Genomic DNA, 56,563 nt, shown 5'->3' with positions numbered 1-56,563 from the left:
ACGACGTCAGGGATCGAGAGCTGACCGTTTTCGACGTCGAGCGGCGTATCGAGCAAGTCAGTCTCAAAATAGGCGCTCGTTCCGGCCATGTCGGCCGGATAGGCGGCACCCGTCAACGAGGCGAATAAGAGCGTATGATAACGGCCGATCGATGATTCGTACATACCACCGACCCAATAAGGGGTACCGCTGTCACGGATCGCGAGCGCCTCGGTCAATCCCCCGACGCGGGCAGGTTTAATGTTGACGATGCGTCCGGCCCGAAGCCGATTCATCGTCTCGACGTCTTGCCGTGAGGTGATGGACTCGTCAAGACAAATGGGCGTCTTGAGTTTTGTTTGCAGGTCGGCCGAGTCGACCCAGCAGTCGCTCGGATAAGGCTGCTCGATCATCAAGAGGCGATGGGCATCGAGTTGTTCGAACCAGTCGAGCGGCTGCTCGTGCGCACTGCCGTTCAAGTCGATCATGAGCGGAGCGTCCGGGAAAAAAGTCCGCACTTCCGCGAGCGCCGTCAATAGCTCATGAGGCGAAGCTTTCAACTTGATCCGTTCGAACCCGGAATCGAGCGCCTGTTCGATCGCGTTCAACGTTTCGGTGAGCAAGCCGATCCCAATCGTCCGCCCGCAAGCGACGTGATGTCCGGCTTGCAAAAGTTGTTTTAGCGTCACGCCAGCACGGGCGGCCTCGATTTCCCAGAGTGCACTCTCCCACATCGCTTTTGCCATCGGGTGCCCGATAATCGAACGGACATGGTCTGGAAATGTGGTCGCGCTGACCGTCTGCCCGTTCAACAATCGATAGATCAGTTCAGACGTGTCGACGGTCGAGCGGACCGTCTCCGACGTGTACCACGGCGTCTCAAAGGCGACACCTTCCCCGTATCCGACTGCTCCGTCGGTCGTTTCGAGACGGAGGATGACCGTCCGTCGCGTCGTCAAGACGGAATGGGCTGTCACAAGCGGGTGTTTGAACGTGAGCGGGACGATGTAAAGGTCAGCTCGTTGAATCATAATCGGTCTCCTTTAAGCGGTATCGCATCAATTTTCCGTTGGCGTTTCGTGGGAGCTGAGTGACCGCGATCAATGCCTTCGGGTGCTTATACTTAGCGAGGTGATCGTTTAAAATTTGCGTAAGTTCGTGAGGGTCGTACGTCCCGACGATATAGGCGATCGGGACGGCGCCCCATGTCGGGTCAGGCTTCCCGGTGACACCTGCGTCCTCGATACCGGGGCATCGCAACAGGACGCTCTCGATCTCCGCGGGATAGATGTTTTCTCCGCCCGAGATGATCAAGTCGCTCCGGCGATCCAAAACATATAAATAGCCGTCTTGGATCGTTCCGAGGTCGCCGGTTCGCCAGTACCTGTCCTCGGTCCAAGCGTTCGCTTCCGATTCGTTATAATAGCCGGGCGTGACGGTCGGGCCATTGACTTCGATCTCACCATCGCGACTGATACGGATGTGGGTCGGTGCGATCGCTTGACCGCTTGAACCGATATGGTCCAGTGCTTCGGACGGCAACAACGTCGCGACTTGAGAGCAAGTTTCCGTCATCCCGTACGTCTGCGCGATCGGCAAGTGGCGGCGGTCTGCTTCTTCGAGCAACGGCCGTGGCACCGGTCCGCCTCCGACGAGAATGACGCGGAGATGGTGACTTGTCAATCCTGAGTCGAGCAGTCGCCCGAGCATGATGGCGACGAGGGAAAGATGGGTGATCCGTTCGGACGCGATCAATTGGATCGTACGCAAGACGTCGAACTTCGGTTCAACGTATAATGCTGAGCCGAACAAGGCACAGCGGTACACTTGAGCGAGTCCGCTCATGTGGAACAGCGGTGTGACGACGAGCATGCGGTCGGTCGGCTCGTATCCGAGATGTTTTTTTGCGGCCTCGGCGCTCGCGCGATGATTTCCGTACGTCTGTTGCACCGCTTTGGCGTGTCCGGTCGTGCCGGACGTAAACATGAGCGACATCACCTCGTCACGCCCCCAGCGATGATGTCGGCGCAATGGCTCTTGATCGCGTACGCTCACGTCGATTTGAGGGACGTTGAGGTCGATTTCCTGATCGACGAGTAAGATGTCGATGTGGGCCTTGTCGAGTTGCATTGCGAGTTCGCTTGTGGTCAGTCGTGTATTCAACGGGACGAGTACTTTTCCGAGCAAATGGACGGCGTGGACTGCGACGACATAGTCTTTACTATTTGACGCATACAGTCCGATGTGACGAGCGTCCGGAACGGTCCGGCCTAAAAAGTGTGCCAAGCGCGAGCTCTCATCGATCAATTCGCCCCACGTCAGACGTTCCGTTGCGGTGACGAGGGCGATCGTGTCGACAGGATGTTGCTTCAAATCATAATCCATCACAATTACCTCCAAAAAAAGAGTAGCGAATTCGCTACTCTCTTACGATTTACGGGAAACGCGGGAATTGACCGAAGTCAGGGTCACGTTTTTCTTTGAAGGCGTCACGGCCTTCTTTTGCTTCATCTGTCGTGTAGTAAAGGAGCGTCGCATCACCGGCGAGCTGTTGGATCCCGGCCAAGCCGTCCGTATCAGCGTTCATCGCAGCTTTCAAGAAGCGGAGTGCTGTCGGCGAGTGTTGCAAGATCTCTTGGCACCATTGGACCGTCTCGGCTTCAAGCTGTTCGAGCGGGACGACCGTGTTGATGAGCCCCATGTCGAGCGCTTGTTGTGCGTCGTATTGACGGCACAAGTACCAAATCTCACGAGCCTTCTTATGTCCGACGATGCGGGCCAAGTAGCCTGAACCGTAACCGGCGTCGAACGATCCGACTTTCGGTCCAGTTTGACCGAAACGAGCGTTGTCGGCCGCAATCGTCAAGTCACAGACGAGGTGCAAGACGTGTCCGCCACCGATGGCGTATCCAGCGACCATGGCGATGACCGGTTTCGGGATGACTCGGATCAAGCGCTGAAGATCAAGGACGTTCAAGCGCGGGATATCATCGTCACCGACGTAGCCGCCGTGACCGCGAACTTTTTGGTCGCCACCTGAGCAGAAGGCTTGATCGCCTTCACCTGTCAAGATGATGACGCCGACTTCTTTATCGTCACGGGCGCGCGCGAACGCGTCAATCAATTCGTTGACCGTGAGCGGACGGAACGCGTTCCGAACTTCCGGGCGGTTGATCGTGATTTTTGCGATCCCGTTCCACTTCTCATATTTAATGTCTTCATACGTACGGACCGATGTCCAGTTTGCTACTGATTCCATTTAAATTCCCCCTAAAATCAATTTCTCTATCATTGTACCAAATTGTTGGGTGTTCTCGATATGGGGAGCGTGGCCCGCACCCGAAATTTCGTGTATCCGAATGTCTGGACGACGTTCACGCATATCGCGAGCAATCGTTTGAAACTTCACATCGTGCGCACCGACGATCAAATCGGTTCGAGGCAGGCGGTCAAGATGCGTCCATAGCGACGGCATACTGCCGGTCCCGATGGCGCGCAAACTGTTCGCGAGCGCTGACGGGTCTTGAGCGAGCCGCTCATGTCGAAGCGAGGCCCGCATCTCGTCCGTTTGACGCCAAAGCGGGAGCATCTCCCATGCGGCGACGAACGCTTCGATTCCGTCCGTCTCGATTCGTCGCGCGAGCCGTTCATCGGCGTCGCGTCGCGCTCGTCGTTCTGAAGCGGTGAGACCGGGCGTCGTACTAATCCCGATGAAGTGGTCCACGCGCTCGTCACAGGCTGCGAGTGTCATCCCGATGCGGCCGCCGAGCGAATAGCCGATGACCGTCCACGGCCTTTCGTCCGTGTCGAGCAGCGTCGACAAATCCTTCACTTGTTGGCTCATCTTCGCGCGGGCGACCGAGCAACTGCCGGTCTGTCCATGTTGAAGCAGGGATGGGGCGACGAGGCGCACCGGCAAGTCAGGGAAATACGAGAGCCATCCGGCGTTGCTCGTGAAGCCGTGCAACAAGAGGACCGGTCTTCCGGACCCGTGCTCGAGCACTTCATACGACACGTCACGGACAGTATGTCTCACGTCCCGTTCTCCAACGTGAGACGCGTGCAAATCGATTCCGTCCAGTTCCGGTGGGATAAGACGTTGTCGGCACGGTCGGACGGGAACTCGATCAATTGTATCCCGGCCTCGATCGCTGCTGTCACGTCTTCTGGACGTTCGAGCAGTTGATAGCTAAGCCCGTATGTGTCGGCGAAGCCACGGATGTTCAAGTCGAGCGGTGTACCGAACAAGTCTTCGAACATCTGTGGCTCGATTGATGCTTGCGGTAAGAAGGAGAAGATGCCGCCGCCGTTGTTGTTGGCGACGATGATCGAGAACGAGCCAGGATGCGTTTTTAGTAACTGCAGGGCGTTGCTGTCGTGATAGAACGCCAAGTCACCGATCAGTAACGCGGCTCGTTCTGTGTCGTAGCAAGCACCGAGCGCGCTCGAGATGATTCCGTCGATTCCGTTCGCGCCTCGGTTGGCGAAGACGGATACGGCTTGTCCGGCGCCGAGCGTCGTGTCGACGTCACGGATCGGCATGCTGTTGCTGACGAACAAGCGGTCGATCTGAGCGTTCAAGACGTGACGCGTCAAGGCGCTCTCACCGCTCAGACTTGGTTTGGCCGATTCGGCGACTTGTTCGAATAAGGAAAAACGAGCGCGGTAGACGTCGTCAAACGGGACGTCGATGACCTCCAAATAATCATTCGCGTCGCCGTAGACGACAGTCGCACGACTCGATGGGTCGCGAAACGAGCCAGGCTGTTCAATCAAGATTTGGTGGGTCTGTTTGAGCCATTCATTCAACCGTTTCGATACAGGAGCAGCACCGAAGCGAACGACCGCATTCGGCGTCCATTCTGGGCTATGCTCACTTGCGAGCCACGTGTCATAATTCGTCAAAACGCCGTCAAAGCAACGCATGCCACTGAGCGGATCGGCGAACACCGGAATTCGGTGAGTGTTTGCTACGTTGTAGATGGTTTCGAGCCAAGACGTCGGCGTGCCAGGTCCGACGACGAAAGCGAGCCGTTCGACGGCCGTCTCTTGTTTGAAGCGAGCCAAGTCGTCGGTGACGGGACGAATGTACGAGGTCTCGCTCCGTCTCGAAGCGGCGGTCAATTGTGACTTCAGACGTTCGATATCGGGCAGTAACGGTTCTCGGAACGGAATGTTAATATGGACCGGTCCGAGCGGGGCCTGCGCACTCAAGCGTACGAGACGTCCGACGGCTTGTTCCATATAGCGCAGACTCTCTGGCTCGGGCACCGGTAGATCGAGGCTCGTCTTCACATGTTCACCGTAGAGACGGACTTGATCGATTGCTTGCGGGGCCCCGACGTTACGCAACTCATGCGGCCGATCTGTCGTCAAGACGACGAGCGGGAGCTGGGAAATCGTTGCCTCGGCGATAGCTGAAAAATAGTTGGTAGCGGCTGTGCCGCTCGTACAAATTAATGCGACCGGCCGAACGTCTTCGCCAGCGCGGGTTAGTCCGAGCGCGAAGAAAGCGGCTGAACGCTCATCGACGACGACGTGATGGCGTATATTCGGGTGCAAATACGCGGCCATCGCCAGCGGTGTAGAACGCGAACCGGGACTGATGACGACGTCATAAATCCCAGTTTCGACGAGTCGATTCATCATATGGGATACCCAATTCGTTAACATATCGTTCATTCGTGATTGCCTCCTGAAATGACTTGGTCTAACCCGAGCGCTTGCTTGATCGGGCTCAATTTGACTTCTGTCTCGGCTAGCTCTGATTCGAGTTCAGACTCTTGGACGATTCCACAGCCTGCGTATAATGCCACGAACTGATGCTGGACGAGGGCCGAACGGATGGAGACGACAAATTCACCTTCTCCGTCGGTGTTCAACCAGCCGAACGGTGAGCCGTACCAGCCGCGATCGAACCGTTCGATGTCGCGCAGCAAGCGGACGGCCGTCCGCTTCGGAGAACCGCCGAGTGCGGGTGTCGGGTGCAACGACTCAATGATGGAGAGGAGAGACGCGTTCGTGTCCAAAGTCGCTTTGATCGGTGTGTGTAAATGAAATACCGAGCGGTTCTCTAAAATCGTCGGGGACGGTGCGACATGAATGGTCGCTGCATAAGGCGTGAGAGCGTTTTGAATGTCTTTGACGACGATTTGGTGCTCCTCTAAATTTTTACGGTCATGCAACAACTGCTGTTTCGCCGTCTCGGTTTCCGCGTCCGTATCCGGGCGTTTGATCGTGCCGGCGATGGCCGCGGTCTCGATATGCGGTCCTTGTTTACGGACGAGCCGCTCCGGTGTGGCCCCGAAAAATCCGATTTCCCGTTTCGGTTGATATAAGAACACGTAACTACCTTCTTGATGTTCAGACAAGTGCCGTAGCGTCTTCGCGAACGGGAACGCTTCATCTGACGTCTGGTAAATCTCTTCCCGGGCGATGACGAGTTTCTCGACTTTTTCTTCGGCGATATATCCTTTCGCCTGTTGAAAACTTGATTTAAAGTGATCGACGCCGTCTTTTACTTTCGAATACGTCGGTGTCGACTCATCGGGCGCGTGCAGGGCGTTGAACTGGGCCAATTGGTCGGCTAGTTGAATTAAATATTGTTCAACGGTCTGGTTTGAAGAAACAAGGGTCGACACCGTCAACGTGTGCTTGTCACCGGAACGACGGTATAAAAATTTAGGGACGACTAAAGCCGCCTCGCCGAATGAGTCCCACATGTTTTTTTGAGGTCGGACGAACGTATCGAACGAAAATCCTGAGAACGCATAGATGACGGCATCGACATCTCGGCGATGCAGGCTCCAGTCGTATTGCAGACGTTGGAACCGTTCGGGTCCGGACGCCGTCAAGACGAGCGCGTCGGCACAACCGAGCATTTCAAGTGAGCGATCGGGTGTCGAAAAATAATAGTGTGATGTTTCTGTATTTTGAATGATATGAAACGCGTCGAACGAAGGGATCTCCCACGTGTATGAGGCAAGGACAGGTCGTTGCCATGCGCGTGCGCGTTTATGCGCTTGTTCGATTCGTTGTTTAATGTGTGTTTGAGTATCTGGCATATAAGAAAAGCCTCCTCAATCCGATAGAATATTCATCTTTTAGTGTATCATGACTTAACGGCTGTACTGCCCGTCAAATGCTCGAGAAACATGACTTCAGACGATTGAGGGGCGGGCATTGACAGATTTTTTTGTGGAGACGTAAACTAACGAAGGGAGGGAAGTAGATGAAGAAGAGAGAGAAAGGTGCTTATTGGCGCATGATTCGTCCGCACACACTGACGGCGAGCTTTATTCCGGTGCTGTTAGGAACGTTTATCGTCGTCGGTCAAACCGATTTGAAATGGGGTCTGTTCTTGGCGATGCTCATCGCCTCGGTCTTGATTCAAATCGCGACGAATTTATTTAATGAATACTATGACTACAAACGCGGGCTCGACCACGAGGGCTCGATTGGAATTGGCGGCTCGATCGTGCGAGACGGGTTCACGCCGGGTCAAGTGCTCGGCATCGCGCTCGGGATGTATGGCGTCGCGGGAGTTCTCGGTCTATACATTGCCGCTTCGACGAGCTGGCATTTGCTTTGGATCGGAGCGTTGTCGATGGTGGTCGGCTATCTGTATACGGGTGGCCCGCTTCCGATCGCGTATACGCCGTTCGGTGAACTCGTCGCCGGATTGTTCATGGGCTACGTCATCATCGGGATTTCAGGGTATATCCAAATCGGCACGGTGACGACTGAGTTGTTGCTCGTGTCGTTCCCGATGGCGCTCTTGATCGGGGCGATTTTACTGGCCAACAATATTCGAGACTTGGATAACGACAAGGTGAACGGACGACGCACGATCGCGTGTCTCGTCGGACATCGCCGGGCCGTGCTCGTTTTGGCCGGATTCTTTATCGTAGCGCTGATTGGTATCCTCGTCGCCGTATTCGTTTACGGGGTCACGCCTTGGGTATTGCTTTCGTTAATGACCGTTCCGATCATGATTCGTGCGGTGAAGCGGTTCTGGGTGAAACGTGAGCCGGCCGACCTGATGCCGGCGATGGCGATGACGGCGAAGGTCAACACGTTATTCGGGGCCTGGATGGTCATCGGATTAATCGTCGCACGCGTTATCGCATAAACATAGAGGAGGGGAACGATATGTCAGTCGTCAAAGACATGCTTGCGTTCAATGAACGGTTCGTGACAGAGAAGCAGTATGAGCAGTACGTGTCAGATAAATTTCCTGATAAGAAAATTGTCATTTTAACTTGTATGGACACACGGTTGACGTCGTTATTGCCACATGCGCTCGGTTTGAAGAACGGCGACGCGAAAATCATCAAAAACGCGGGCGCGGTATTGTCGCATCCGTTCGGATCGGTCATGCGTTCGATTCTCGTCGCCTTATACGCTCTCGGTGCGGAAGAGGTGATCGTTGTTGGACATTACGATTGCGGCATGGCCGCTATCGACCCGAACGCGGTCATCGGCGAGATGGAGCGGCGCGGAATTGATCCGCAGACGTTACAGACGCTCAAAGCCTCAGGCATGAACTTGGAGAAGTGGTTGCATGGCTTTGACTCGGTCGAGGCGAACGTCGTCAACTCGGTCAGTCTGATCAAAAACCATCCGCTCCTGCCGCCGGGTACGGACGTCCACGGATTTGTCATCGATCCAGGAACGGGGCGACTCGATGTCGTAGAGGCATAATCATCCATGCAAAAAGGCGAACTCTCTCAACGGAGTTCGCCTTTTGTCATCCGTACGTGTTGACCGGAATATCTTTGTAGTCATCTTCGTCCGAGTCTTTCGACTTGGATTTTTTGTTTTTCTTATAGTTTTTCTCATACTCCTGCTCGCTCGGGGTTTTGAAGAAGCGTTGCCACGTGGCGTTGATCTCAGAGCCGATCAAGATGATCATGCCGGTCAACTGCAGCCAAAGCAACGTGACGATGATGCCTCCGAGTGATCCGTACGTCGAATCGTAGTTACCGAAGTTCGAGACGTATAGGCTAAAACCGAGTGAGACGAGCTGCCAAGCGATGACGCCAAAGATGGCGCCGGGGACGGTGCTTTTCCAAAATACGTGTTGTTGCGGTGCGATCTTATAAAAGATCGACAGCGTCAAGATTAAGATGACCGTCGTCAGCACGTAACGGAACACGTTGATCAAGACGACTTCGGCACCGGAAATCGGGAGGTAGTCTGAAATGAATCCGATGATCTGTGAGCCGAACACGTTCGAGATGATGAGCAGCAAGACGCCGACGCCGAGGAGGAACGTCAAGCCGAGGGCGATGCCTTTACTGACGAAGAAGTTGCGTTCGTTGTCCTCACCGTACGCGTGGATTGCCATATTGATCAATCGTTCGACTCCTTTAGAGGCCGACCAAATCGCTAAAATCGCACCAATCGAGAGCAATCCGCCTCGTGGCTCGCCGATTGCCTCAAAGATCCCTGATAAAAACTCGGTCGCCGCCGAACCTGGTGCCAGGTTATTTAATTGTTCTTGAAACGACGCTTGCGTGATGTCGAAGAACGAGAGCAACGCTAAAATAAAAATGATTCCCGGAAAAATGGATAAGAACCAAAAAAAAGCGAGCGTTGCCCCGTAATCTTGAACGTCATGCTCTTTAAAACGACGAAACAACTCTTTCCCGAAGGAAAGCCAATTCTTTTTTTCTTTCACTTCTGTAGTGTCCATGCGCATATCCTCCTGAACGTTATCGTTAGAAACTATCTTTCCCGATTTGTCAGCAGGTTACACATTGATTCAGTCTTCGGCTAACGTTTTGTCAAAGAATCGTTCTGGATTGGTGGTGAGCAGCTCGGCTAAAGAAGGGGGTCTGACCGGCAGGCGGCTCAATGCGCTCCGCTTCACCCAAATCGGTGTGTACGAGCCGTTCGTCTGTTCAGCTTGGAACTCTTCGCCCGTACCGGTGCCGAATTCGCCACTTGTGACGCGGGCCCAAAAATAAGGATTCAATTCACCGTTGAAGGCGACGTAGGCGGCGACTCCTTCAAGCTCGACGTGGACACCGAGTTCTTCATAAGCTTCACGGACAGCAGTTTCTTCAGCCGTATGGCCAAATTCGACACCGCCGCCAGGGAAGACGTAATAGAGTGCGTTTTCTTTTTCGCGTCGAATGAGCGCGACCTCGTCGTGTTCGTTCGTGAGGATGATGGCGCTGCGTAATTTTGTTCTGACCAATGGGATCGTTCCTTTCGGTAGCTTATAGTGAACAAAACGCATCGACTCACCGTCGATGCGCTTTGTTAATCTGTCGTCTTTTGTTCTAACGATTCGTACATATCAGAAGTCAAACCGTTCTCATGAGAACCGATAACTTTTGCGGCGACACGCATGCCGAGGCGAAGCGCGTCTTCGATCGAATGATGTTTCATCAATTCGGAGATGACGGCCGAGAAGAAAGAATCACCGGCGCCTGTTGAATCAGCGACTTTGACTTTCGTCGTCGGGACGTGTCCTTGCTCGTTCGTCCGGAGATCGACGTAGACGGCACCGAGCTCGCTCATCGTGACGATTGTGAGCGGCGCACCTTTCATCGCGAGCACTTCGGCGACGCGCAATGCGTCATCGACGGTGACGATTGACATATCAGACAGGATTTCGGCTTCTTCACGGCTACAGATGAAGCCGGTGAAGCCTTGAAGCAAGTGGCGATTTCGTTCGATGACGGACAAATGACCGCACACCCCGTAAAGCGGAAGCTTCATCTCGCGACAAAGTTCGATCGTCTCATTCAAGACGTTGACCGACAAATCGAGGTCGATGGCGACGGCTTCGCTTTCGGCGAACACCGTATCGATTCGGCGGAGGATACATTGTTCCATCATCGCTTCATCTGGTTGTTTCGAGATCGAGGTCTGGAGATCGCCGTTATTGTCCATGACGGCGAGCCACATGCCCATACCGTTATCTTCAAGCAGGTCGACATGGTCGACGTTGACGTTTAAGTCGCGAAGCTCTTGAAGGACACCCATCCCGATTTGGTCGTTTGTGACGGTTGACACGAACCGGACGTCGTTACCGAGGACACCTAGGTTTTGCGCGACGTTACGGCCGGTTCCGCCGTTCGAGAACGCGATGTCCCCGACGTTTTTCGCATCTTTATGAAGCGGGGCGAACGATGTTCCTTTAATATCGACAAACACTTTGCCGATCACTGCAATCGTATTCATATGCTGTACCACCTTTAGCCAATCATCTATCTGTTATCGGTCTGTTAGACACATTGTTTCCATTATAGCGAAATCGTCATTCGCTTTCAATGACGGTTTCAAACGCTGTCGAAATTTGTCAGTCCCATGAAGAACTGAGCAAACGCAGTCCGTTCAAAATGACGAGAATCGTTGACCCTTCATGACCGACGACGGCGAACGGCATGACGAGCAACTCGAAGATGTTCGTCGCGATCAAAACGAGGATGACGCCGAGGGCGAACACGACGTTCTGCAAGACGATCCGGTTCAATTTACGAGATTGCTCGATCGCTGAACTCAAGCGGACGAGGTCGTTTTTCATGAGGACGACGTCAGCCGTCTCGAGTGCGGCGTCGGTTCCTTCGCCCATGGCGATCCCGACATCTGCTGTCGCGAGGGCTGGGGCGTCGTTGATGCCGTCGCCAATCATCCCGATCGTGCCGTACTCTTGTTTTAACAGCTTGATTTGTTCGACTTTCTCTTCCGGGAGGCATTCGGCGATGTAGCGGGTCAAGCCCGCCTCCGTCGCGATGGCGCGTGCGGTCGCTTCATTGTCGCCTGTGATCATGATCGTCGCGATTCCGAGATGGTTCAAGCGCTCAATCGCTTGTTTGGCTTCCGGGCGTAACGTGTCACGCAGTGCGAATGCACCGATCGTCTGCTTATCGTCACTGACGAAGACGAGTGTGTGTCCGGCGGCTTTTAACCGCTCGACATCTTCGCGGTAGAAGTCACCGCTCCGGTCGGCGAACTTTTGTTTACCGACCCGGTAGGAAGTGCCGTCAATCGTCGCCTCGATGCCTGAACCGGTGATGTCTTTAAAGTGGTCCATGTCTCCCGTATGTTTGCCCGTGAACTTGACGAGCGCCTCGGCGAGCGGGTGCATCGAATGTTCTTCGATCAAACTGACGACGCGATAAACGTCTTCTGCTGCCATGTCAGGATGAACCAACGCCGTTTGGACGACCGGCTTACCGATTGTGAGTGTTCCGGTTTTATCGAATGCGATCGCTTTGAGGCGTCCCATGTTCTCGATGTGGACACCGCCTTTGAACAAAATCCCGTGTTTAGCGGACGAGGCGATGGCGGCAAGCGCGGCCGGTGTGATCGCCGCGACGAGGGCGCACGGTGAGGCGACGACGAGCAGGATCATCCCGCGGTATATGCTCGTTTCGAGCGACCACGAAGTGAGAACGGGACCGAGCAAGATGATGGCCGTGACCGAGATGAGCACGATCTGGACGTATCGTCCCTCATAGCGGTCGATGAACTGGGCCGACGGTGATTTTTCTTCTTGGGCTTGCTGCACCATCTGAATGATTTTTTGGAACAACGTCTCGGTGGCGAGTTTCGTCACGGATAACGTGAGCACCCCGTTCAAGTTAACACTTGAACCGAACACTTCGTCGCCGACGGTCCGATCGACCGGAATCGATTCCCCGGTGATGGCTGCTTCTTCGACGGAGGCGGTCCCGCTCAAAATGCGTCCGTCGACCGGGATGCGTTCACCCGGCCGGACGTAAATCCGGTCGCCGACTTTTAAGTCATCGATGTGGACGACTTCGAGACCGCCGGCTGCATCGAAACGGGTCGCTTGTTCCGGTTGGAGTTCCATTAACGATTCGAGCGCACGCTCGTTTTTGTTCAGCGTGTAAGTCTCGAGCGCGCCGGATAAGGCGAAGATGAAGATGAGGATCGCGCCCTCCATCCAATAGCCGATCGAGGCGGCGCCGATCGCCGCGATGATCATGAGTAGCTCGACGTTCAATGAACGGGTTTCCCACGTATCGGTCAGTCCTTCTTTGGCTTTGGCATAACCGCCGATCAAGAAGGCGCTCAAGTAGAGCGTGACGTATATCCAAGGGGTTCCGCCTTGTCTTTCTGTGAAATATGCGAGTACAATCAATACACCGCTGATGAGCGCCATGATGAGCTCGATATGTTCGAACCAGTTTGCCCGTTTGAAGACGTGGCTTTTTTCTTGTGCAGTAGTTGCGTGTACGTTCATAGTAGGCACCTCTTTCTAATTGAGAATATATATCAGTTAAATGATAATGACTGAGGATGATTATCATTATCTTTTGTTGTTTTAAAGGGTTTTACATCCGTTTTCTTCATGTCTCTTATTTATAATGATTATCATGTGAGTCTATTTTATCATCATTCATAACAACTCACAAACTAAAAGATTAAGGAGATTTCGTGTCATGCAAAATATTTTTCAACGCTCTTGGAGCGTCACGCTGTTGGCGTTGTTCAACACGTTTTTATGGGGCAGTGCTTTCCCGTTCATTAAATTAAGTTATGAGGCGTTAGACATCGGAGCAGGCGAGTACGGCCAACAACTGTTCTTTGCCGGCGAACGGTTTTTACTGGCCGGTATTCTGTTGCTCGTGATCAGCCGGCTCGTCTTCAAGCGGCCGATCCGATTGAATGCGGAAAAATTGAAGGCATATGCACACTTAGGGGCGTTCTTGACGTTTTTGCAATATCTGTTCTTCTATATCGGATTGTCCATCTCGACCGGGGTGCAAGGGTCGATCATCGCCGGCTCGACATCGTTCTTTCAAATGGCACTCGCACATTTCCGCTATGAAGATGATCGGTTGAACCGGTTGAAAGGCATCGCGCTCACTCTCGGCTTCTCAGGGATCGTCATCGCGAACTGGCCGACAGCAAGCTCGGAAATTGGTTTTGGAATCGGTGAAATTCTTCTCATCTTGGCGATGGTGTCTGGCGCGTTCGGAAACTTGGTCGCGAAAGATTACTCGCGACATCATGACGTCGCCCCGATGACCGCTTGGGCGATGGTGATCGGTTCGCTCGGCCTGTTGATCGTCGGATTTATCCTTGACCCAGGAGGCGTGTTCTTGCCTTACACGGTGAAGACGCTATTGTTCCTGTTATACCTCGCATTGTTATCAGCGATTGGTTTCACGTTGTGGAACACGCTCATGAAGCACAACCCGGTGAGCCGGGTGTCGCTCTATATGTTCTTTGTTCCCTTGTTCGGCGTCCTGTTATCGAGTTTACTGCTCGGTGAGACGATTCCTTGGAACGCGCTCGTCGGGTTACTATTCGTCATCGCCGGCATCTACTTGTCAACGTATTTTCAAGGTCGTCGTCGGCCGGGCGGCTCTGCCGCGAAATGAGTTCGAGGTACAGTTGACGGAAGTTTATTCTCATGGCAAAATATATTAAAAATTCTGATAATTTTTCAGTTATGAATCGGTCTTCGTTGTAAAGACTTGCGTACGACAAGTTAACAGAAGGGAGGGTTTGTGCCATGACGAGAAATTTGATTGTCCGAAACATCCTCGTGTCGCGCCAACCGCGAGACGAGTATGTCAAGTACGTGATGAAGTGCGTGAGTCGCGGATTGAAAGAACATCACGACCAAGTCGATGTGCGCGCCGTCAGGCAAGGCGACGACATCCAGACGAAGTGGCAAATCAATGACCGCGTCATCGAGGTGACGCTCAAGTCCGACGTATTGGCATCGCTCGATACGGAGCCGTTCGCTCTCGATGAGGTGTTCATCCGGGCGTTCGAACGAAATGATGTGAGAGTCGGGCCACCAAACGAATGACAAATGAAAAGGATGAATCTCCGAGGAGACTCATCCTTTACTTATGCTTCGATCGGTTTGGCTTTTGACGTGAACAGGCTGATCGACAGGATGCCGAGTATTAAGGCGTACATGAGGAAATATACTTCTTTAGGCAACGCGACCCAAAAGGCACCGATCATCGGACCGCTGATCGACCCGACACTGAACGAGATGCTGTACAGCATGTTGCCGGTCGGTAAGAGTGAGCGGGGCAACACTTCCGTCATATGGGCGAGGCCGAGCGAATAAGTAGAACCGAGTCCGGCACCGGCCAAGGCGAACAAAACGAGCAACCACAAATAGTTGTCGACGGCGAGGTTCGCGAGGGCGAACAAGAGCGTACCGAGCGTCAAGACGATTTGCAGGACGCGTTTCTTCCCGAAGTGATCGGCGAGCCGTCCGAGCGGCAACTGGACGATGATGGACGCGACGATGAACGTCGTGATGAGCGTGCTCGTCTGCGCGAGCCCGATGTCGTTACGGACGGTGAAGATCGGCAAGTTCGCATTCAGGCTCGCTTCAAGAAAGCCGTATGTGAACGCCGGAAGCAGCGTGTACCCGGCACCGATCAAGACGAGGCGGATGCGTCCGGTCGAATCCGTCTTCACTTTCTCCGCTTCGGGGTACTCGTTGTCGACCTTGAAGATAAGGAAGAGTGATCCGAGACAGAAGAAGATCAAGACGAGGAACGGGAGCCAAAAGTGAATATCGACGAGCGGGGCGATCAACGGACCGACTGCAAACCCGAGACTGAACGACATCCCGTAATACGCCATCGCCCGGCCGAGACTCCGTTTCTCGCTCACCGACGTGACCCACACTTGCGAGCCGTAGTGAAGCGCTGAGTCCCCGAATCCGATGACGAAGCGCATGACGGCCCACATGAGCAGTGACGGCCAAAGCGGTAAAAAGAACGTGGCGAGCGCCGTCAACACGATGCCGAGGACGATTGTCGGGCGGAATCCGTATTTGCGGACGAACCGTTCGAGTAGCGGTGCCGAGACGATGATGCCCAAATAGAGCATCGTCGCGTTCAGTCCGTTCAGCCAGGCCGGGTTGCCGTCACGTTCGATTAATGTGGATAGTAAAGGGATGAGCGCCCCTTGAATCAAGCCCGAAATAAAAACGACGAGCAATAAAATCGAAAAACGAAACCGTTCCATAGGTCACCTCACATACAAAAATAAAAAGCTGAGAGGACTCAGCTTTTTGGTTCATCAATCGGTTGAGGAGTATGATTTATTTGTAACAACTCATCGTCCCAACTGCCTTGACTGAACACTTCATCATGGTCTACTTTGTCCGAAACGAATGCGGCTGTCAATAAGATGCTGAGCACGCCTCCGAAAATGATGATTCCCATGACGGTAACGATGAACACATAGATCGCTGTCATCATCGAACACCTCGATTCGTTTTATATACTAAATATTTCCCGAATCGAAATAATTAAAACGAGTGGGCGACACGTTGTCTAAAGTCGACTGTCGGATAGTACGCTTGTTTGACGAGTGCGTTCGGTCCGAGGCATTTGACGGCGAGACAATGGCACGACAGTGTGGCGTTCAACGCGCTGTTCGTCCATTGATCGTACGCGTCTTGGAACGACGTATCGTACAACGTGCCGAGTGTGCCGAGTTCGTCGCCGAAGTCGGTGACGATGATCTGACCGTCAAAAATGTTTGTGTTCAACCGGGAGCGTCCGTCCGGGTCGTTGCGGACCGTCACGTTTTTCGCGGTCGAGAGTCGCCGCAGTAAGGCGCGGTCGGCTTCTGAGTCCGAGCAGGCGTAAAACGGCAACGTTCCAAACAGCATCCAGACGTTCTCGTCCCGAATGTCGAGTACGTTATGGATAGCTTGACGGATCTCGTCGAGAGAGGCCGACTCGAGCGCGCTAGCGAAGTCTGCGGGGTACATTGGGTGCAATTCGTGGCGTTGACAACCGAGCGAGACGATTTCCTCGTGAATCTCTTTTAAATGGGGGATCGTCCGCTTGTTGATCATCGTCTCGGCCGATACGATGACCCCTTCGGCCGTGAGGGCTCGGGCATTGTCCTTCATCGTCTGAAGCATCTTGAGCCGAGCGGATTCGCTCGGCTTGCGGTCCATCATCGCGAAACCGCCCTCTAAGAAATCGGCGTCCGTTCCCCAATTATGAGAAATGTGCAAAACGTCGAGGTAAGGGGTAATAAGATGATAGCGAGATAACGGCAACGTCAAGTTCGAGTTGATCTGTGTGCGGGCACCGCGCTCCTTAGCGTAGCGTAGAAGCGGGACGACATAGTTTCGAACTGACTTCATCGACAGCATCGGCTCACCGCCCGTGATCGAGAAGGCGCGCAAGTGCTCGATCTCGTCGAGGCGCGAAATCAACAGTTCGAGCGGGACCTCGGGTTCTTCCGTTTGATCAAGCATATAGCCGACCGCGCAATGCTCGCAGCGCATATTGCATAGTTTCGTCGTCGTCACTTCGACGTTCGAGAGAACGAGTCGACCGAACTCGGTTTGATCGAGATACGCTTCCCACGGATCGAACGTCGTCGAGATGTTTTGCATGTGGATTCCACCTTTTTATCAAGTTACACGAAATAGTATGCTATAATAACAACTCTTTGTCACTAAGCGAAGGAGCGATCATGAGATGGGTAAATCACGAACAGATACGGCAGGAAAAATGAACGTGTTAAAATCGAGAACGGAGTTACTGTGCTTATCAGTCAACACGTTAGACGAATTCACGACGCCAGAGGATTTGCATCGATTGTTAGCTGATATTGATTCCTTACGTGCGAAAGTCGTACGTTACGCCAAAGATTTAGAACAAGTATCTCGAAAGGATGAAACACATTGAAATTGATCGTAGGAGAACGTGCAAGCACGAAAGCAGAACGGTTAGGCATTAACGGGGAGGGCATCGCGATGATCAATCGGATGGTCATCTTTATCCCGAACCTGTTACCAGGGGAACGAGCCGATATCGAAATCACGCGCATCGAACGAAACTATGCCGAGGCGCGGGTCACGAAGCGACACAACGACTCGCCGGACCGGGTTAAACCGCCGTGTCCAATTTATGACGAATGTGGCGGTTGCCAGATTCAACATATGAGTTCACGTCTGCAAATGGACTATAAAGAAGATATCGTCCGCAACGCGTTCCGTCAGAAGACGAAGTTGAACGTCGATAAGTCCGATATCCGTCCGACGAAAGGGATGGAAAACCCTTGGTACTATCGTAATAAGTCCCAATTCCCGTTGTCAGTCCAACGCGGCGAAATCGTCTCAGGCCTCTACAAGCCGAACTCGAACGACCTCGTGCCGATCGAGCACTGCATGGTGCAACAACGTGATACGACGAACGTCAACAACGCTATCGTCCGTATTTTGAACGAGCTCGACATCCCGGTCTATGACGCGAGACGTGACGTCGGTTTTGCCCGGACGATCGTCGTCCGTTCAGGTTACAAGACGAACGACGTTCAAGTCGTTCTCGTCGTCGGGAGTGAGGACGTACCGAACTTGGATACGCTCAGCGACCGCATCATGGAATTGCCGAACGTCGTCTCGTTCCATATCAACATCAACTCGAACCGGTCGGGCGTCATCTTCGGTTACCGAACGGTCCACATCGCCGGTCAAGATAAGATGGACGAGCAGCTAGACGACGTGCATTACCACTTGTCGCCACGTGCTTTCTTCCAACTCAATCCGGCCCAAACCGAAGTCATGTACCGTGAAGTCGTCGAGGCGGCTGGTCTGACTGGTGAAGAACGCGTCATCGATGCGTACGCCGGTGTCGGTTCAATCGGACTTTGGCTCGCACCGCACGCGAAAGAGATTCGCGGGATGGAAGTCGTACCTGAAGCGGTTGAAGACGCAAATGCTCACATGCGTGAGAACGGCTACAATCATGCGACATACGTCGAGGGGCGCGCTGAACATTGGATTCCGCGCTGGGTGAAAGACGGGTGGATTCCTGACGTCATCGTCGTCGACCCGCCGCGAACAGGTGTGGACCATCAGCTCCTAAACGCGATGATTTCTTCGAAAGCGAAACGGATCGTCTACGTGTCATGTAACCCGCAGACGCTCGTGCGCGACGCGGATCAACTCATGAAAGCCGATTATAAGGTCAACTACGTCCAACCGTACGATATGTTCCCGCAAACGGCTCACGTCGAATCGATTGTCGTCTTCGAGAAAAAGAAGAAGAAAAAATATTGACGGGACCGTGAAAACGCTTGTAAAGAAAACGTTTTCACGTTATAGTTCAGATGTCAGACTTCTTTTTTAAATTCAAGAAGCGGAGGAACATTCAATGATTCCACATGAAAAAGTTCAAGAGCTCGTTCATAAGGCGATTGACGCGCGGTCGCGCGCATATACACCTTACTCGAAGTTCAACGTCGGTGCCGTCGTCATCGATGAGACGGGTAAGGAAATCTTAGGTTGTAACGTCGAGAACGCGTCGTACGGTTTGTCGATGTGTGCGGAACGGACTGCCATCTTCAAGGCGGTGTCGGAAGGCAGCAAGTCAATCGACACGGTCGTCGTCGTCGGAGACACGGACGGCCCGATCTCGCCATGTGGCGCTTGTCGTCAAGTCATCGCCGAGTTTGCGAGTGACGACTTCACGTTGATCTTGGCCAACATGGCCGGTGAGACGAAAGTGATGACAAAAGAAGAGATGCTGCCATACGGCTTCTCGCCAAAAGACTTAACATGAAAATAAGGATGCGGACAAAGTTGTCCGCATCCTTATTTGTTGCCGTCATATTTTTTCTCGCTGACTGAGTCGTCTTTTGAGTGGCGCTTTCGTTTCTCGTCTTTCACTTTTTGATTCAGCTCTTCGACCGGGATCGGGTCGACCGTCTCCATGCCTTCTTGGTCAAAGATGCTCTCTTTGTCCGTATCGACGGCGTCCGGATTATCGAACGGTCGTTTTGACGGTTGTTCCTGCTTCTTCATCTCCATCGCCTCCTTCTTTGAGTGTTATTCCACTTCCGTATTTTGTGTAAACGCTTTAGAAAAGTGTTTCAAGTTTCGGGAACAGTGGAATTATCTGTGCATAGTGACTAAGGAGGGGTATTGGATGGATAAGAAAGTATTGATGGGGATCGTGCTCGGTGTGGCTGGTGCTGCACTCGTCGCGCCGAAAGTCGCAGCGCTGTTGACGCAAGACCAAGAGGATAACACGTGGAGCAAGATGGACAAGATGGAAAGTGTCGATTCCGATAAAGACGAGGCGGAAGCAGGGTTGACGCAACTCGACTCGAATCATCGGGCCGAGTGGCAAGCGAACGGGTTCCCGCAGACACACGCCGAACGCGAGCGGCTCATGAACGAATCAGATGATGCCTATAAAGGCAAAGATATTTAAAAAGAGGCAGCCGTGGCTGCCTCTTTTATATGTCTTCATCGTCTGGCAAGAGCGGCAAAGCAAGCGACACGGTCGTGCCGCTGCCGACTTCGGACGTGAAATGCATCGAGCCGCCATGGCGTTCCATAATGTGCTTGGCGATGGCGAGCCCGAGTCCGGTACCGCCGTCTTCACGCGTCCGCGATTTGTTGACGCGGTAGAAACGTTTCGTCAATTGATCGAGGTCCTCTTTCGGGATGCCCCGGCCTTCATCGCGAATCTCGGTGATGGCATAGTTCTCTTCCGCGAACGTCCTCACATGGATCGACCTGCCGGCATCCGTATAACGAAGGGCGTTATCGAGTAAGTTTCCGACGACTTGCTCGAGGCGATCGTGATCCCCGAGGATGATGAGATCAAAGTCGAGATCCGCTTCGATGGTGACGCCTTTCGCGCGCGCAATCGGTTCAAATCGGTATAACACGTCTTCGAGCACTTGTGAGTACACGACCGGTTCTTTCGTCATCGGATACGAATCGCGTTCGAGCTGGGCGAGGTCGAGCAGATCGTTGACGAGTCGTTGCAACCGTTCCGTCTCGTTCTCGATGATGTCGTAATACTGGGCTTGCGTCTTCTCGTCGAGCGTCGGGTCTTGCAGCATCTCGGTATACCCGCGAATGTAAGACAGCGGGGTCCGGAGCTCATGGCTGACGTTAGCCAAAAATTCTTTGCGCTGCTCCTCGACGAGTCCGAGTGACTCGGCCATCCGGTTGAGCGTCTCGGCCAAGTCACCGATCTCGTCATCGGAATCGATCGGGATGCGGTGCGAGAAGTCACCTTTGGCATACACTTGGGAAGCGCGTTTCATTTGGATGAGCGGTTGAATGATCGTGTCGATGATTTGCGTCCCGAAAATGAGCAAGTTGACAATCATCAAGATGAGCAAGAACGTGATCATCAGCCGGATCGGTTGGAACGGCTCACTGATTTTGCTCAGCTCCATATAGAGGATGAGGGCATTATCGAGTTCGCCGTCACGGATGAGCGGGAATGCGGACATGAGAATGTCGACATCCTCGGTCGGGTGCTTGCGCGTGACCGAGATGGCGTAGCCGTCTTGCAAACGAGCGAGATCTTGTTCGCGTAAAAACGTCTTCCCGGAGCCGAGGGTATCTTCCCGTACGGACGAGAGAAACACTTTCGTTTCGGTCAGTTCGTTCGTGTACGTCATGCTGTCAGCGAACGCGTCGGAGAAGCCGTCCGCCTTATAGATGGTGACGAGTTTCTCCCCGCGGTTGATCAGTAGTTCTTCTTGCGTCTGAATGTAAAACTTGTCGTACAAGTAAAACGTCATGATGATGAACACGAACGCAGAGAAGAGGCTGGCCGTCCAGATGGTGATCCAAATCCGCTTCCGGATCGTGTATTGCTTCATACGTTCGCCTCGAACTTGTAGCCGATCCCCCAGACGGTCTGGATGTAGCCACCGGCTTCGCCGAGCTTGAGACGGAGCGTTTTAATGTGCGTGTCGACCGTCCGGAGGTTGCCGTGGTATTCGGTACCCCAAATTTGGTCGAGGAGCTGTTCTCGAGAGAACACTTTGTCTTCGTTTGTGATGAACAAGTAGAGGAGGTCGAACTCCTTACGCGTCAAGTTGACAGTTTTGCCTTTCACGCTGACGGCGCGGCCTTCGATATCGATTGATAAGACACCGGCGTCGAACGTGGCTTCTTGTTCTTTTGAGAAGTTGTGCGTGCGCCGAAGTGTCGCTTCGATTCGGGCGAGCAGTTCGCGCGGGCTGAACGGTTTTGTGATGTAGTCGTCCGCGCCGATCTTCAATCCGTGAATCCGGTCGAGTTCTTCAGACCGGGCCGTCAGCATGATGATCGGGACGTTCGAGAACTCACGGATGCGCATGCAGGCGGTCAGACCGTCGAGCTCGGGCATCATGACGTCGAGCAAGACGAGGTGGAACGACTGTTCTTTTAACAAGTCGATCGCCTCAAGGCCGTTTGTTGCGGTGACCGTCTCATAGCCTTCTTTTTCTAAATTGGAAACGAGCAAATCGCGCATCTGCTCCTCATCGTCGGTTACTAAGATTCGAAATACTGGTTCTATCATCTGGCATTCTCCTTTACAAACCGGTTAACGAAGGATGTGATAATTCCCTCATACTTCTATCATACCTATCTCTTCGAATTAGAACAGAATTATTCATTGTCGTAAAGTTGTCCTCAACAAATCCACACAAAAACGCCACAAAAAAGCCAATTCTTTGTCAGAATTGGCTTATGCTTCGAGTTGGGCTTCGTACGAATGATCGAACTCAGGCGCATGAAGTGAATGCAAGTACAGCTGGAAGCTCGACTTCGACACTTCATACAAAACGTATTCGACGTCACCGCTATTAATTTCTGCTAACAAATCGGGCCGGATCTCGTCGGCGCAAAACGCATAAGGAAGTTTTGCCGCCGCCGCGATCGAACGCTCATTTGCTTTGCGAATCTTTAAAAATACACTCTCAATATCAAGGTCGAAGAACAGCTCTGAGAAGAACGTTTCTTTCGCGACTTGATTGTAACCTTTCCCATGGTACGGTTTGCCAAGCCACGTACCGAGGAAGCCGTAACCGGTTTCCACATCGAACAAGCTGATCGTCCCGATCGGGGTACCGAACTCGTTCGTAATTGTACGTGAGATGATGTTTCCTTGCTCTTCTAGCTCGATGATTTGCTTCGTGCTAAATAAAAACTCGTCAAAGTGGACCGTCTTTTGACGGACATATGGAAAGACATCTGGGTGTTGCATCAGTTCGAACAACTCCGCGCAGTCGGTAAGCTCACGAAATTTGAGCACCAAACATTCCTCCTCCTAGTTCAGACCGCTGAAGAATAGTTGTAACGAAAGCATACTTCTGGCTACGTTGTTCGAACTTGCCTTGGCTGCTCTCTTTTATGAGTTACAAGATTATTTTATAGACTTTTTTTGAAAAAGCAAGCAAATAAAATGTAACTTCACAAAAAAAATAAAAGAGCGCTTTCACGTCTGGGGTTACTCACATTTCATGATGGGTTTTCGAGCGATCCGTCGAGTAGACGATACGGCCGTCGACGATGGTCATGATCGGCTTCGACATGTAGTCGAGCGGGAAGTGACTCCACAAGACGAGGTCGGCGTCTTTGCCGACTTCGAGTGACCCGACGCGGTCATCAACCCCGAGTGACTGGGCCGGATGGATCGTGATGGCGCGCAGGGCGACGTCGACCGGAAGGCCTTCACGGGCGGCAAGACCGGCGCAAAGATTCAAATATTGGACCGGGGTATATGGATGGTCGGTCGTGATCGAGACGATCATATCGTGTTCATGCAAGATGCGGTACGTCTCCCACGTTTTGTTTTGAAGTTCGATTTTAGACTTACGGGTGAACGTCGGTCCGACGGTGACATGTTTGACGCCGAGTTCACGCAACTTCTCGGCGACGAGATGACCTTCCGTACAGTGCTCAATCCGGTAATCGAGATCGAACTCTTGAGCGAAGCGGACGACCGAAAGAATATCGTCGGCACGGTGGGCGTGGACTCGGACCGGCATCTTCCGGTCGAGCGCGAGTTGGATCATCTGACTCCCGAACGTGCCGATCGTCTTCGTCGAATCGACGGTCCGGAACGCCTCGCGCAGTAGTCCCATGATGCCCATGCGGGTCAACTCACCGGATTTCCCCATACTGTGGACGCGCTTCGGGTTTTCGCCGAGAGCAAGTTTCAAGCCGGCGTAACGGCGCAATACCATATCCTCGATAAAGCGACCGTGCGTTTTAATGACGCTCGTCACTCCGCCGATGACGTTCATGCTGCCCGGCATGACTTGGACCGCCGTGACACCGGCCATGAGCGCTTCACGGAAGCCTTCATCGAGCGGATAAACCCCGTCGATGGCCCGTGCGTGCGGTGTCATCGCTTCGACCGTTTCATTGGCGTCATTCCCGACGGAACCCGTCCCTTCGTCATACAGTCCGAGATGGGTATGGGCATCGATGAAACCGGGGAACAAGAAGTTGCCTTCCGCCTCGATGACGGTCTCGCCGTCCGTTGGGTCTAACAAGTCCGCCATTTCGATAATTTTTCCATCTTTTATGCGAATGTCCCCGTAAAAGTTTGGCGCGGTGATCGGATAAATATGGGCGTTACGAATTAATAGATTACTCACGAGCTGTCTCCTCTCAAGTCAAATGCAGTAGTTGTTTTAGTGCGGGTTCTAACGTCTCATAGCGAAAACGAAAGCCGTGATTGAGCGCTTTTGTCGGGACGACTTTGGCACCTTCGAGTACGATCACGCTCTTTTCGCCGAGTACGAGTTTGAGGATCGGGGCCGGAGCCGGAGCCCAGTGTGGACGATGCATCACTTGTCCGAGCGTCTTCCCGAATTGGTCCATTGTCACCGGTGTCGGCGCCGTCCCGTTGACCGGTCCATGCATCGAATCGGTCTCGATGATGTAGACGAATAAGCGGACGAGATCGTCTATGTGGATCCAAGGGACCCACTGTTTTCCGGAACCGAGCCGTCCGCCGGCACCGAGCGTGTAGGGCAGCTTCATGAGCGGGAACGCGCCCCCGTCGTTTGACAAGACGACACCAGTTCGCATCGTGGCGAGACGAATGTCCATATCGGCGACGGGCGCGATTTCTTTCTCCCACAAGACGCAGACGTTTCCTAAGAAGTTGGTCCGGTCCGGGAGCGGTGTCGATTCCGAGTAAGTGATCGACCGGTCTTCGCCGTAAATGCCGATTGCTGATCCGCTGATGACAACGTCCGGTTTCTGCTTCATGTTTTTGATGATGCGAACGACTTCTTTCGTCCCATCGATACGGCTTTGGAGGATGGCTTGTTTTTGTTTGTGCGTCCAGCGTCCGTCGTTAATGGAGGCTCCTGCCAAGTGGATAAAGGCGTCGACATCTTGGAGTTCGGTCTCGGGATGGCTGTCTGGCGTCAACCATTCGACGAACGAGATGCCTCCTTGACGTGGGCGCGGCTGGCGCGTCAAGACGACGACTTGATGACCGGCCTCGGCTAGCGCCCGAACGAGCGGCCGGCCGATCAATCCGGTACCACCGGTGATTGCAATTTTCATGTGAATCCCTCCATTATTCTTGAAGCGTTTTCAAATCGGGTATGATAACGGTAAATACAATAGCTAATTAAATAAATACCCTTTCTTTTAACTTATCAAAAATCCTTCTGAAAAGGGGAACGTGATATGTTAGAAGCAGGAAAAGGAGGGGGTTTCATGAAAATCAGCAAGTTTACGGCTCAAAAGAAAAATAAGGACCGCTTGAACGTCTTCATCGAGAAAGATGGGCAAGAAGAGTTCGCGTTCGCCATCGATTTAGACGTCTTCATTAAATATGGATTGACGAAAGGGATGGAACTTGAAGACGATTTTGTCCGTGACGTCCTCCAAGCCGAAGAGGAACAGAAAGCATACAAAGCAGCCGTCAATTATTTATCGTACCGAATGCGTGCCGTTTCAGAGGTCCGCGACTATCTCGTGAAGAAAGAGATAGATGAGGCAGCTATCAAGCGCGTGATTGACAGATTGATTGAACAACGCTACTTGAACGATGCTGAATTCGCCAAAGCCTACGCCCAGACGAAGTTTAACACGAGTCCGAGCGGGCCGGGCAAAATCAAGCGGGAATTGGTCCAGCTTCGAATCACACCTGAAATCATTGAAGAGGTCATCGCTGCGATCTCGCACGAAGACCAGCTTGAGAAAGCAGGAAAGTTCGTAAATAGGAAACAATTGGAAACAAATCGCCGTTCCGCCACAGAAGTGCAACAAAGAATTCAACAAACCCTGGTGCAAAGAGGATTTTCGTTTGATATCATTTCAGAGGCGATCCTTACGTTTTGGGAAAACGAGGATGAGGACGTCGAGCTTGCAGCTTGCTTGAAGCAGGCTGAAAAACTGAGTCGGAAGTACAACGGGTATGCCCCATATGAGCGGAAACAGCGCATGAAGATGCAGCTTCGGAGCAAAGGATTTCCGTATGAGGTGATTGACCGGACTTTAGAACGACTCGCTGAACAAGAGACATAACGGGAAATTCATTTACGGCAGGGGAAAAAATCTGAAAAGGTGGGTCTACATTGACGATTTTTGAATGGATTACAGCACTTGTGCCAATTTTGGCTGTGCTTGTATTATTGGTTATTATGCGTTTACCAGCATCGGTTGCGATGCCACTCTCGCTCCTGTTGACGGCGCTACTTGCGTTCTTCGTCTGGGAACTTGATGCAACCCGCATTACAGCGGCGGTGTTACAAGGAATCGTCATCGCGATCACGGCAGCGTGGATCGTGTATGGCGCGATCGGGATGATGAATACGATGAAAGAGGGCGGCGGTATGAACGCCATCCGTTCCGGTTTTGTCACCATCACACCGGATCCGCGGATTCAAGTCCTCATCGTCGGCTGGTTGTTCGTTTCGTTCATTGAAGGTGCTTCAGGCTTTGGGACACCGGCGACGGTGGCGGCCCCGCTATTGATCGCACTAGGTTTCCCGCCGATTGCGGCTGTTGTCATCGCCTTGTCGGCCGACGTATCAGCCGTCACGTTCGGTGCAGTCGGGACACCGGCTTTGATCGGGATCGGTAACGGACTCTCGCTCGATGTGAGCAAACCGGAATCAATCGAATTTTTAACAAGTGTCGTCTTACAGACGGTATTGATCGATATGCTCGTTGGTCTTTTTATCCCGTTCATTTTGATTTTGATGCTGACTCGATTCTTTAGTAAAGCGAAGTCGGTCAAACCCGCATTCGAAGTATTGCCGATCGCCCTTGTGGCGGCTCTCGTCTACAGCGTTCCGGCTTACATTTGGACGCTCATCCTCGGATTTGAATTTGGGGGCATGCTCGGTGGCTTGACCGGTCTTGTGATTCTCGTCGCGATGGCACGAAAAGGTATTCTCATGCCAAAACGGGTTTGGACGTTTGACGGTTACGCCGACGAGCTCGACCAACCGGTTGAACAGCCGACGGTCGGGAAAGGGAAACGTGAACTTCCGCAGTGGAAAGCATGGGCCCCTTACTTGATTTTGACGATCTTCCTCATCTTGACACGGACGGTCCCGTTCTTGAACGAGTTGACGCGCAGTGTCCGGATCGACCTCCCGAACATTTTAGGAGTAGAAGGAATCTCGACGTCGTGGGAGCCGTTCTATTCACCAGGGTTCATGTTCATCTTGACGATGATTGCGACGTTCTTCTTGCACAATATGAGTTGGTCGCAAGTGACGTCGGTCTTTAAAGCGACGACACTCGGCATCGGCGGAACGTTAATTACGCTTGCGGCGTCAGTTCCAATGGTTCGAATCTTTATCCATTCAGAGAATGGCGGAGCTGGACTCGCATCGATGCCAGTCGAACTCGCGACGGCTGCAGCGGACACGTTCGGTGGCGTTTGGCCGCTTGTCGCACCATGGATCGGGGCGCTCGGAGCGTTCGTATCGGGCTCGGCCACGTTCTCGAACATGATGTTCTCGAGCTTGACGACAAATGTCGCCGATTCGGTCGGGATGAGTGAGACGCTCGCCTTATCGATGCAGATGGCCGGCGCGAACGCTGGTAACATGATCTGTGTGCTGAACGTCGTCGCGGTCGCTTCGGTCGCGGGTCTGCTCGGTAAAGAAGGAACGATCATTCGCTACACGCTCATGCCGATGATCTATTACGTGACGGCAACAGGGATCGTCGGGATGATTCTCGCGACGTTCTTCTTAAACTGAAACAAGTTACAATATTTTTACAAAAAAATATTGACAATTTTCTGAACAGTCTGCTAAGGTTTTAGTAGATTTTCAAACTATGAAGAGAGAGGAGCCAGCATGATGAAGTACTTGACTACACTACAACGCACACACACAACATCATATGGCTACTCGTATTTGACTGCGTAACACGGCAGCTGGATAGGGGTAGTGTCCTTTCCCTGACCATGCAAATGACTGAAGACTTTCAAGCGTACTTCATCCGATTGGTTGCACAATCAGGTGGAGTGCGCTTTTTTGCGTGCTCGGAAAGGACGGAAGGGGGAATCAGTCGTGAAACTGATTAAACAATTGGATTGGTTTATTAAGAGGCAGAAACGAACGTATGTCATTGCGATCATTTTGCTCATCATTACCGGGGTCATCGATATGCTCCCGCCATGGATTATCGGGCAAGCAATCGATGCGATCCGTGAAGGAAGTTTGACGACGGAACGGCTCATCACAATCGTCGGCTCACTGCTAGGCATCATGGTGTTATCGTACGTTTTATCGTACTTGTGGATCGCGCGTCTATTCGGGACGGCGTTCCTGCTCGAGAAAAAACTGCGGGCCCGATTCTTCGGGTATTTGCTCAAACAGACGCCGCGGTTTTATCAACAGCACCGCACCGGGGACTTGATGGCGCTCGCGACGAATGATTTGAAAGCGGTTGAACGGACGGCCGGTTTCGGTGTCATGACGCTCGTCGATTCGTTCAACATGACACTGATCGCATTGACGATTATGGGGGTGTTCATCGATTGGAAATTGACGCTTGCGGCACTGTTGCCGATGCCGTTACTTGCCTGGTCGATGAATAAGCTTGGCCGTCAAATTCACGCTCGCTTCACCGCGGCGCAAGATTCGTTCGGCGTTATGAACGACCAAGTCGTCGAATCGATTTCAGGACTTCGCGTCATCCGTTCGTTCGTGCAAGAAGAAGCGGATACGAAGAAGTTCGATACGATCACCGACGACGTCATGGCGAAAAACATGCACGTCGCCAAAATCGACGTATTGTTCGAACCGGTCATCAAACTGCTCGTCGGTTTGAGTTACTTGATCGGCTTGTCGTTCGGGACGTACCTCGTATTTACGAATGACATCACGCTCGGTCAACTCGTCTCGTTCAACATTTATCTCGGGATGCTCATTTGGCCGATGTACGCGTTCGGTGAGTTGATCAACGTCGTCCAACGCGGGACGGCGAGCTTAGAGCGGATTGAAGCGACGATGAACGAAGCGCCGGACGTCGTCTCGAACGGCACGGTGCAAGTCGACGTGCCAGAGAAGATCACCTTCAAATCGTTATCGTTCCGCTATCCGGGTGCGAGCCGCCCGTCGCTCGAAGACATCGTACTCCACGTATCACGCGGAGAAACGATCGGAATCGTCGGACCGACCGGGGCCGGCAAAACGACGCTCCTGCGTCAGCTGATCCGCGAATATCCAATCGATGACTCTTTGCTCGTCAACGGGATCCCGGTTCACAAAATTAAACTCGACACGGTACGAGGTTGGAGCGGTTACGTGTCACAAGAACATCTATTGTTCTCGAAGACGGTCCGCGACAACATCTTGTTCGGGGCCGATGACGCGACCGAAGCCGACCTCGAGACGGCGATTCGGCTTGCGGCGTTTGATACCGATATCGAGCATTTAGAGAACGGGCTCGATACGGTCGTCGGCGAGCAAGGGGTCATGCTGTCAGGCGGACAGAAACAACGTCTGTCGATTGCGCGTGCGCTCTTGAAAGACCCAGAGATTTTATTGCTCGACGATTCGCTCTCGGCGGTCGATGCGAAAACGGAAGCCCGAATCATCGATTCGGTCCGGACGAGCCGTGCCGAACAGACGACGTTCATCGTCGCGCACCGCTTGTCTGCCGTTTCCCACGCTGATCAAATCCTTGTCTTGCAAGACGGTCGCGTCACTGAACGCGGCACACATGACCAACTGATGAAACAGCACGGTTGGTATTTCGAACAGTTCAATCGACAAGGAGAGACGGAGTAATCCGTACGAAAGGGGGAATCTCTTATGATCGATCAACACGAATTAGATCCGGTCCGCAGGAAAAAGACGATTCGCTCACTCGTTGGCTATGCCAAACAAGTGAAGCGCTCGATTTTCCTCGGGTTGATCCTACTCTTTTTAGCGGTCGGCGCAGAACTTGCGGGACCGTATATCGCAAAAATTATCATCGATGACCATATCGTCGCCATCGAGCGCGACTGGGTTCAAGTCGAGGCCGGGGGCAGTGTCTCGTTTGACGGCAATAACTATGAGAAAGAGACGCGGTTGGACGGGCAAGACGTCGTCCGTCCCGTCTCGATCGTTCAGACGACCGAAGGCTACTATCTCGTACCGGACGCCGTCATGAGCGGTGGGGTCAGAGAAGTCGATAACGGTGTCTTGACCATCACGCGGAGTGAGGAGACAGCGACGTACGACAACATCGTGCCGTTGTCTTCGACCGACGTCTTCCAGTTTTATGAGACGGATCTTCGGGCCGTCCTCGTCTTATCTGCCATCTACGTCGTCCTGTTGCTCATCGCAGCAGGTCTCAACTGGGGGCAACAGATGCTCCTGCAACGTTCGGCGCATACAATCGTCAAGACGATGCGCCTTGACGTCATGCGGCATTTGCAGACGATTCCAGTCCGTTACTTTGACCAGACGCCGATCGGGAAAATCGTCAGCCGGGTCACGAACGATACGGAGACGATTCGTGATTTGTATTTGGGCGTTCTCGCCCGCGTCTTCCAAAGCGTCGTCATGATGATCGGTGTTTTGATCGCCATGTTCTTCCTAGACGTTCGCCTCGGACTCGTCTCGCTCATCATCATCCCGGTCGTCATCGTCTGGGTGAAGTTGTTCCAGCGTCTCTCGACCCGGAACAACTTTAAAGTCCGGGCGCTCGTCGCCGATATGAACGCACAATTGAACGAGAGCATCCAAACGATGCCGATCATTCAATCGTATGTGCGTGAAGACCTCGTCTATGATGAGTTCGATGTCAAGAACAGCGACAACTTCCAGACACGCCGGAAACTGTTGAAGCTCGACGCCCTTATGTCGCACAACTTGGTCAACTTCTTCCGCAACATGGCACTCGCGCTCCTCATTTGGGTCGTTGGTGCGCAAACGCTCGGAACGGGCAGTGTGCTCACGCTCGGGATACTTTACGCCTACATCGATTACGTGTCCCGTATTTTTGAGCCGGTGACGCAAATTATGAACCAGTTGTCACCGCTCCAACAAGCGCTCGTTTCAGCGGACCGAATGTTCCAACTGCTCGACGAGAAAGGCGAAAACGTCTCGTCTGAACGCATTCCGCGCTTTAATGGCGAAGTCGTGTTCGACAACGTGACGTTCAGCTATGAGGCTGGAAAGCCCGTGTTACAACAGATCGACATTCAAGCTGCACCTGGTGAAACGGTCGCACTCGTCGGCCACACCGGCAGCGGTAAGAGTTCGATCATGAACTTGCTCATGCGCTTTTATGATCCGTCTTCAGGAAAACTTTGCATCGACGGGGTAGACGTGACGACACTTCCGACGCAAGCCGTTCGGGACCATCTCGGCATCGTGTTGCAAGACCCGTTCTTGTTCACGGGCTCGATTCGGACGAACGTGACGCTCGGTGATGAGACCATTCCTGATGAACGGATTTGGCAAGCGTTGACGGCGGTCGGTGCCGACCGGTTCGTCAAGCAGTTGCCGCAAGGACTCGACGAGCCGGTCATTGAGCGCGGCGCTTCACTTTCGAGTGGAGAGCGACAATTGATCAGTTTCGCCCGGGCGCTCGTGTTCGACCCGGCCATCCTCGTCCTTGACGAGGCGACGGCTAGTGTCGACTCAGAGACAGAGGCGCTCATCCAAGACGCGCTGAAGACGCTCACGTACGGACGCACGACGTTCGTCATCGCGCACCGATTGTCGACGATTCGTGAGGCCGATCAAATCCTCGTCCTCGACCACGGTCAAATCATCGAGCGCGGGAATCACCAGTCACTCATCGCTGACGGCGGCGTCTACGCCCGGATGCATGAGTTGCAAAGTAAACAGCAAGTGATCAGCTGAGAAAGGAGACGTTATGGAGATCATCGGCAAATATAATCAAGCTACAGTCTTCAATGAACGGATTGACGATATGACGCGCGCACAGATTCAAACGCTCGTCGACCAACCGTTCACGGAAGGGGCAGCGATTCGAATCATGCCGGATATGCATGCCGGCAAAGGCTCGGTCGTCGGGACGACGATGACGATTCACGACAAAATCGTACCGAACCTCGTCGGTGTCGATCTCGGGTGTGGCATGCTTTGCACCGAGATCAATGTGAAGCGGATCGACTTTCAAAAACTTGACGATATGATTCGTCAACTTGTTCCGAGTGGGATGAACATCCGGGAGTCGGCGCATTCATACGCGTCAAAGATTCCGCTAGAAGACGTTCGCGCCCCGTATAAGCTAGACAGGGCGTTACGCTCGGTCGGAACACTTGGCTCGGGCAATCATTTCATCGAGGTGAACCGTGATGATCATGGACGGACGTTTCTCGTCATCCATTCGGGTTCACGCCACCTCGGTGTCCAAATTGCAGAACACTATCAGCAGCGAGCGATCCGTCATATGATGGATACGACAGAAGTACAGAATGAGATCGAGCGTTTGAAAGAAACTGGACGCGAAAGTGATATTCAAGCTTATCTCGAGTACGCGAAGGCGGCGAAACAAGGATTGCGAGACCTCGCCTATGTCGAAGGTACGGATATGGACGACTACATGCATGACGTGCGTATCGCGCAACAGTATGCGGCAGAGAATCGTCGTGCGATGACCGATGTCATCGTCGAAGCGATGAACTGGAACGTCGTCGATCAGTTCGATACGGTGCATAACTATATCGATCACGACGACATGATCCTCAGAAAAGGGGCGATTTCCGCAAAAGCCGGAGAGCGCGTCATCATCCCGATGAACATGCGTGACGGGTCGCTCATCTGTACCGGAAAAGGCAACCCGGACTGGAACTTCTCAGGTCCGCATGGCGCCGGTCGCATCATGTCGCGCTCAGCGGCACGAAAACGCGTCGACTTCAACGAATTTAAAAAATCGATGGAAGGCGTTTGGTCGAGCTCGGTTCGGAAGTCGACAATTGACGAATCACCGTTCGTCTATAAATCGATGAGAGAGATTGTGCGCTATATTGAACCGGCCGTCACGATTGATCAACTGATTAAACCGCTTTATAACTTCAAGGCGAACTGAACATTATTCAGTTTCGCCTTTTTCTTTTACTCGGAAAATCTGATACGCTACAAGTGAGGTGAACGAAATGGAAAAACGGTTGAGTGCGTTATCAAAGTATGAGCTCGAGCAAGAAATTCGTGACTTGCATGAGCGGAAACGAAAAGCCGAACAGATGGGTATGGTGAGTGAGATTGAGGTCGTGCTTCGCCGCATCGCCATCGCGGAGAGTTATTTGATTGATCCGGCATCGTTCAAACCAGGTACGACGTATATCGTCACCTACAATAATCGTCCGTTCCGATTGAAGTTTGTCAACGGCGTCATGGGTTGGGGAACGTTTGAAGGAGAAGCGATGGAACATGCGATCCCGCTCTCTGAGCTATCGGAGGTGCGCGTATGAACCGATCAGACCAATACAAGCGGTTGGCAGAAATCTTAAGAGACAAGAACGACTTGTTGAATGAAGACGAGGCGTTAACGTGGGTTGAGGTGTTGTGGGAAGATTTTGAGACGACACTCGCCCGCGCTGGTGAACCGTACCCAGGGGAGGCAAAGTCGTTCCAATACGTCGTTCAACAAATCGATGCGTACGGGGCGCAATTACACTTATTTCAAACGAAAAATGAAAAATTCAAACACCTGATTTCGAAACGGGATCTCCACTAAAAAATCACGCGATTGTTGCGTGATTTTTTGCTTGCAAACGTGGTACAGTTGGTTATAATAAAAGTCGCTATTTGTTTGCTTTGGAGTTGAGTATTTATAAACTTTCTTTAGTAAGTATCGTGTATCACTAAACTTTCCTTAGAAAGGGAAGGAGGAATACAGTTTGGAAGTCGGTCAAAACATTAAACGACTCCGCGTCAAAAAAGGGTTGACCCAAGAAGAGTTGGCGGAACGTACCGATTTAAGTAAAGGTTATATTTCTCAAATCGAGCGTGATTTGAGTTCTCCTTCGCTTGAGACGCTGTTTGATTTGTTAGAAGTGCTTGGATGTTCGCCTAAAGAGTTTTTCGATGAGGAAATCAATCAAAAAGTCGTCTATACGGAAGACGACCGCACGGTATATGTCGACGAGAATCGGCTGTATCGGACGGAGTGGCTCATCCCAGAATCCAATGAGAAAGAGATGGAACCGATTCTCCTCACGTTCTCAAAACAAGGGGAGTTCAAACGGTACGAGCCGTCACGCGCGGAGACGTTCGTTTACGTACTGTCCGGCCGCGTCGCCCTCAAGCTAGGGAACCACACGTACTTCGCCAAACCGGGCGAGACGTTGTACTACGTCGCTTCAGACGCGCATCAGCTCGTCAACGATTTTGATGGCGCAAGCGAGTGTCTCGTCGTCGCCACACATTCGTATTTATAACAAGGGAGGAAACCAAATGAACCCAGAAACGATCATTCGTTTTGACAACGTGTCGAAGCGGTACGACGATACTGTCGTCTTAGAGAATATTAACTTTGAAATCGAGCGTGGGAAATTCTATACGCTGCTCGGTCCTTCGGGATGCGGAAAGACAACGATTCTGCGGATCATCGCCGGATTCACCGATGCGACAGAAGGTGACATCGAGTTCAACGGGAAGCGGATCAACGACGTGCCAGCGAACAAACGTCAAGTCAACACGGTCTTCCAAGATTACGCCTTGTTCCCGCACTTGAACGTATACGAGAACGTTGCTTTCGGTTTGCGCATCAAGAAGATGAAAGAAGCGGACGTCAAGACGAAAGTCGAACAAGCGCTCAAGTTCGTCAACTTGATAGGCTACGAATCACGTGAAATCGACGAGATGTCAGGCGGACAACGCCAACGCGTCGCCATCGCCCGCGCCATCGTCAACGAACCGGAAGTCATCTTGCTCGATGAGCCGCTTTCAGCGCTCGACCTCAAACTTCGGACTGAGATGCAGTACGAGTTGCGCGAACTTCAGCAGCGTCTCGGCATCACGTTCATCTTCGTTACCCATGATCAAGAAGAAGCGCTCGCCATGTCCGACGAGATTTTCGTCATGAACAACGGGGAGATCGTTCAAAGCGGGACACCGACAGATATTTATGACGAGCCGATCAACCGCTTCGTCGCTGACTTTATCGGGGAGTCGAACATTGTTCCTGGTGTTATGCCGGAAGATCACCTTGTCACGTTTGCCGGGAAAACGTTCGATTGTGTCGACCAAGGGTTTGACCGCAATGAAAAAGTCGAAGTCATCATTCGTCCAGAAGACTTGGAGATGACGTCGGTCGACGCGGCGAAACTCGTCGTCGATGTCGACTCACAACTGTTCCGTGGCGTCCATTACGAGATTTGCTGTTACGACCAAGAAGGCAACGAGTGGCTCGTCCATTCGACGAAGAAATCAGTCGTCGGGTCGAAAATCGGGCTCACGTTCGATGACGAGGCGGTTCACGTCATGCGTCTAGGCGAGACCGAAGAAGAGTTTGACCGTCGTCTCGAATCGTATGAGGAGGTCGCCCATGAATCAAACTAGTCAAACCGCCAAGACGGTCTATTTGACGACGTACTGGATATGGATTGCGCTGTTCGTCATCGCGCCGCTACTCCTGGTCGTCTACTACTCATTTTTTGATATCGAAGGGAACTTGAGTTTAGAGAACTATCAGATGTTCTTCACATCGACTTACTTGACGATGACACTGTCTTCGTTCTGGTATGCGTTTCTCATCACGTCCTTCTCGCTTCTCATCGGGTATCCGACCGCTTATTTATTGACGAGAACGAAACATAAGCAGCTCTGGCTGTTGCTCATCATTTTGCCATCATGGATCAACTTATTACTGAAAGCGTACGCGTTCCTTGGTATCTTTGGAACGTACGGCATCACGAACCAATTTTTAGAGGCGATCGGCATCGGGACGAAACAAATCTTATTCACGGACTTCAGTTTCGTATTCGTTTCGGTTTATATCTTCATCCCGTTCATGATTTTGCCGATCTACAACGCCATCGAGAAGCTGCCACCGTCGCTCGTCTACGCGTCGCGTGACCTCGGTGCCTCGAACTGGACGACGTTCCGTCGCGTCATCTTCCCATTGACGCTCGACGGGGTGAAGTCAGGGATTCAAATCGTCTTCATTCCGGCGTTGTCGCTCTTCATGATCACGCGCCTCATTGCCGGAAACCGTGTCATCACGCTCGGGACGGCGATCGAACAACAATTTCTCGTCACGCAAAACTGGGGCATGGGGTCAACAATCGCTGTGTTCTTGATTTTGGCGATGGTACTCGTCATGGTCATCACACGTGACTGGGGCGCGAAAGGGGCGGTGCGTCGATGAAGAAGAAAAAATTCAAGTTAGCGAATTTGTATTTGATTGCGGTGTTCTTTATTCTGTACGCACCAATCCTCTATCTAGTGTTTTACTCGTTTAACAGTGGAGGAACGATGAGTAACTTTGAAGGGTTCACCCTCGAGTGGTATAAATCGCTGTTCACAGATACCCGTTTGCTCGTCATCGTCTTGAACACGATCGTCATTGCGCTCTTGTCGGCGACCATCTCGACCGTGCTCGGTGTCATCGGGGCGCTTGCCATTTATACGGCACGGCAACGGTTCACGAAGACGTCGCTCTTATCGCTCAACAACGTCTTGATCGTCAGCCCGGACGTCATCATCGGAGCGTCGTTCCTCATTTTGTTCACGATGCTCGGCATTCAGCTCGGGTTCTATTCGGTGCTCTTGGCGCACATCGCGTTCTCGGTTCCGATCGTGGTCATTTTAGTGTTACCGAAACTTCAAGAGATGAGCCCGACACTGATCGATGCGTCGCGTGACCTTGGAGCGAGCTCGTGGGACGTGCTCACGAAAGTCATCTTGCCGTATATCACGCCAGGTATCTTCGCAGGGTTCTTCACGGCGCTGACGTATTCACTCGATGACTTTGCGGTGACGTTCTTCGTCACGGGTAACGGCTTCACGACACTTGCCGTCGAGGTCTACTCACGGGCACGCCAAGGGATCTCACTTGAGATCAACGCGTTGTCGACGCTCTTGTTCGTGTTCACGCTCATACTCGTCCTCGGTTATTACGTACTCGCACAACGGAGTGCGAAGGAGGTAAGACGATGAAAAAACTAGTCATCATGTTGACAGTGCCGCTTCTCGTCAGTTTTGGTTTGTTGATTTGGGTGTATCAAATCAACATGGCCCAAGGGTTTGGCGGCGATAACACACTCGTTGTCTACAACTGGGGTGATTATATCGATGAAGATTTGATCGGCGAATTCGAAGAAGAGACCGGACTCAAAGTCATCTACCAAACGTTCGACTCGAACGAGGCGATGCTGACGAAGATCCAGCAAGGCGGTACCGCGTTTGATATCGCCGTCCCGTCCGATTATGCGATCAGTAAGATGATCGAAGACGATCTGCTCTTGCCGATCGATTACGACAAACTCGAAAATTTCGATAACATCGACCCACGCTTCCTCGACAAGTCGTTCGACCCTGACAACACGTACTCGGTCCCTTACTTCTGGGGTACGGTCGGGATCGTCTACAATCCTGAACTCGTCGACGGTGAGATCACATCATGGAACGACTTGTGGGACATGCCGCTCGAGAATGATATTTTGCTGGCGGATGGGACACGAGAAGTGATGGGCTTCGGTCTTAACTCGCTCGGATATTCGCTCAACACGACGGACCGTGATGAACTGCTCGAGGCAGAAGCGAAGCTCGAAACGCTTTGGCCGAACATTAAAGCGATTGTCGGTGATGAGATCAAAATGCTCATGGCCAATCGTGAAGCAGCCGCAGCCGTCGTCTGGTCGGGTGACGCTTCTGAGATCATGTACGAGAACGACGAGTTGACGTACGTGATCCCGGAAGAGGGGACGAATCTTTGGTTCGATAACCTCGTCATCCCGAGCACGTCGAAAAACATTGAAGGGGCACATCAATTTATCGACTTCATGCTCGATGCTGAAATCGCGGCACGAAATACCGATTACGTCGGGTATTCGACACCGAACGAAGCAGCGCTTGAATTTTTAGATGAAGAAGTCACATCGGACGAACGGTTCTATCCGTCTAAAGACGTGACAGATGAGCTTGAAGTGTACGAAAACCTAGGCAAACGCATGAACGCGTATTACAACGAGTTGTACTTGCGCTTCAAAATGCAGAGTAAATAAAGTAAGTCCCGCTCAAACGTTGAGCGGGACTTTTTAGGCTGATTCTTATATTAACCGATTGGAGATTTTGTCTGCCTGATGGCGTCGATGTGCGCTTCCTTGACCTCGATGCTCGCGTTCATATAAGGAAGGAGTCGTTCATACACTTCAATCCGTTCAGCTGCCGTCAATCGAGGTTCACGAGAGGCCATCATTTGCTTCGCCCATATTTTTCGATTCAACACAGGAACGCTAGACGACTCAACCCGCTTCAACGTAGAGCGATCACTGAAGACAATCCAGGAGTGTAAATAGCTTCGATCGAGATGTAGTAGCTGTTCGATTGCCCGCATATGGAGCTCGTTTTGCTTAATCGGATTGTAGAATTTAAACTTCTTTCGATTGGATAAAGCCTGTGTCCACTGTCGATCTTGTTCCCGTCCGAAGATCCAACCGCTATAATTTTTGGACTCGATGACGTGAACACCGCTCTCGTCGATGAACACCACATCGACTTCTGTCGTCCGGTCACGTTTTGTTGGATGAGGCAAATACAGGTTCGTCAAGATGAGCGGGGCGAGCCGGCGCGCCTCAAGTTCAGCAACACAGCGGTACTCTCCATATAATCCGATATCTTGCACGACTTTGATGTAGCGATGACCGGTCTGAGCAAAATATTGACTTTGTTTATACCGTTTTACTTTTGTGTACACGATTGTCCCACAAATTAAAAAAAGCGGGACAGCAAAACTGAGTAAGGAGATTAATACACTTCCAAGTACTTCGTTTAATAATTGGCTCATCATCATTCTCCCTTCTTATCTACGTTCACTATACAAGATGACGAGAAACGATTGAGTGATTTTTGGGGATTATTGGAAATAAGAAATTGAAAAGTACACGGTGAATCACAAAAAAGACCAACCATCTGTTAAGATGACTGGTCAAAAAAACAATCAAGACTGTTGCAACTCGGCACGCTCCTCGTCTGTGAATACGCGGGAACGGCTCAAAAACCGTTTCCCTTCGACGCCTTCGACCGAGAACATGCCGCCCCGGCCGTCGACGACGTCGATGATGAGCTGGGTGTGCTTCCAATACTCGTACTGCTTCTCGTGGATATAGAACGGACAGCCGCCGATCTCTCCGAGCAGGACGTCGTGATCGCCAATCATGAACTCATCTTGCGGGAAGCACATCGGTGAGCTCCCGTCACAGCAACCGCCCGACTGGTGGAACAGGAGCGGACCGTGTTTCGCAAGCAACTGCTCGAGGAGCGCGAGCGTGGCGGGGGTGGCCTCGACGCGACGCACCATCTTAAAAGAACCCGAGTTTTTGTTCGCTGTAGCTGACGAGCATATTTTTCGTACGTTGGTAATGGTTGAGCATCATCTTATGATTTTCACGTCCGATCCCAGACATTTTGTAACCGCCGAACGCGGCATGGGCCGGATACTGATGGTAACAGTTGATCCAAACACGACCCGCTTGAATCTCACGGCCGAACCGATAAGCCCGGTTCATATCGCGTGTCCAGACGCCGGCGCCGAGACCATAGAGCGTATCGTTCGCGATGGCGAGCGCGTCCGCGTCGTCCTTGAACGTCGTCACCGACAAGACTGGACCAAAGATTTCTTCTTGGAAGATGCGCATCTTGTTGTGACCTTTAAAGATGGTCGGTTGAACGTAATAGCCGTCGGCGAGGTCACCGTCCATCATGTTGCGCTCACCGCCGATCAAACATTCGGCTCCTTCGGCTTTTCCGATCTCAAGATACGATAAAACCTTCTCCAGCTGTTCATTTGATGCTTGAGCACCCATCATAACGTCAGGGTCGAGCGGGTTGCCGAGCTTGATCGCTTTGACGCGCTCGAGGACGCGTGCCATAAACGGCTCATAAATCGACTCGTGGATGAGGGCGCGCGATGGACACGTGCACACTTCGCCTTGGTTTAACGCGAACATGACGAGCCCTTCGATCGCTTTGTCAAAGAAATCATCGTCCGCATCCATAATGTCGGCGAAGAAGATATTCGGTGACTTGCCCCCGAGTTCGAGCGTCACCGGGATGATGTTTTGCGACGCGTATTGCATGATCAATCGGCCCGTCGTCGTTTCGCCAGTGAACGCGACTTTGTCGACACGGTTACTTGAGGCGAGCGGCTTCCCGGCCTCGAGTCCGAAGCCATTGACGATGTTGAGCACGCCTGGCGGCAGCAAGTCTTCAATCAGCTCCATCAGTACCATAATCGAGGCCGGTGTCTGTTCGGCCGGTTTTAAGACGATGCAGTTGCCGGCGGCGAGTGCCGGTGCGACTTTCCAGATTGCCATCAAAATCGGGAAGTTCCATGGGATGATTTGAGCGACGACGCCGAGCGGTTCCGCGAAGTGATAGGCGACCGTGTCGTTGTCGAGCTCGCTGATGCCGCCTTCTTGCGAGCGGATGACACCGGCGAAATAGCGGAAGTGATCGATCGCGAGCGGCAGGTCGGCGTTCAACGTCTCACGGACGGCTTTTCCATTCTCCCACGTCTCCGCGTAAGCGAGCATCTCAAGGTTTTCTTCCATTCGGTCGGCAATCTTGTTTAAAATGACCGAGCGTTCGGTGACCGATGTTTTGCCCCAGGCGCCTTTGGCGGCATGGGCCGCGTCCAGTGCCAGCTCGATATCTTCTTTCGTCGACCGAGCGACCTCGCATAACACTTTACCATTTACCGGAGAGGTGTTCTCAAAATAGTCTCCCCCTGAAGGTGCTGTCCACTTTCCGTTGATGTAGTTCTCATAGCGGTCCTTGAACTGGACTTTCGTGCCTGCAGAGTTCGGTACTTCATAAATCATGATCGTTCCTCCCTTTTCCGTAAAGTATAGGGGCTCTATGTATGCGCTTACATTTTGTAGTAAGCCAATAGCTCCCTTTTTCATCCTAACGGGTTGCAGTGATAAAAGTCAAAATTTTTTGACAATAATTTGACACAATTATTTCGAGATGTTTTGAAGTCAAGATTTGTGGTAAAAACAGTATTGTGGAATCAATTTCAAATCGAAGGAGTGGACGTATTCATGGCAAAAACTTATCAAGTCGACCCAGCACACAGCTCAATCACTTTTACGGTGAAGCATATGATGATCTCGAAAGTGAAAGGCGAACTTAAAGAGTTTGCGGTTGATGCGAACGGACAGCCTGACGATTTAGCGAATGCACGGGTAAGCGTGACGATTAAAGCGGCCTCGATTGACACGAACAACGGTGACCGTGACGCACACTTACGGTCGGGCGACTTTTTCGACGCCGATCAACATCCGGACATCGTCTTCGAGTCGACATCATTCCAAGCGAAAGGCGGTAACGAGTTCGCTTTGACCGGTAATTTGACGATTCGTGGAACGACGCGCGAGGAGACGTTTGAAGTCGAGTATGAAGGCAGTGCGAAAGACCCGTGGGGCAATATGAAGCACGCCTTTACCGGAGACGGGACGATCAACCGGGAAGATTACGGGTTGACGTGGAACCAGGCGCTTGAAGCCGGCGGTGTCCTCGTCGATAAAAAAGTGAAATTTGAATTTGAGCTCCAATTCACGGAGTCTGAGGCATAAGAAAAAGTCGCTCGTGAGAGCGACTTTTTACTGTTCATAGACAAGTTTCTTTTGTAAGCTTTCTTCGCTGAACACCCAACCGGTGAACGAAGACAAGACTTCGTTCGACTCTTCGTCGACGATGACGACAGCAACGAACGGGTAGATGTCTTTCGAGAAGTAGCGCAAATTCGTGAACCGATACTCGATCATGCCGTTGTGACGTGTGACCGTGTACGTGTGAATTTTTGAAAATGCTAAGAACGACTGCAAGTCTGCATTTTTACGAGCTTCGACGAAGTGCAGGTCGTCTTCGCCAGGCATCGCCTTGTCACGGAAGCGGCCACATTCGATGACTTCACCTTTTTTCACTTTGACCGCACCGAGTCCGTTGCGGAAACGAACGGCGACGTGCCAGTCGTCCCAACCAATACCTGGTGAGATAAAGAGCTCATGGGCACCGGCGAAGTGACGGGCGACCGTTGCGAGCGCACGGTTACGTAGTTTGAACTGAATCGCATAGTAACTGATGACGAGCGCAATGAGCAGTGCAAAAATCGGGACAGTTGCCCCTGTGATAAGCCATAATACATATGCTCCGTAATAAGCAGAGAACAAGTAGGGGTCAAACGTTCCGATGACGCCCCAGCCAATCCATTTCTTCGAGAAAGGTTGCAGGGCTTGCGTCCCGTAAGCGTTGAACAAGTCGACGGTGACGTGTAACAATACCGCGATTTGTGCCATGACCCATAATGAAGCAGGGTTGACGCCAAGTACCATACCGATGATGGCGCTGACGATGATCGGCCAAGCAAGAAGTGCGGTGATTCCGTGTGAAAGACCGCGGTGCTGGCGTAAATACGTGCTGTTTCCTTTAAGTTTGAAGACGGTGTCAAAGTCTGGCGCATGCGAACCGACAAGAGCGGTAGCCGTCATAGCCAAGAACATTTGCGAGTCGCCTGCTACTTCCGGGCTAAGTGTCGCAAGGGCGCTTAAACCAAGGCCCATTCCAATGTGTGTCGCAGTATCCAATGTGCTTCAGCACCTCCGTTAATAAAGAAACGACGTTCAATGATCGCTACCATCATACAATATTTTTAAAACGAGGGGAAACAAAATGCTCGATATTGATAAATTGTTCACAAATTATACTATTCGTCAGTTCAATGAAAATTTACTCACCTGGTTCAATCGTGAAAAACGCGATTTGCCGTGGCGACACGGGAAAAATCCGTACCGGGTGTGGGTGAGCGAAGTCATGCTCCAACAGACGCGCGTCGATACCGTCATCCCTTATTACAACCGATTCATGGACCGCTTCCCGACGATCGAGGACTTAGCAGAGGCTCATCCCGACGAGGTCGTCAAATATTGGGAAGGGCTTGGATATTACTCACGCGTCCGTAACCTCCATCAAGCGGTAAAAGAAGTCGTCTCTGCGTATGACGGCGTCGTACCGGAGGAAAAAGAACTGTTTGAAAAATTGAAAGGGGTCGGTCCGTATACGACCGGAGCCGTGCTCTCGATCGCCTACAATCAGCCCGAGCCTGCCGTCGACGGGAACGTCATGCGCGTCATGGCCCGCCAGTTTGGCATCTATGAAGATATCGCCGTACCAAAGACGCGGAAAATTTTTGATCAAGTCATTCGGCGCCTGATGGACCCGGAGCATGCCTCCGATTTTAATGAAGCTGTCATGGAGCTCGGTGCGACCGTCTGTACCCCGAAAAATCCGATGTGTTCGCTCTGTCCAGTCCAAGACGAATGTTACGCCTATGCGCATCACGTCCAGGATGAACTTCCGGTCAAGACGAAAAAAGGCGCGGCCCGGATCGAGATGTTCGATGCCCTCTACTGTAAACGTGACGGTCGCATCGCCTACGTTCAGCGGCCCGATACAGGTCTGCTCGCGGGAATGTGGCAATACCCGCTTACAGATCGTGGAACGGGGGAACAGTTAAACGGAACCTATATTGGACAAGTGAAACACGTGTTTTCACACATCATCTGGTACGTCGACTTATATGAGGTCGAAACGTTGCCGGACGAGGAGTGGATTTGGCTCGCCGGGGACGAGCGGGATGTGTTGACCGTGTCGGTTGCCCAACAAAAACTAGAACGATTGGTAGGGGATAGAAATGAGACAGTTTGACGTCGAAACGCCGTTCGACACTTCCGTCGAGGCGTTGTGGGAATTGTTGCAAGACGCGTCGCTTTTATCTGAACTGACGACGTTTCCAGAAGTGACGCTCGTCGGAGATGGCGCGTCCGTAGAAGGTAATCGAATCCATCTCCGTGTTGGTGTCGGACCGGTCACGCTGCCGTGGATCAGTGCGATCACGTTAGCGGGGCGGCACGCATTTTGTGACCAAGGTGTGACTTTGCCGTTCCCGTTCAAACGCTTTTGTCACGTTCACAGTGTGAAAGAAGTCGATGGGAAGGCCGTCATGGTCGATGAAGTGACGTTCGATAGTTACTTACCCGAAGCGATTGTCGAGCAGTTTATTCTTCGCCCGATGTTCGCAGGACGAGCCGTCGCCTTCCAAAAAGCACTAAATTCGTGAAAATAAGAGATTTCCTTTTTCATTGGTTCTGAAAGTCGCTATAATTAAAAATGAGAATGTACAGCATCATAGCGGAAAGGAGGAGCTTATGAGCTTATTTCCCAAAGCAGGTAGCAAGATCGAGATACAGAGCTACAAGCACAACGGGACTTTGCATCGCGTTTGGGAAGAAACGCTCGTCCTTCAATCGTCAAAAACGGATATGATTGGGTTCAACGACCGCATCATGGTCAGTGAATCAGACGGCCGGCAATGGAGAACAAGAGAGCCGGCAATTTGCTACTTTTCATCTGAGTTTTGGTTTAATGTCATCTGTATGATTCGCGAAGACGGGATTTACTACTACTGTAATCTAGGTTCGCCGACAACGTTCGATGGGGCAGAACGAGCCATCAAGTACATTGACTACGATTTAGATATTAAAGTGTTCCCGGATATGTCGTACACGATTTTAGATGAGGATGAATATGAGCGGCATCGTCGCGAAATGAATTATCCGAAAGCGATTGATCGAATCTTGAAACAGAACGTTCAAGAACTTATCAACTGGATTCGAGGACGGAAAGGGCCGTTCAACCCAACATTCGTCGATGAATGGTATCGCGAATACGAAGCACGTTACCGGAGATGAGTACTCATCTCCGCTTTTTTTCTTGAAGGAGGGCTCTATGGGAAGTGTTAGACGCTATTTACAGTTTGTAAAACCATATAAAAAACAAATTGCTTTGACGATTTTCGTCGGGATTTTGAAATTCTCAATCCCGCTCGGATTGCCGCTACTTTATAGACATGTGATCGATAAATATTTGACGGACCCGGACCCGGCGACGGATTACACTGAGCTCGTTTGGTTGTTCAGCATCGTCTTCTTCATCTTCCTCGTCTTGAAGCCGCCGATCGAGTATTTGCGGCAATATTTAGCGCAATGGGCCGCAACACGAATTTTGTTCGACGTTCGGAACCGATTGTTCGACCACGTGCAAAAGCTATCGCTTCGTTACTATTCGAACAATAAGACCGGGCAAATCATCTCGCGTATCATTAACGATGTCGAGCAGACGAAAGACTTTGTCATCACGGGACTCATGAACATTTGGCTCGATATGGTCACGATTTTGATCGCGATCGCCATCATGTATACGATCGACCCGCAACTGACGCTCATCGCTATCTTGCCGCTCCCGTTTTATGCGATCGCCGTCCGCTACTTCTATGGACGCTTGCGCCGCCTCACCCGGGAACGCTCGGCCGCACTCGCTGATCTTCAAGGCCATTTGACCGAACGTGTCAACGGTATGGCTGTCATCCGCAGTTTCGCGCTCGAGCCGTATGAGAACAAGGCGTTTGAAGAACAGAACGGTGGCTTCTTGAAAGCCGCACTTCGCCATACAGGTTGGAATGCGAAGACGTACGTCGTCGTGTCGACAATCACGGACATCGCGCCGATCTTAATCTTTACGTCGGCTTCTTGGCTCGTGTTACAAGAACAGGTCTCGCTCGGGACACTCGTCGCTTTCATCGCCTATATCGATCGCCTGTACGCACCGCTCGGCCGTCTCGTCAACTCAGCGACGACGCTCACGCAGTCGGTCGCGTCGATGGACCGGGTCTTTGAATTTCTCGATGAGCCGTATGATATCGAACAGAAACGCGATGCGTTCGTGCCGGTGCAGACAGCCGGGGATATCGAACTCGACGGTGTCGGCTTTGCCTATGAGAAAGAAGGGACGCGTGCTTTGCATGACGTCAGCCTGCACATCCGGTCCGGGGAACGAGTCGCTTTCGTCGGCATGTCCGGCGGTGGGAAATCGACGCTCGTCAGTTTGATTCCGCGTTTTTACGACGTGACGGACGGCAGTATCAAAATCGACGGCGTCGACGTCCGTGACTTTAAACTCCGGGCCCTTCGCGACCAAATCGGCATGGTCATGCAAGATTCGGTTCTCTTCAGTGAGTCGGTCGCCATGAACATCCGGATGGGGAATCCGGAAGCGACGGACGATGCCGTCATCGCCGCTGCGAAAGCGGCCAACGCCCACGAGTTCATCATGAACTTGGAGGACGGTTACAACACGCCGGTCGGCGAAAAAGGCGTGAAGCTGTCGGGGGGGCAGAAGCAACGTCTTGCCATCGCCCGCGTCTTCCTCAAACATCCGCCGATCATCATTCTCGATGAGGCGACGAGTGCGCTCGACCTCGAGAGTGAGTCGATGATCCAAGATTCGCTCGCAAGATTGACGAAAGGACGGACGACGCTCATCGTCGCCCACCGCCTATCAACGATCACCGACGCCGATAAAATTGTCGTCGTCGACAACGGTCGAATCATGGAAGCGGGAACGCATGAAGAATTGATGCGTCGCCGTGGCGCGTACTATGATTTGTATATGATCCAAGACTTAGCTGTCGTGGAGTGAGGCTTCGAGTTCAACTCGAAGTCTTTTTTTGTTTTCCGTATCTAGTAGACGGGAATGAAGAAACGACATGCCAAAAGGGGGATGACACGATGATGAATGGGGAAGGATTGATCAATGTCCGTCCGCTCAACGACGGGTTAGAGTTAACGTGGTCGTTTGATGGGAAAGTGCGCGTCACACGGAACGGGAAGTACGTGTATGAGGGGACGGATCAGCATTATGTCGACCGGGAGACGAGCGTCGGGGAGCAAGTCGCTTACCGCATCTCGGACGAGTTTGGCGAAGTGGCAAAACTGTATACTGCGGCCGTTAATCCAAACGACGACTTGTATTGGAATCGTCATCTGACGTCGGCGGTCGTGGCGCCGAGCGGAACGTATTTACAGTGGGACCCGATCGCGGACGTCGACACGTATGCGGTATATCGTGAGGGACGCCGTATCGCGGAAATCGTCGGGAGCGGATACATCGACGAGACACCGCTCGAACAACCGACGCTCTATGAAGTTCGGGCTTTGCGTCCGGTCAAGCGAGATGATAAACCGGGGACCCGTATCGTGCATATGGTCGGAAAAGTGATGTCGATCGCGAAAGAGATGAAGTCGGATACGAGACGTGACAAGGAGCTCTACACGATGTATTTCCTCGTCAGTCCGACACGTCCGGACGTGGCCACGGTCGACGGCATTAACCTGCGTGTCCAGACGTTCATTCGTCCGCCGATGATTAAAAACCCGAACCTGATGTCACCGCACCCGTATTTTGAAGGGGACGGACGTCCTTATAACGTCCATGCGACCGAATACCGGACCCGGACGGAAGTGAAAGTCGAGGGGTTGACCGATATTCCGATTATCTCGTTAAAAAAAGATGCGAACGTTACCCGCGGGTATACGAAGCATCATCGATTGACGGGCGAAGACGTCGCTTCGGTCGACCGCGTGTATGTAGAAGATGTCGACATCGAGCGGGGGAAAGCTGCATTTCGTTTGCAACATTCGGTAGGCAATCCGCTCGTCGTTGCGCCTGATATTAAATACACCATCGTCACGGCACTTAAAAACAGTGCGACGTTCAAACTGTCCGGAAGTCACACCCAGTCGCCGCATCATGAAGTCTACGTCCAAGTCGGCGATGCACCGTGGATGACGATCCACCGGGCGGACGACCTTGGGGTCAGCTTTATGGGCAATCCGATGCCGGAGTGCCACTGGACGTACTTGACATGCATGGACTAAAAAACCAGCCGGCTCATTGATGAGTCGGCTGGTTTGGTGTTTGGTCGATAAAGCGACTCCGTTCTTCTGGGGTCGGTAGTTTGCACGTCTCTTTTTGACCGAACCAGCGATAGCGGTTGTTCGCGATGATGTCGTAACCAAAATCACGAAGCGGTTTAGGGACGAGTCGGATGAAGCGAAGCATCCGCCAGTTCCCGTCCAACCCCTCGGCGATTCGGGTCGCCGCGTCCGATTTCAAATAAGGGACGCCGTCTTTGATCAAAACGATGCTATCGACCGTATCCGGGATACGATGACGTTTTCGGATTGCTTGTCCGGCCTCGCCTTGGAGTGAGGCGAAATGGAAGTTTCCTGTTGAATCACGATTTAAGATGAACTGCACACTGGCGTCACAAAAGTTGCAGTCTCCGTCAAATAACACAATGGCTGGCATAGGGAGCGCCTCCTTCTCTCCTGACTTTATCCGTTCGAACGAATGCTCAAACGTCAAGCGGCGAGCTGACGGGCAGGCTCCATCTTGTAGAGCGAGATGTAATAGAGGTAACCTCCAAGGGCGCCAAATAAGAACATGTAGCCGCTCATGAATACCGGCCCGATGAACGCGCCGACGACGATGCCGGCTGCGGCGACAAGTTTCGCCCCGTGGAACGTCAAGCCTCCGAAGGCGAGGTATGAGGCCCGTCGAGTCGGGTCGATCAAGTCGATTTGTTTCACTTGTCGAATCGGCGAATAGAGCAACTCACCAATGGTGAAGACGATGGCGAGGATGGCAAGCGTGATGAACGAGTTCATTGACGTAATCGCGGCATAGGCCGTCACGTATAAGGATAAGCCGATGAAGAAGATATACTTTTCCCGGTAGCGTTTCACAAAAGCGGTGACCGCGAACGTGATGGCGACGACGAGCAACGTGTTTTCAAGCTGCATGAACGCCATCATGCGGACGCCGTCGAACGGGACGCCGACGATCGACCGTTCTGTGAACGATTCGGCCAAATGGACACCGATATAGTTTGCCATATGGAACTCGGTCGAGAAGACGAGCATGCTACCGAGGACGAACAGCATCCAACGACGGTCACTGAGTGCGATTCGATAGTTTTGATACACGCCGACGAGCGGGTTAGCAGACGTCGAACGGTTTCCTTTATAGCTATCAACGAGAAAACGTTGCAAGACGAGCGTCGTGATCGTCAACACGAGCGTCATTCCGACGAATAGTCCGAAACGATAGTCTCGATAAAAAGCACCTCCGAGCATGACGCCCCCAGCAATCGCCAAATTGACGAGCCAGTAGTCATATACGTAAATCGCTTTACGGTTCGACTCTTCCATCGAATCGATGACGATGGCTTCGAGAGCCGGGTAGTTCAAACCGTTCGCGACGGCGTGACCAAAGTAAAGCACGGCGACGGCAAACGCCCAGTTATTTGACGGATGAATGGCGACCGTCATCCCCAGAAAACAAAGGATTTGGACGATCTGACCGATTTGAAGCACGTGCTTGCGGTTGAAGCGGTCTGAAAAGTACCCGCCAAACAAGCCGGTGACGTAGCCGACGACAACAAACGACGTCATGATAATTCCGGCAGCGATTTTGCCGAGTTCTTCGGAAAAATATAAAGCCATGAATGGAAAGATAGCCGAGCCGACGATGCGGATGAAAAAGCCGCAGACGAGCCGGAGTCGAACGTTTAAAGGGAAATCTTTGAATTTCATGCGAGCACCTCCTTGTTACTAGTCTAATCGTGGACTACACTTGGTAAAAAGAGACAAATGATTTTTGGATGTCCACTTTTAGGGGGAACGACATGAATGCGAAGCTGGTGGCGATTTATCGTCGTGCGTTGGAACAGAACAAAGTGGAACTGACACTACGGGAAGCGGTCGATACGGTCGGCTATAGCGAGAAACAAGTGAAACGGGATATGAAGATGTGGGAAACGTTCGGGTGGGTGGAGTATCGGCCGGGGAAAGGACGAGGCCATGAATCGGTGCTCCGCTTTCAGCCGGAGTTTGACCGGACCCTGAGAGCTTGGATTGATGAGTCTTTCGTTCAGGCCTCGATGGCCGATGCGGCCAAGTGGTTGGAATGGGACTGGCCACCCGCCTTGCGAGAAGTGATTCAAGCACTTATTTGGAGCCGTTTTGGCTTTGAGCAGACTGAAGAAGACCGGTTCATTTTTCCGCGGACGAGGGCGCTCGAATCGCTCGATCCGCTCGATATCCACATCGCGATGGAGGCGTCTTTGTCACGGCACGTCTTCGACCGCCTGTTCGAATGGGACGGGACGACTGTCCAGTCCTCGCTCGCACATTATATAGAGGAAACACCGTTCGGATTTCGTTGCTATATCCGCAAAGGGGTAACGTTTCATAACGGGGTGACGCTTTCGGCCAAGGACGTCGTCTATTCGTTGAATCGGTTATTGGATCATGGCAAACAAGTATGGTTGTTCGCACCGATCGAACGAGTCGAGTCCCCGGCGCCGTACGTCATTGATTTACATACGAAAGCACACCTGGCCTATATTGAACGACTTCTCGCCCAAACCCCGGCCTCGATAACGTATCAAGGGGCCGAAGGGGTCGTGGGGACGGGACCGTTCAAGCTGGAGCAGGCGTCGGAGGAAGTCGTACGTTTAAGAGCGTTCGAGCGTGGGCTCCGGCCGAGACCGTCTTTGGATGTGGTTGAATTCGTCACGTTTTCCGAAACGGATTATGGGAAATGGAGCACCCGTGACGACCATAGCCTCGTGAAGTGGATCGCCGAGGCGGGAGCACGCTATCTCGTGTTCAACATGAGGCAGTCCTGGTTGAAGGACGATGCGTCGGCGCGTCGTGCGATTCAACGAGCGATTCAAAAAGAGGCGTTCGTGGAGATGGGAGGAGAGCGTCACCAAGTGGCGCATGGATTTTTTCCGGAGATGAGTCGTCCCGTTCACGTGCACGGGGAGGGGACAATCTGTCAGCGTCCGCTCAGGCTGTTGCACTTGCCGTTTGAAGTGGCGGCGCAAGATGCGGCGCTCGTGGCTACACAGTTACGGACGGCCGGGTTTACCGTCGAGACTGAGACGTATACGATTGGGTCTTTGTTACAAGATGAGACGCTTTGCCGTGCCGATTTGATTTTATGCGGAGAGATGATGAGTGAAGATCTTGATTTGGCGTTCCTAGCCTTTTTGACGAGTGAACTGTCGCTTGTCGGCAAATTGCTCGCGAATGAAGAAAAACTCCGGGCGATGATGGACCGCTATCAACAAACCGACATGAGCGCTTGGTCGATGCTGCATCGCGAAGTCGAACGCTATTTGACTGAGGAGGCCCTCGTCATCCCGCTGTATCATGTCGCTCGTGAGCGCCGCTTTCCGAGTTTCTTTGGAGATGTGCCGCTCGATGTGTTCGGTCACCCGCGATATGATCAATTGTGGATTCGTCCGTCCGTATGAACATAAAAGGAGATGCCGCGGCATCTCCTTGTTTTATAGCTGTGCGAACGCGCGATTTACTGCGACAATCGTCTCATCGATATCTTGTTCCGTATGTTCCGTCGTCAAGAACCACGCCTCATATTTAGAAGGGGCCAAGTTGACACCGTTCTCAAGCATCAATTTGAAGAAGCGGCCGAATACTTCGCCGTCCGACTTCTCGGCTCCTTCGTAGTCCGTGACGATCTCGTCCGTGAAGTAGACGGTGAGCGCGCCTTTTAGGCGGTTAAGCGTGATCGTGACGCCGTGAGTTTTCGCGGCTTCACGGATCCCTGTTTCGAGACGTGCGCCTAACGAATCTAATGTTTCATAGACGCCCGGTTGCTCGAGCACTTCGAGGCAAGCGAGTCCGGTCGCCATCGAGGCGGGGTTTCCGGCCATCGTCCCGGCTTGGTAAGCGGGTCCGAGCGGTGCGACCGTCTCCATGATTTCTGCTTTCCCGCCGTATGCTCCGATTGGAAGTCCACCACCGATGATTTTACCGAGCGCCGTCATGTCTGGCTCGATGTTGTACACTTGTTGGGCACTTCCGTACGTGAACCGGAACGCTGTGATGACTTCGTCGTAAATGACGAGCGCGCCGTGTTCATGGGTGATCTCGTTGATGGCTTGCAAGAAGCCGGGTTTTGGCTCAACGATCCCGAAGTTTCCGACGATCGGTTCGACGAGAACGCAAGCGACTTGATCGCCCCATTCGTTCATCATCGCCCGGTACGACTCGACGTCGTTGAACGGGACGGTGATAACTTCTTTCGCCGTGGCGCGGGTCACACCGGCTGAGTCGGGTGAGCCGAGCGTCGCCGGTCCGCTTCCCGCCGCAATCAGCATCAAGTCGGAATGGCCATGGTAGCAGCCGCTGAACTTGACGACGAGTTCGCGTCCGGTATAGGCACGGGCGACGCGGATCGTCGTCATGACGGCCTCGGTCCCGGAATTGGTGAAGCGGACTTTGTCCATCGATGGGATCGCTGCTTTTAGTTTTTTGGCGAATTCGACCTCAAGCGCGTGAGGCGTCCCGTAAAGAAGCCCTTTTGAGGACGCTTCGATGAGGGCGTTGTGGATATGGGGATGGGCATGGCCGGTAACGATTGGTCCATATGCGGCCAAGTAATCGATATAGCGGTTGCCGTCCACATCATAAAAATAAGCACCTTCGCCGCGCTCCATATAAACCGGGGCACCGCCGCCGACCGCTTTGAACGAACGTGAGGGACTGTTGACACCCCCGACGATATGCGTCAATGCGTCTTCATATAGAACGTCTGAAATTTTACGATTTGATGATGTTGTCATATGTATTGCCTCCTTTTACAAATTCGCAATTATTGTATCACAGCCGTCAACCGCATAAGCTCAACGTTTGACGAAGGGTTTAGAAATCAGTACACTATTTATAAAGATTACTATGTAAGAAATAGGTTAATTCTAAACAGACACTTCGCATAAATTCTAATAGAAGAAATGAGGGATTGACGTGGGAAGCGAAATGCTTGACCATGCTGTTCAGTCGCTCCGAGAACATGGAGTCAGAATGACGCCTCAGCGACAGGCGATTTTGGAGTACCTCGTCACGGAGCACAGTCACCCGACAGCGGATGACATTTATAAGGCACTTTCGGGTAGATTCCCGAACATGAGTGTCGCCACCGTCTATAACAACTTACGTGTCTTTAAAGATATCGGACTTGTTCAAGAGATGAATTATGGTGACGCTTCGAGCCGTTTCGATTTTGTGACATCACGTCACTATCACATTATCTGTGATGCGTGCGGGAAAGTCGTCGACTTTAACTATCCTGTCCTTGACGAGATTGAAGCCGTCGCTTCTCAATTGACAGGTTTCAAAGTGGATCGCCACCGCCTCGAAGTATACGGGACGTGCCCGGCTTGCCAAACTGAACAAGCGCATAAACATTAAAAACATCCTCAGGCTGAGGATGTTTTTTTAGTCGTTCTGGTGTGATTGACGTTTGTTATACTTCTCATCGAAGTCTTTGCCTTCGAGCGATTGATCGATCGTCAACGGTTCATCGCAATGCATACATAGATCGACACGTCCGAGCATCTTTGTCTCTTTCTCACAGTTCGGACAAGTGACGATGATTGCTTTCGTCGACGCCATGCCGACGATGAAGTAAAGCGCCGAGCTCGACAGTACCATCACGAAACCGAGCAACATGAAAATAATCATCAGCCACGCGATGCTTTTGGCAAGTAGTCCGAGATACATGACCCCAATCCCAGCGAACACGAGCAGCAAAGCCAGGTTTCTGGCGCGGTTGATTTTATTCCCCCGTTTTTTCATACATAATCCCTCCATGTCTGTCTTTACTATAGCTCATCTGCTCGAAGCTGAGAAGTTCGTACAATCGGTGGCAGGAGAATTTTAAAAGAAGGCGAATCATTTTTGTATCAGATTAGATAATCGTGTGAACCGATTGACGTTTACTAATTAGAAAGAAGGTATCAAGGTGACGATGGAATATGCGACTCGAACAATTTATTCAGAATATGCAGCCTTGAAAACAACGCTTGGCATCATTGAAGTGAAGAAGAAACGGCCGCGCGATCCATTAACAGATCAATCGGATCGATTGTTGATTGTGATTGAAGCGAAGGAAGAACCATTTTGGACAGTGAAACACTATCAAGTCGGACAAGAAAAAATCGTTCTTCATATAGTCAGTGATTCGATGATGGATCGTTGGATTCTAATGAACGAGAACCGGCGTGCCATCCATTGGATCGAAGACGGCATGGTGCTGTTCGAACGAAATGAGTTTTTGCTCGAGCTCAGGCAACGGTTGCGCAATTTCTCGAACGAGGAACAACGACTGCAACTCTCGCTCGCGTTCGCCAAGCTGCTTAGACGTTTCGAAGATGGGCGCGGACTGTTCTTACAGGAAGAGCATCAAGATGCGTTCACCCAAATCCACCATGCGCTCACGCATTTGGCGCGGCTCTCCATCCTGGAGGCAGGAATCCACCCGGAGATTGTATTATGGAAGCAAGTCCGTAAACTCGACCTAGAAGTGTATAAGCTTCACGACGAACTCGTGAACGGGCACGAATCACTCGAACAACGTATTCACCTGGTCATCATCGGCATGGAGCATTTAATCCAATCTAAAGTCTTGCCGGGTACGTTGTTACTTTTGCAGGCGATGCAACAACGTGACGAACCATGGTCGTTCTCGGAGTTGATGGAGCACCCGAACTTACAAGAGTTAAAAGTCGACCTCGGCAGCATCGTCGGCTTCTTAGTCCGGAAAGGTTACGTCCGGGCAGTGACACGTCCGACAAAAGGAGTAGGCGTCGAAGCGGTCGCTTATGAAATTGCTTAACTAGTATAGAAGAGAATGGGGAAACTGAATCGAATGAAGGTTACTAAATTTTTGTTTGGCAGTGTGTTTATTATAGTTGCGGCTGGATTCTTATCAATTGTGACAGGATTGTTTGCGATGGGCGATCCTCTCGGAAGTGAGCGGCCGATCATTTGGACGATTTGGTACGTGGTCGTTCTCTTGATTGTTATTATGGCGCTATATGACTTTTCGTCGTTATCGAAAGGACAACTCAAACGTATCGCTTTAATTGGAACGGTTGTCGGGATTGTTTTCTTTAGTTCCGTGAAAGGATATTACGTGTATACGGCGGGATTACGGATTGAAGAACGTGGCGTCTCGTTGCGTGACTATCAACCGTTCAAGCCTAAGTCTGATTTGGCTGAACTCGATAAGCCTTCAACATTTGAGATTGGAACAAACATTCCCCGACTAGACGGCGCGACGGCGCTGTATCCGATGTATGCTGCATTCGTCGAGGCGGTTTATCCTGAAGCGGATTATAACCCCGATAGCCCTGAAGTCAGCTCGGTCGTCTCGACGACGACAGGTACAGCGTATGAGCGATTGGTTGAAGGGGAAACGGATATCATCTTTGTAGCCGGACCGTCCGATCAACAGTTGGCAGTAGCTGAGCGACAAGGAGTAGAGTTTCAGATGACACCGATCGGCCGTGAGGCGTTCGTCTTTTTTGTACATGAAGACAATCCGGTCGACTCGCTCGAATTGGAACAAATTCAAAACATCTATGCAGGGGACATTACGAGTTGGGATGAGGTCGGTGGTAAAAAAGATTCGATTCGAGCGTTCCAACGGCCAGAAGACAGCGGGAGCCAAACGGCTTTGCAGCGTTTGATGGGGGACAAAAAGCTTATGGACGAACCGGTCGAGGATGTCCCGGAAGGAATGGGTGGCATCATCGAACAGACGGCTTCCTATCAAAACCATAAAAATGCCATCGGATTCTCGTTCCGCTTTTATGCAACGGAGATGGTAGATGAACATGCGATTAAATTGTTACGGGTCGATGATGTCGCGCCTACGGTCGAGACAATCGGGGACGGGACGTACCCGATCACATCCGAGTTTTATGCGGTCACGACGACCGACAAATACGAGCAATATAAGCCGTTCATCGAATGGCTGACGTCTGAAGAAGGACAGTCACTTGTTGAAAAGACAGGATACGTGCCACTGGCTACAAATTGATTGGGATTGGGTCTCTAAATACAGAGATCCAATCTTTTTTTATTTTCTTGTTATTTTTTGTTGACGCGGTGGTAAATAGGCATTATAGTTATAAACGTTGTCACAGCAAATGATTATTCCAGAAAAACAATTTGTGAAAAAAGTTGTTGACTTTTAATCAGGAAACGTGATAAATTAATTGAGTCGCCAAGCGCGACAGACGAACTTTGAAAACTGAACGATGAGGCAAAAAAAGTTTTACAAGTTTTGATTGAAGCGCAAGCTTCGTCATTTTCAAGAGCTATATCAAATTCTTTGGAGAGTTTGATCCTGGCTCAGGACGAACGCTGGCGGCGTGCCTAATACATGCAAGTCG

The 56,563-nt window shown here is 52.0% G+C and carries 57 protein-coding genes and 1 rRNA gene (1 of these 58 cut by a window edge); 31 read left to right on the top strand and 27 right to left on the bottom strand.

Annotation, left to right across the window (positions count from 1 at the left end):
- The 6 genes in view from menC to EVJ20_RS10875 are tightly spaced (at most 49 nt apart) and all read right to left on the bottom strand, a layout consistent with a single transcriptional unit that may run on beyond the window.
- Nucleotides 1-1,010, bottom strand: the 5' portion of a protein-coding gene (gene menC, locus EVJ20_RS10900; protein ID WP_131465677.1) for an o-succinylbenzoate synthase. Its footprint begins 58 nt before the window's first position; 1,010 of the gene's 1,068 nt are visible here — the first part of the coding sequence; it begins with the start codon at nt 1,008-1,010; its stop codon lies beyond the left edge, outside the window.
- A complete protein-coding gene (gene menE / locus EVJ20_RS10895) occupies nt 994-2,364 on the bottom strand; it encodes an o-succinylbenzoate--CoA ligase (RefSeq protein ID WP_131508195.1) in 1,371 nt (456 codons plus the stop codon). The genes menC and menE overlap by 17 nt, the downstream gene beginning before the upstream one ends.
- A gap of 49 nt (nt 2,365-2,413) precedes the next feature.
- Entirely contained in the window at nt 2,414-3,238 is an 825-nt protein-coding gene (gene menB, locus EVJ20_RS10890; RefSeq protein ID WP_070328925.1) for a 1,4-dihydroxy-2-naphthoyl-CoA synthase, read from the bottom strand.
- Entirely contained in the window at nt 3,239-4,015 is a 777-nt protein-coding gene (locus tag EVJ20_RS10885; protein WP_236636378.1) for an alpha/beta fold hydrolase, read from the bottom strand. It lies immediately after the preceding gene.
- Complete coding sequence (gene menD, locus EVJ20_RS10880) at nt 4,012-5,661, bottom strand: 2-succinyl-5-enolpyruvyl-6-hydroxy-3-cyclohexene-1-carboxylic-acid synthase (RefSeq protein ID WP_131508193.1); 1,650 nt, start codon at nt 5,659-5,661, stop codon at nt 4,012-4,014. Before menD ends, EVJ20_RS10885 begins: the two co-directional genes overlap by 4 nt.
- Nucleotides 5,658-7,043, bottom strand: coding sequence for an isochorismate synthase (locus EVJ20_RS10875; RefSeq protein ID WP_131441103.1), 1,386 nt, complete (start codon nt 7,041-7,043; stop codon nt 5,658-5,660). The genes menD and EVJ20_RS10875 overlap by 4 nt, the downstream gene beginning before the upstream one ends.
- Nucleotides 7,044-7,210: 167 nt before the next feature.
- Here EVJ20_RS10875 and EVJ20_RS10870 point away from each other — a divergent pair, with 167 nt between their 5' ends.
- A complete protein-coding gene (locus tag EVJ20_RS10870; protein WP_131441102.1) occupies nt 7,211-8,110 on the top strand; it encodes a 1,4-dihydroxy-2-naphthoate polyprenyltransferase in 900 nt (299 codons plus the stop codon).
- Nucleotides 8,111-8,130: 20 nt separating this feature from the next.
- On the top strand, nt 8,131-8,682 hold the full coding sequence (locus EVJ20_RS10865; RefSeq protein WP_070328930.1) for a beta-class carbonic anhydrase: 552 nt from the start codon (nt 8,131-8,133) through the stop codon (nt 8,680-8,682).
- 46 nt (nt 8,683-8,728) lie between these two features.
- Here EVJ20_RS10865 and EVJ20_RS10860 read toward each other — a convergent pair whose 3' ends face one another.
- The 4 genes from EVJ20_RS10860 to EVJ20_RS10845 all read right to left on the bottom strand — a co-directional run bounded on the left by EVJ20_RS10860 (nt 8,729) and on the right by EVJ20_RS10845 (nt 13,204).
- Entirely contained in the window at nt 8,729-9,676 is a 948-nt protein-coding gene (locus EVJ20_RS10860; RefSeq protein WP_131465668.1) for a YihY/virulence factor BrkB family protein, read from the bottom strand.
- 69 nt (nt 9,677-9,745) lie between these two features.
- Nucleotides 9,746-10,183: an NUDIX hydrolase gene (locus tag EVJ20_RS10855; RefSeq protein ID WP_167615739.1), complete on the bottom strand. Its 438-nt coding sequence runs from the start codon at nt 10,181-10,183 to the stop codon at nt 9,746-9,748.
- 65 nt (nt 10,184-10,248) lie between these two features.
- Entirely contained in the window at nt 10,249-11,175 is a 927-nt protein-coding gene (locus tag EVJ20_RS10850; RefSeq protein WP_070328933.1) for a carbohydrate kinase family protein, read from the bottom strand.
- Between the two features lie 118 nt (nt 11,176-11,293).
- Nucleotides 11,294-13,204 carry a heavy metal translocating P-type ATPase gene (locus EVJ20_RS10845; protein WP_131508191.1) on the bottom strand — a complete coding sequence of 637 codons (1,911 nt, stop codon included), beginning with the start codon at nt 13,202-13,204 and terminating at the stop codon, nt 11,294-11,296.
- Between the two features lie 199 nt (nt 13,205-13,403).
- Between EVJ20_RS10845 and EVJ20_RS10840 the strand changes: the two genes are divergently transcribed.
- Together EVJ20_RS10840 and EVJ20_RS10835 are read left to right on the top strand one after the other, a co-directional pair.
- The gene (locus EVJ20_RS10840; RefSeq protein WP_131465662.1) at nt 13,404-14,348 is read left to right on the top strand and encodes a DMT family transporter; all 945 of its coding nucleotides are present in this window, start codon (nt 13,404-13,406) and stop codon (nt 14,346-14,348) included.
- Between the two features lie 134 nt (nt 14,349-14,482).
- The gene (locus tag EVJ20_RS10835) at nt 14,483-14,785 is read left to right on the top strand and encodes a hypothetical protein (RefSeq protein WP_016510464.1); all 303 of its coding nucleotides are present in this window, start codon (nt 14,483-14,485) and stop codon (nt 14,783-14,785) included.
- 41 nt (nt 14,786-14,826) lie between these two features.
- On the opposite strand, the gene EVJ20_RS10830 is transcribed toward EVJ20_RS10835, so the two are convergent.
- The 3 genes from EVJ20_RS10830 to yfkAB are packed head-to-tail and all read right to left on the bottom strand — an operon-like array spanning nt 14,827 to nt 17,362.
- Nucleotides 14,827-15,969, bottom strand: coding sequence for an MFS transporter (locus tag EVJ20_RS10830; protein WP_016510467.1), 1,143 nt, complete (start codon nt 15,967-15,969; stop codon nt 14,827-14,829).
- Nucleotides 15,970-16,007: 38 nt separating this feature from the next.
- Nucleotides 16,008-16,205, bottom strand: a complete 198-nt coding sequence (locus tag EVJ20_RS10825; RefSeq protein ID WP_070328936.1) for a hypothetical protein — start codon at nt 16,203-16,205, stop codon at nt 16,008-16,010.
- 50 nt (nt 16,206-16,255) lie between these two features.
- The gene (gene yfkAB, locus EVJ20_RS10820) at nt 16,256-17,362 is read right to left on the bottom strand and encodes a radical SAM/CxCxxxxC motif protein YfkAB (RefSeq protein ID WP_131508189.1); all 1,107 of its coding nucleotides are present in this window, start codon (nt 17,360-17,362) and stop codon (nt 16,256-16,258) included.
- 85 nt (nt 17,363-17,447) lie between these two features.
- Between yfkAB and EVJ20_RS10815 the strand changes: the two genes are divergently transcribed.
- From EVJ20_RS10815 to cdd, 3 genes are all read left to right on the top strand, one after another.
- Nucleotides 17,448-17,657 (top strand): hypothetical protein, encoded by a 210-nt coding sequence (locus EVJ20_RS10815; protein ID WP_016510454.1) that lies wholly within the window; start codon nt 17,448-17,450, stop codon nt 17,655-17,657.
- Nucleotides 17,654-19,030 carry a 23S rRNA (uracil(1939)-C(5))-methyltransferase RlmD gene (gene rlmD / locus EVJ20_RS10810; protein ID WP_070328938.1) on the top strand — a complete coding sequence of 459 codons (1,377 nt, stop codon included), beginning with the start codon at nt 17,654-17,656 and terminating at the stop codon, nt 19,028-19,030. The genes EVJ20_RS10815 and rlmD overlap by 4 nt, the downstream gene beginning before the upstream one ends.
- Nucleotides 19,031-19,124: 94 nt before the next feature.
- Nucleotides 19,125-19,532, top strand: coding sequence for a cytidine deaminase (gene cdd, locus EVJ20_RS10805; RefSeq protein ID WP_131443918.1), 408 nt, complete (start codon nt 19,125-19,127; stop codon nt 19,530-19,532).
- 32 nt (nt 19,533-19,564) lie between these two features.
- On the opposite strand, the gene EVJ20_RS10800 is transcribed toward cdd, so the two are convergent.
- Nucleotides 19,565-19,774 (bottom strand): hypothetical protein, encoded by a 210-nt coding sequence (locus EVJ20_RS10800; protein WP_070328939.1) that lies wholly within the window; start codon nt 19,772-19,774, stop codon nt 19,565-19,567.
- A 124-nt stretch (nt 19,775-19,898) separates the two neighbouring features.
- On the opposite strand from EVJ20_RS10800, the gene EVJ20_RS10795 reads away from it, so the two are divergent.
- Entirely contained in the window at nt 19,899-20,186 is a 288-nt protein-coding gene (locus EVJ20_RS10795) for a hypothetical protein (RefSeq protein ID WP_070328940.1), read from the top strand.
- 25 nt (nt 20,187-20,211) lie between these two features.
- On the opposite strand, the gene EVJ20_RS10790 is transcribed toward EVJ20_RS10795, so the two are convergent.
- The 5 genes from EVJ20_RS10790 to EVJ20_RS10770 form a co-directional block, all read right to left on the bottom strand.
- Complete coding sequence (locus EVJ20_RS10790) at nt 20,212-21,600, bottom strand: sensor histidine kinase (RefSeq protein WP_131508187.1); 1,389 nt, start codon at nt 21,598-21,600, stop codon at nt 20,212-20,214.
- Nucleotides 21,597-22,286 carry a response regulator transcription factor gene (locus tag EVJ20_RS10785; RefSeq protein ID WP_070328942.1) on the bottom strand — a complete coding sequence of 230 codons (690 nt, stop codon included), beginning with the start codon at nt 22,284-22,286 and terminating at the stop codon, nt 21,597-21,599. The genes EVJ20_RS10790 and EVJ20_RS10785 overlap by 4 nt, the downstream gene beginning before the upstream one ends.
- A 168-nt stretch (nt 22,287-22,454) precedes the next feature.
- Nucleotides 22,455-23,021, bottom strand: a complete 567-nt coding sequence (locus EVJ20_RS10780) for a GNAT family N-acetyltransferase (protein ID WP_070328980.1) — start codon at nt 23,019-23,021, stop codon at nt 22,455-22,457.
- Between the two features lie 199 nt (nt 23,022-23,220).
- Complete coding sequence (locus EVJ20_RS10775; RefSeq protein ID WP_070328943.1) at nt 23,221-24,372, bottom strand: amidohydrolase; 1,152 nt, start codon at nt 24,370-24,372, stop codon at nt 23,221-23,223.
- A gap of 13 nt (nt 24,373-24,385) precedes the next feature.
- The gene (locus EVJ20_RS10770) at nt 24,386-25,294 is read right to left on the bottom strand and encodes a TIGR01777 family oxidoreductase (protein WP_131505084.1); all 909 of its coding nucleotides are present in this window, start codon (nt 25,292-25,294) and stop codon (nt 24,386-24,388) included.
- 156 nt (nt 25,295-25,450) lie between these two features.
- On the opposite strand from EVJ20_RS10770, the gene recX reads away from it, so the two are divergent.
- The 12 genes from recX to EVJ20_RS10710 all read left to right on the top strand — a co-directional run bounded on the left by recX (nt 25,451) and on the right by EVJ20_RS10710 (nt 38,396).
- Nucleotides 25,451-26,263, top strand: coding sequence for a recombination regulator RecX (gene recX, locus EVJ20_RS10765; RefSeq protein ID WP_236633507.1), 813 nt, complete (start codon nt 25,451-25,453; stop codon nt 26,261-26,263).
- Nucleotides 26,264-26,313: 50 nt separating this feature from the next.
- Nucleotides 26,314-27,954 (top strand): L-lactate permease, encoded by a 1,641-nt coding sequence (locus EVJ20_RS10760; RefSeq protein WP_051121478.1) that lies wholly within the window; start codon nt 26,314-26,316, stop codon nt 27,952-27,954.
- A 315-nt stretch (nt 27,955-28,269) separates the two neighbouring features.
- A complete protein-coding gene (locus tag EVJ20_RS10755) occupies nt 28,270-29,994 on the top strand; it encodes an ABC transporter ATP-binding protein (protein WP_070328946.1) in 1,725 nt (574 codons plus the stop codon).
- A 24-nt stretch (nt 29,995-30,018) separates the two neighbouring features.
- Entirely contained in the window at nt 30,019-32,064 is a 2,046-nt protein-coding gene (locus EVJ20_RS10750) for an ABC transporter ATP-binding protein (protein WP_070328947.1), read from the top strand.
- Between the two features lie 13 nt (nt 32,065-32,077).
- Entirely contained in the window at nt 32,078-33,256 is a 1,179-nt protein-coding gene (locus EVJ20_RS10745) for an RtcB family protein (protein WP_131508185.1), read from the top strand.
- A gap of 67 nt (nt 33,257-33,323) precedes the next feature.
- On the top strand, nt 33,324-33,638 hold the full coding sequence (locus EVJ20_RS10740; RefSeq protein ID WP_070328949.1) for a YfhH family protein: 315 nt from the start codon (nt 33,324-33,326) through the stop codon (nt 33,636-33,638).
- Nucleotides 33,635-33,904 carry a YfhJ family protein gene (locus tag EVJ20_RS10735; protein ID WP_070328950.1) on the top strand — a complete coding sequence of 90 codons (270 nt, stop codon included), beginning with the start codon at nt 33,635-33,637 and terminating at the stop codon, nt 33,902-33,904. The genes EVJ20_RS10740 and EVJ20_RS10735 overlap by 4 nt, the downstream gene beginning before the upstream one ends.
- Nucleotides 33,905-34,067: 163 nt before the next feature.
- Entirely contained in the window at nt 34,068-34,607 is a 540-nt protein-coding gene (locus EVJ20_RS10730; RefSeq protein WP_070328951.1) for a helix-turn-helix domain-containing protein, read from the top strand.
- 16 nt (nt 34,608-34,623) lie between these two features.
- Entirely contained in the window at nt 34,624-35,730 is a 1,107-nt protein-coding gene (locus EVJ20_RS10725) for an ABC transporter ATP-binding protein (RefSeq protein ID WP_131465658.1), read from the top strand.
- On the top strand, nt 35,717-36,538 hold the full coding sequence (locus EVJ20_RS10720; RefSeq protein WP_070328953.1) for an ABC transporter permease: 822 nt from the start codon (nt 35,717-35,719) through the stop codon (nt 36,536-36,538). Before EVJ20_RS10725 ends, EVJ20_RS10720 begins: the two co-directional genes overlap by 14 nt.
- Nucleotides 36,535-37,329, top strand: a complete 795-nt coding sequence (locus EVJ20_RS10715) for an ABC transporter permease (RefSeq protein ID WP_070328954.1) — start codon at nt 36,535-36,537, stop codon at nt 37,327-37,329. Before EVJ20_RS10720 ends, EVJ20_RS10715 begins: the two co-directional genes overlap by 4 nt.
- The gene (locus EVJ20_RS10710) at nt 37,326-38,396 is read left to right on the top strand and encodes an ABC transporter substrate-binding protein (RefSeq protein ID WP_131508183.1); all 1,071 of its coding nucleotides are present in this window, start codon (nt 37,326-37,328) and stop codon (nt 38,394-38,396) included. The genes EVJ20_RS10715 and EVJ20_RS10710 overlap by 4 nt, the downstream gene beginning before the upstream one ends.
- Nucleotides 38,397-38,446: 50 nt before the next feature.
- Here the strand turns inward: EVJ20_RS10710 and EVJ20_RS10705 are convergent, their stop codons facing one another.
- The 3 genes from EVJ20_RS10705 to exaC form a co-directional block, all read right to left on the bottom strand.
- Nucleotides 38,447-39,178, bottom strand: coding sequence for a nuclease-related domain-containing protein (locus EVJ20_RS10705; RefSeq protein ID WP_070328982.1), 732 nt, complete (start codon nt 39,176-39,178; stop codon nt 38,447-38,449).
- 153 nt (nt 39,179-39,331) lie between these two features.
- A complete protein-coding gene (locus EVJ20_RS10700) occupies nt 39,332-39,691 on the bottom strand; it encodes a DUF779 domain-containing protein (protein ID WP_070328956.1) in 360 nt (119 codons plus the stop codon).
- A 1-nt stretch (nt 39,692) separates the two neighbouring features.
- Nucleotides 39,693-41,213, bottom strand: a complete 1,521-nt coding sequence (exaC, locus tag EVJ20_RS10695) for an acetaldehyde dehydrogenase ExaC (protein ID WP_070328957.1) — start codon at nt 41,211-41,213, stop codon at nt 39,693-39,695.
- A gap of 222 nt (nt 41,214-41,435) precedes the next feature.
- Between exaC and EVJ20_RS10690 the strand changes: the two genes are divergently transcribed.
- The gene (locus EVJ20_RS10690) at nt 41,436-41,969 is read left to right on the top strand and encodes a YceI family protein (protein ID WP_071399187.1); all 534 of its coding nucleotides are present in this window, start codon (nt 41,436-41,438) and stop codon (nt 41,967-41,969) included.
- Between the two features lie 27 nt (nt 41,970-41,996).
- Here the strand turns inward: EVJ20_RS10690 and EVJ20_RS10685 are convergent, their stop codons facing one another.
- Complete coding sequence (locus EVJ20_RS10685) at nt 41,997-42,980, bottom strand: metal-dependent hydrolase (RefSeq protein ID WP_070328958.1); 984 nt, start codon at nt 42,978-42,980, stop codon at nt 41,997-41,999.
- 85 nt (nt 42,981-43,065) lie between these two features.
- Between EVJ20_RS10685 and mutY the strand changes: the two genes are divergently transcribed.
- From mutY to EVJ20_RS10660, 5 genes are all read left to right on the top strand, one after another.
- Nucleotides 43,066-44,100 carry an A/G-specific adenine glycosylase gene (gene mutY, locus EVJ20_RS10680; protein WP_131505079.1) on the top strand — a complete coding sequence of 345 codons (1,035 nt, stop codon included), beginning with the start codon at nt 43,066-43,068 and terminating at the stop codon, nt 44,098-44,100.
- Nucleotides 44,087-44,512, top strand: a complete 426-nt coding sequence (locus EVJ20_RS10675) for a hypothetical protein (RefSeq protein ID WP_071399191.1) — start codon at nt 44,087-44,089, stop codon at nt 44,510-44,512. The genes mutY and EVJ20_RS10675 overlap by 14 nt, the downstream gene beginning before the upstream one ends.
- Nucleotides 44,513-44,600: 88 nt before the next feature.
- Nucleotides 44,601-45,143, top strand: coding sequence for a nucleoside tri-diphosphate phosphatase (gene ntdP / locus EVJ20_RS10670; RefSeq protein WP_021067741.1), 543 nt, complete (start codon nt 44,601-44,603; stop codon nt 45,141-45,143).
- 37 nt (nt 45,144-45,180) lie between these two features.
- A complete protein-coding gene (locus tag EVJ20_RS10665; protein ID WP_131465646.1) occupies nt 45,181-46,929 on the top strand; it encodes an ABC transporter ATP-binding protein in 1,749 nt (582 codons plus the stop codon).
- A gap of 89 nt (nt 46,930-47,018) precedes the next feature.
- A complete protein-coding gene (locus EVJ20_RS10660) occupies nt 47,019-48,167 on the top strand; it encodes a DUF3238 domain-containing protein (RefSeq protein WP_071399193.1) in 1,149 nt (382 codons plus the stop codon).
- A 13-nt stretch (nt 48,168-48,180) separates the two neighbouring features.
- Here EVJ20_RS10660 and EVJ20_RS10655 read toward each other — a convergent pair whose 3' ends face one another.
- Entirely contained in the window at nt 48,181-48,600 is a 420-nt protein-coding gene (locus tag EVJ20_RS10655) for a thiol-disulfide oxidoreductase DCC family protein (protein ID WP_071399194.1), read from the bottom strand.
- Between the two features lie 53 nt (nt 48,601-48,653).
- The gene (locus tag EVJ20_RS10650; RefSeq protein ID WP_131508181.1) at nt 48,654-49,886 is read right to left on the bottom strand and encodes an MFS transporter; all 1,233 of its coding nucleotides are present in this window, start codon (nt 49,884-49,886) and stop codon (nt 48,654-48,656) included.
- Nucleotides 49,887-49,978: 92 nt separating this feature from the next.
- On the opposite strand from EVJ20_RS10650, the gene EVJ20_RS10645 reads away from it, so the two are divergent.
- Nucleotides 49,979-51,616 carry an ABC transporter substrate-binding protein gene (locus EVJ20_RS10645; protein WP_161568111.1) on the top strand — a complete coding sequence of 546 codons (1,638 nt, stop codon included), beginning with the start codon at nt 49,979-49,981 and terminating at the stop codon, nt 51,614-51,616.
- Nucleotides 51,617-51,649: 33 nt separating this feature from the next.
- Here the strand turns inward: EVJ20_RS10645 and EVJ20_RS10640 are convergent, their stop codons facing one another.
- Entirely contained in the window at nt 51,650-52,948 is a 1,299-nt protein-coding gene (locus EVJ20_RS10640) for a glutamate-1-semialdehyde 2,1-aminomutase (RefSeq protein ID WP_131508177.1), read from the bottom strand.
- A gap of 193 nt (nt 52,949-53,141) precedes the next feature.
- Here EVJ20_RS10640 and perR point away from each other — a divergent pair, with 193 nt between their 5' ends.
- A complete protein-coding gene (gene perR / locus EVJ20_RS10635) occupies nt 53,142-53,573 on the top strand; it encodes a peroxide-responsive transcriptional repressor PerR (RefSeq protein WP_131490673.1) in 432 nt (143 codons plus the stop codon).
- Nucleotides 53,574-53,600: 27 nt separating this feature from the next.
- On the opposite strand, the gene EVJ20_RS10630 is transcribed toward perR, so the two are convergent.
- Nucleotides 53,601-53,960, bottom strand: a complete 360-nt coding sequence (locus tag EVJ20_RS10630) for a YgzB family protein (protein WP_070328968.1) — start codon at nt 53,958-53,960, stop codon at nt 53,601-53,603.
- Nucleotides 53,961-54,132: 172 nt separating this feature from the next.
- Between EVJ20_RS10630 and EVJ20_RS10625 the strand changes: the two genes are divergently transcribed.
- From EVJ20_RS10625 to EVJ20_RS10615, 3 genes are all read left to right on the top strand, one after another.
- Entirely contained in the window at nt 54,133-54,999 is an 867-nt protein-coding gene (locus EVJ20_RS10625; protein WP_070328983.1) for a nucleotidyltransferase-like protein, read from the top strand.
- 33 nt (nt 55,000-55,032) lie between these two features.
- A complete protein-coding gene (locus tag EVJ20_RS10620) occupies nt 55,033-56,208 on the top strand; it encodes a PstS family phosphate ABC transporter substrate-binding protein (protein ID WP_236636375.1) in 1,176 nt (391 codons plus the stop codon).
- Between the two features lie 291 nt (nt 56,209-56,499).
- Nucleotides 56,500-56,563 (top strand): 16S ribosomal RNA (locus EVJ20_RS10615); the annotation flags it as partial.

Source organism: Exiguobacterium sp. SH0S1, from assembly GCF_004337165.1.
Taxonomy (GTDB): Bacteria; Bacillota; Bacilli; order Exiguobacteriales; family Exiguobacteriaceae; genus Exiguobacterium; species Exiguobacterium aurantiacum_A.
This window is presented reverse-complemented; position numbering and strand designations above follow the sequence as displayed.

What these genes read in the sequence shown, in the direction of transcription:
- menE (WP_131508195.1), bottom strand. Translation starts at nt 2,364, where the DNA reads ATGGATTATGATTTGAAGCAACATCCTGTCGACACGATCGCCCTCGTC.
- menB (WP_070328925.1), bottom strand. Translation starts at nt 3,238, where the DNA reads ATGGAATCAGTAGCAAACTGGACATCGGTCCGTACGTATGAAGACATT.
- menD (WP_131508193.1), bottom strand. Translation starts at nt 5,661, where the DNA reads ATGAACGATATGTTAACGAATTGGGTATCCCATATGATGAATCGACTC.
- EVJ20_RS10875 (WP_131441103.1), bottom strand. Translation starts at nt 7,043, where the DNA reads ATGCCAGATACTCAAACACACATTAAACAACGAATCGAACAAGCGCAT.
- EVJ20_RS10870 (WP_131441102.1), top strand. Translation starts at nt 7,211, where the DNA reads ATGAAGAAGAGAGAGAAAGGTGCTTATTGGCGCATGATTCGTCCGCAC.
- EVJ20_RS10865 (WP_070328930.1), top strand. Translation starts at nt 8,131, where the DNA reads ATGTCAGTCGTCAAAGACATGCTTGCGTTCAATGAACGGTTCGTGACA.
- EVJ20_RS10860 (WP_131465668.1), bottom strand. Translation starts at nt 9,676, where the DNA reads ATGGACACTACAGAAGTGAAAGAAAAAAAGAATTGGCTTTCCTTCGGG.
- EVJ20_RS10850 (WP_070328933.1), bottom strand. Translation starts at nt 11,175, where the DNA reads ATGAATACGATTGCAGTGATCGGCAAAGTGTTTGTCGATATTAAAGGA.
- EVJ20_RS10845 (WP_131508191.1), bottom strand. Translation starts at nt 13,204, where the DNA reads ATGAACGTACACGCAACTACTGCACAAGAAAAAAGCCACGTCTTCAAA.
- EVJ20_RS10840 (WP_131465662.1), top strand. Translation starts at nt 13,404, where the DNA reads ATGCAAAATATTTTTCAACGCTCTTGGAGCGTCACGCTGTTGGCGTTG.
- EVJ20_RS10835 (WP_016510464.1), top strand. Translation starts at nt 14,483, where the DNA reads ATGACGAGAAATTTGATTGTCCGAAACATCCTCGTGTCGCGCCAACCG.
- EVJ20_RS10830 (WP_016510467.1), bottom strand. Translation starts at nt 15,969, where the DNA reads ATGGAACGGTTTCGTTTTTCGATTTTATTGCTCGTCGTTTTTATTTCG.
- EVJ20_RS10825 (WP_070328936.1), bottom strand. Translation starts at nt 16,205, where the DNA reads ATGATGACAGCGATCTATGTGTTCATCGTTACCGTCATGGGAATCATC.
- yfkAB (WP_131508189.1), bottom strand. Translation starts at nt 17,362, where the DNA reads ATGCAAAACATCTCGACGACGTTCGATCCGTGGGAAGCGTATCTCGAT.
- EVJ20_RS10815 (WP_016510454.1), top strand. Translation starts at nt 17,448, where the DNA reads ATGGGTAAATCACGAACAGATACGGCAGGAAAAATGAACGTGTTAAAA.
- cdd (WP_131443918.1), top strand. Translation starts at nt 19,125, where the DNA reads ATGATTCCACATGAAAAAGTTCAAGAGCTCGTTCATAAGGCGATTGAC.
- EVJ20_RS10800 (WP_070328939.1), bottom strand. Translation starts at nt 19,774, where the DNA reads ATGAAGAAGCAGGAACAACCGTCAAAACGACCGTTCGATAATCCGGAC.
- EVJ20_RS10795 (WP_070328940.1), top strand. Translation starts at nt 19,899, where the DNA reads ATGGATAAGAAAGTATTGATGGGGATCGTGCTCGGTGTGGCTGGTGCT.
- EVJ20_RS10790 (WP_131508187.1), bottom strand. Translation starts at nt 21,600, where the DNA reads ATGAAGCAATACACGATCCGGAAGCGGATTTGGATCACCATCTGGACG.
- EVJ20_RS10785 (WP_070328942.1), bottom strand. Translation starts at nt 22,286, where the DNA reads ATGATAGAACCAGTATTTCGAATCTTAGTAACCGACGATGAGGAGCAG.
- EVJ20_RS10770 (WP_131505084.1), bottom strand. Translation starts at nt 25,294, where the DNA reads ATGAAAATTGCAATCACCGGTGGTACCGGATTGATCGGCCGGCCGCTC.
- recX (WP_236633507.1), top strand. Translation starts at nt 25,451, where the DNA reads ATGAAAATCAGCAAGTTTACGGCTCAAAAGAAAAATAAGGACCGCTTG.
- EVJ20_RS10750 (WP_070328947.1), top strand. Translation starts at nt 30,019, where the DNA reads ATGATCGATCAACACGAATTAGATCCGGTCCGCAGGAAAAAGACGATT.
- EVJ20_RS10745 (WP_131508185.1), top strand. Translation starts at nt 32,078, where the DNA reads ATGGAGATCATCGGCAAATATAATCAAGCTACAGTCTTCAATGAACGG.
- EVJ20_RS10740 (WP_070328949.1), top strand. Translation starts at nt 33,324, where the DNA reads ATGGAAAAACGGTTGAGTGCGTTATCAAAGTATGAGCTCGAGCAAGAA.
- EVJ20_RS10735 (WP_070328950.1), top strand. Translation starts at nt 33,635, where the DNA reads ATGAACCGATCAGACCAATACAAGCGGTTGGCAGAAATCTTAAGAGAC.
- EVJ20_RS10725 (WP_131465658.1), top strand. Translation starts at nt 34,624, where the DNA reads ATGAACCCAGAAACGATCATTCGTTTTGACAACGTGTCGAAGCGGTAC.
- EVJ20_RS10720 (WP_070328953.1), top strand. Translation starts at nt 35,717, where the DNA reads ATGAATCAAACTAGTCAAACCGCCAAGACGGTCTATTTGACGACGTAC.
- EVJ20_RS10715 (WP_070328954.1), top strand. Translation starts at nt 36,535, where the DNA reads ATGAAGAAGAAAAAATTCAAGTTAGCGAATTTGTATTTGATTGCGGTG.
- EVJ20_RS10710 (WP_131508183.1), top strand. Translation starts at nt 37,326, where the DNA reads ATGAAAAAACTAGTCATCATGTTGACAGTGCCGCTTCTCGTCAGTTTT.
- EVJ20_RS10705 (WP_070328982.1), bottom strand. Translation starts at nt 39,178, where the DNA reads ATGAGCCAATTATTAAACGAAGTACTTGGAAGTGTATTAATCTCCTTA.
- EVJ20_RS10700 (WP_070328956.1), bottom strand. Translation starts at nt 39,691, where the DNA reads ATGGTGCGTCGCGTCGAGGCCACCCCCGCCACGCTCGCGCTCCTCGAG.
- exaC (WP_070328957.1), bottom strand. Translation starts at nt 41,213, where the DNA reads ATGATTTATGAAGTACCGAACTCTGCAGGCACGAAAGTCCAGTTCAAG.
- EVJ20_RS10690 (WP_071399187.1), top strand. Translation starts at nt 41,436, where the DNA reads ATGGCAAAAACTTATCAAGTCGACCCAGCACACAGCTCAATCACTTTT.
- mutY (WP_131505079.1), top strand. Translation starts at nt 43,066, where the DNA reads ATGCTCGATATTGATAAATTGTTCACAAATTATACTATTCGTCAGTTC.
- EVJ20_RS10675 (WP_071399191.1), top strand. Translation starts at nt 44,087, where the DNA reads ATGAGACAGTTTGACGTCGAAACGCCGTTCGACACTTCCGTCGAGGCG.
- ntdP (WP_021067741.1), top strand. Translation starts at nt 44,601, where the DNA reads ATGAGCTTATTTCCCAAAGCAGGTAGCAAGATCGAGATACAGAGCTAC.
- EVJ20_RS10665 (WP_131465646.1), top strand. Translation starts at nt 45,181, where the DNA reads ATGGGAAGTGTTAGACGCTATTTACAGTTTGTAAAACCATATAAAAAA.
- EVJ20_RS10660 (WP_071399193.1), top strand. Translation starts at nt 47,019, where the DNA reads ATGATGAATGGGGAAGGATTGATCAATGTCCGTCCGCTCAACGACGGG.
- EVJ20_RS10655 (WP_071399194.1), bottom strand. Translation starts at nt 48,600, where the DNA reads ATGCCAGCCATTGTGTTATTTGACGGAGACTGCAACTTTTGTGACGCC.
- EVJ20_RS10650 (WP_131508181.1), bottom strand. Translation starts at nt 49,886, where the DNA reads ATGAAATTCAAAGATTTCCCTTTAAACGTTCGACTCCGGCTCGTCTGC.
- EVJ20_RS10645 (WP_161568111.1), top strand. Translation starts at nt 49,979, where the DNA reads ATGAATGCGAAGCTGGTGGCGATTTATCGTCGTGCGTTGGAACAGAAC.
- EVJ20_RS10640 (WP_131508177.1), bottom strand. Translation starts at nt 52,948, where the DNA reads ATGACAACATCATCAAATCGTAAAATTTCAGACGTTCTATATGAAGAC.
- perR (WP_131490673.1), top strand. Translation starts at nt 53,142, where the DNA reads ATGCTTGACCATGCTGTTCAGTCGCTCCGAGAACATGGAGTCAGAATG.
- EVJ20_RS10630 (WP_070328968.1), bottom strand. Translation starts at nt 53,960, where the DNA reads ATGAAAAAACGGGGGAATAAAATCAACCGCGCCAGAAACCTGGCTTTG.
- EVJ20_RS10625 (WP_070328983.1), top strand. Translation starts at nt 54,133, where the DNA reads ATGGAATATGCGACTCGAACAATTTATTCAGAATATGCAGCCTTGAAA.
- EVJ20_RS10620 (WP_236636375.1), top strand. Translation starts at nt 55,033, where the DNA reads ATGAAGGTTACTAAATTTTTGTTTGGCAGTGTGTTTATTATAGTTGCG.